Origin of the sequence: Buchnera aphidicola (Aphis glycines), from assembly GCF_001280225.1 — a bacterium.
Lineage (GTDB): Bacteria > Pseudomonadota > Gammaproteobacteria > Enterobacterales > Enterobacteriaceae > Buchnera > Buchnera aphidicola_E.
In genome coordinates, this window is the sequence record NZ_CP009253.1 from 230,687 (window position 1) to 288,357 (window position 57,671).

At 25.9% G+C, this 57,671-nt stretch carries 50 protein-coding genes, 3 tRNA genes, 1 rRNA gene and 2 pseudogenes (1 of these 56 cut by a window edge); 27 read left to right on the forward strand and 29 right to left on the reverse strand.

The window, feature by feature from the left end:
* Window positions 1–45: 45 nt before the first annotated feature.
* The 17 genes and pseudogenes from ftsA to IX46_RS01140 all read right to left on the reverse strand — a co-directional run bounded on the left by ftsA (window position 46) and on the right by IX46_RS01140 (window position 17,981).
* The gene (gene ftsA, locus IX46_RS01070; RefSeq protein ID WP_053940181.1) at window positions 46–1,302 is read right to left on the reverse strand and encodes a cell division protein FtsA; all 1,257 of its coding nucleotides are present in this window, start codon (window positions 1,300–1,302) and stop codon (window positions 46–48) included.
* A gap of 339 nt (window positions 1,303–1,641) precedes the next feature.
* Window positions 1,642–2,574, reverse strand: coding sequence for a D-alanine--D-alanine ligase (locus IX46_RS01075; protein WP_053940182.1), 933 nt, complete (start codon window positions 2,572–2,574; stop codon window positions 1,642–1,644).
* 11 nt (window positions 2,575–2,585) lie between these two features.
* Window positions 2,586–4,019: a UDP-N-acetylmuramate--L-alanine ligase gene (gene murC, locus IX46_RS01080; protein ID WP_053940183.1), complete on the reverse strand. Its 1,434-nt coding sequence runs from the start codon at window positions 4,017–4,019 to the stop codon at window positions 2,586–2,588.
* A gap of 24 nt (window positions 4,020–4,043) precedes the next feature.
* Window positions 4,044–5,105 (reverse strand): undecaprenyldiphospho-muramoylpentapeptide beta-N-acetylglucosaminyltransferase, encoded by a 1,062-nt coding sequence (murG, locus tag IX46_RS01085; RefSeq protein ID WP_053940184.1) that lies wholly within the window; start codon window positions 5,103–5,105, stop codon window positions 4,044–4,046.
* Window positions 5,106–6,248 (reverse strand): annotated as a pseudogene (gene ftsW, locus IX46_RS03180) (cell division protein FtsW); the annotation flags it as partial.
* A 9-nt stretch (window positions 6,249–6,257) separates the two neighbouring features.
* Window positions 6,258–7,574 (reverse strand): UDP-N-acetylmuramoyl-L-alanine--D-glutamate ligase, encoded by a 1,317-nt coding sequence (murD, locus tag IX46_RS03185; RefSeq protein ID WP_053940186.1) that lies wholly within the window; start codon window positions 7,572–7,574, stop codon window positions 6,258–6,260.
* The gene (gene mraY / locus IX46_RS01100; protein ID WP_053940187.1) at window positions 7,564–8,640 is read right to left on the reverse strand and encodes a phospho-N-acetylmuramoyl-pentapeptide-transferase; all 1,077 of its coding nucleotides are present in this window, start codon (window positions 8,638–8,640) and stop codon (window positions 7,564–7,566) included. The genes murD and mraY overlap by 11 nt, the downstream gene beginning before the upstream one ends.
* Entirely contained in the window at window positions 8,624–9,214 is a 591-nt protein-coding gene (locus IX46_RS03205; protein ID WP_428991869.1) for a glutamate ligase domain-containing protein, read from the reverse strand. The genes mraY and IX46_RS03205 overlap by 17 nt, the downstream gene beginning before the upstream one ends.
* Window positions 9,190–10,005: a UDP-N-acetylmuramoyl-tripeptide--D-alanyl-D-alanine ligase gene (locus IX46_RS03210; protein ID WP_238967842.1), complete on the reverse strand. Its 816-nt coding sequence runs from the start codon at window positions 10,003–10,005 to the stop codon at window positions 9,190–9,192. The genes IX46_RS03205 and IX46_RS03210 overlap by 25 nt, the downstream gene beginning before the upstream one ends.
* Before the next feature lies 1 nt (window position 10,006).
* Window positions 10,007–11,209, reverse strand: coding sequence for a UDP-N-acetylmuramoyl-L-alanyl-D-glutamate--2,6-diaminopimelate ligase (locus tag IX46_RS01110; RefSeq protein WP_238967843.1), 1,203 nt, complete (start codon window positions 11,207–11,209; stop codon window positions 10,007–10,009).
* Between the two features lie 59 nt (window positions 11,210–11,268).
* Window positions 11,269–11,493, reverse strand: a complete 225-nt coding sequence (locus tag IX46_RS03215; protein WP_238967844.1) for a Mur ligase domain-containing protein — start codon at window positions 11,491–11,493, stop codon at window positions 11,269–11,271.
* A gap of 23 nt (window positions 11,494–11,516) precedes the next feature.
* The gene (locus IX46_RS01115; protein ID WP_053940188.1) at window positions 11,517–13,226 is read right to left on the reverse strand and encodes a penicillin-binding transpeptidase domain-containing protein; all 1,710 of its coding nucleotides are present in this window, start codon (window positions 13,224–13,226) and stop codon (window positions 11,517–11,519) included.
* 93 nt (window positions 13,227–13,319) lie between these two features.
* The gene (gene ftsL / locus IX46_RS01120) at window positions 13,320–13,568 is read right to left on the reverse strand and encodes a cell division protein FtsL (RefSeq protein WP_053940189.1); all 249 of its coding nucleotides are present in this window, start codon (window positions 13,566–13,568) and stop codon (window positions 13,320–13,322) included.
* Window positions 13,561–14,505 carry a 16S rRNA (cytosine(1402)-N(4))-methyltransferase RsmH gene (gene rsmH, locus IX46_RS01125; protein WP_053940190.1) on the reverse strand — a complete coding sequence of 315 codons (945 nt, stop codon included), beginning with the start codon at window positions 14,503–14,505 and terminating at the stop codon, window positions 13,561–13,563. Before rsmH ends, ftsL begins: the two co-directional genes overlap by 8 nt.
* 106 nt (window positions 14,506–14,611) lie before the next feature.
* Window positions 14,612–15,085 (reverse strand): acetolactate synthase small subunit, encoded by a 474-nt coding sequence (gene ilvN / locus IX46_RS01130; RefSeq protein WP_053940191.1) that lies wholly within the window; start codon window positions 15,083–15,085, stop codon window positions 14,612–14,614.
* A 7-nt stretch (window positions 15,086–15,092) separates the two neighbouring features.
* Window positions 15,093–16,808: an acetolactate synthase 3 large subunit gene (locus IX46_RS01135; RefSeq protein ID WP_053940192.1), complete on the reverse strand. Its 1,716-nt coding sequence runs from the start codon at window positions 16,806–16,808 to the stop codon at window positions 15,093–15,095.
* A 216-nt stretch (window positions 16,809–17,024) separates the two neighbouring features.
* Window positions 17,025–17,981, reverse strand: a complete 957-nt coding sequence (locus tag IX46_RS01140; protein WP_158380491.1) for an FAD:protein FMN transferase — start codon at window positions 17,979–17,981, stop codon at window positions 17,025–17,027.
* 334 nt (window positions 17,982–18,315) lie between these two features.
* Between IX46_RS01140 and degP the strand changes: the two genes are divergently transcribed.
* Window positions 18,316–19,746, forward strand: a complete 1,431-nt coding sequence (gene degP, locus IX46_RS01145) for a serine endoprotease DegP (RefSeq protein ID WP_053940194.1) — start codon at window positions 18,316–18,318, stop codon at window positions 19,744–19,746.
* 47 nt (window positions 19,747–19,793) lie between these two features.
* On the opposite strand, the gene dapD is transcribed toward degP, so the two are convergent.
* Both dapD and map read right to left on the reverse strand, forming a co-directional pair.
* Complete coding sequence (gene dapD, locus IX46_RS01150) at window positions 19,794–20,618, reverse strand: 2,3,4,5-tetrahydropyridine-2,6-dicarboxylate N-succinyltransferase (protein ID WP_053940195.1); 825 nt, start codon at window positions 20,616–20,618, stop codon at window positions 19,794–19,796.
* 66 nt (window positions 20,619–20,684) lie between these two features.
* A complete protein-coding gene (gene map / locus IX46_RS01155; RefSeq protein ID WP_053940196.1) occupies window positions 20,685–21,467 on the reverse strand; it encodes a type I methionyl aminopeptidase in 783 nt (260 codons plus the stop codon).
* A 272-nt stretch (window positions 21,468–21,739) separates the two neighbouring features.
* Between map and rpsB the strand changes: the two genes are divergently transcribed.
* The 9 genes from rpsB (at window position 21,740) to dnaE (ending at window position 33,471) form a co-directional block, all read left to right on the forward strand.
* Window positions 21,740–22,474, forward strand: coding sequence for a 30S ribosomal protein S2 (gene rpsB, locus IX46_RS01160; RefSeq protein WP_053940197.1), 735 nt, complete (start codon window positions 21,740–21,742; stop codon window positions 22,472–22,474).
* Window positions 22,475–22,515: 41 nt separating this feature from the next.
* A complete protein-coding gene (gene tsf / locus IX46_RS01165; protein ID WP_053940198.1) occupies window positions 22,516–23,328 on the forward strand; it encodes a translation elongation factor Ts in 813 nt (270 codons plus the stop codon).
* 68 nt (window positions 23,329–23,396) lie between these two features.
* On the forward strand, window positions 23,397–24,122 hold the full coding sequence (gene pyrH, locus IX46_RS01170; protein ID WP_053940199.1) for a UMP kinase: 726 nt from the start codon (window positions 23,397–23,399) through the stop codon (window positions 24,120–24,122).
* A 105-nt stretch (window positions 24,123–24,227) separates the two neighbouring features.
* Window positions 24,228–24,785 (forward strand): ribosome recycling factor, encoded by a 558-nt coding sequence (frr, locus tag IX46_RS01175; RefSeq protein WP_053940200.1) that lies wholly within the window; start codon window positions 24,228–24,230, stop codon window positions 24,783–24,785.
* A gap of 61 nt (window positions 24,786–24,846) precedes the next feature.
* Window positions 24,847–26,043, forward strand: a complete 1,197-nt coding sequence (ispC, locus tag IX46_RS01180) for a 1-deoxy-D-xylulose-5-phosphate reductoisomerase (RefSeq protein ID WP_053940201.1) — start codon at window positions 24,847–24,849, stop codon at window positions 26,041–26,043.
* A gap of 98 nt (window positions 26,044–26,141) precedes the next feature.
* Entirely contained in the window at window positions 26,142–26,855 is a 714-nt protein-coding gene (gene uppS / locus IX46_RS01185) for a polyprenyl diphosphate synthase (protein WP_053940202.1), read from the forward strand.
* A gap of 118 nt (window positions 26,856–26,973) precedes the next feature.
* On the forward strand, window positions 26,974–29,442 hold the full coding sequence (gene bamA, locus IX46_RS01190; RefSeq protein WP_238967845.1) for an outer membrane protein assembly factor BamA: 2,469 nt from the start codon (window positions 26,974–26,976) through the stop codon (window positions 29,440–29,442).
* Window positions 29,443–29,491: 49 nt separating this feature from the next.
* Complete coding sequence (gene fabZ / locus IX46_RS01195) at window positions 29,492–29,974, forward strand: 3-hydroxyacyl-ACP dehydratase FabZ (protein ID WP_053940204.1); 483 nt, start codon at window positions 29,492–29,494, stop codon at window positions 29,972–29,974.
* 29 nt (window positions 29,975–30,003) lie between these two features.
* Window positions 30,004–33,471, forward strand: coding sequence for a DNA polymerase III subunit alpha (gene dnaE, locus IX46_RS01200; protein WP_053940205.1), 3,468 nt, complete (start codon window positions 30,004–30,006; stop codon window positions 33,469–33,471).
* A gap of 1 nt (window position 33,472) precedes the next feature.
* Here dnaE and IX46_RS01205 read toward each other — a convergent pair whose 3' ends face one another.
* Window positions 33,473–35,182: a proline--tRNA ligase gene (locus tag IX46_RS01205; RefSeq protein ID WP_053940206.1), complete on the reverse strand. Its 1,710-nt coding sequence runs from the start codon at window positions 35,180–35,182 to the stop codon at window positions 33,473–33,475.
* A gap of 226 nt (window positions 35,183–35,408) precedes the next feature.
* On the opposite strand from IX46_RS01205, the gene flhB reads away from it, so the two are divergent.
* Window positions 35,409–36,560, forward strand: coding sequence for a flagellar biosynthesis protein FlhB (flhB, locus tag IX46_RS01210; RefSeq protein ID WP_053940207.1), 1,152 nt, complete (start codon window positions 35,409–35,411; stop codon window positions 36,558–36,560).
* Complete coding sequence (gene flhA / locus IX46_RS01215; protein ID WP_053940208.1) at window positions 36,553–38,646, forward strand: flagellar biosynthesis protein FlhA; 2,094 nt, start codon at window positions 36,553–36,555, stop codon at window positions 38,644–38,646. The genes flhB and flhA overlap by 8 nt, the downstream gene beginning before the upstream one ends.
* Window positions 38,647–38,747: 101 nt before the next feature.
* Here flhA and argS read toward each other — a convergent pair whose 3' ends face one another.
* A complete protein-coding gene (gene argS, locus IX46_RS01220; RefSeq protein ID WP_053940209.1) occupies window positions 38,748–40,490 on the reverse strand; it encodes an arginine--tRNA ligase in 1,743 nt (580 codons plus the stop codon).
* Between the two features lie 416 nt (window positions 40,491–40,906).
* Between argS and IX46_RS01225 the strand changes: the two genes are divergently transcribed.
* From IX46_RS01225 to IX46_RS01235, 3 genes are all read left to right on the forward strand, one after another.
* A 16S ribosomal RNA gene (locus IX46_RS01225) occupies window positions 40,907–42,453 on the forward strand.
* A 57-nt stretch (window positions 42,454–42,510) separates the two neighbouring features.
* Window positions 42,511–42,587 (forward strand) — tRNA-Ile (locus tag IX46_RS01230).
* Window positions 42,588–42,630: 43 nt separating this feature from the next.
* Window positions 42,631–42,703, forward strand: a tRNA-Ala gene (locus tag IX46_RS01235).
* On the opposite strand, the gene gloB is transcribed toward IX46_RS01235, so the two are convergent.
* Together gloB and rnhA are read right to left on the reverse strand one after the other, a co-directional pair.
* The gene (gene gloB / locus IX46_RS01240) at window positions 42,685–43,452 is read right to left on the reverse strand and encodes a hydroxyacylglutathione hydrolase (RefSeq protein ID WP_053940533.1); all 768 of its coding nucleotides are present in this window, start codon (window positions 43,450–43,452) and stop codon (window positions 42,685–42,687) included. The genes IX46_RS01235 and gloB overlap by 19 nt on opposite strands.
* A complete protein-coding gene (gene rnhA / locus IX46_RS01245; RefSeq protein WP_053940210.1) occupies window positions 43,449–43,940 on the reverse strand; it encodes a ribonuclease HI in 492 nt (163 codons plus the stop codon). Before rnhA ends, gloB begins: the two co-directional genes overlap by 4 nt.
* Before the next feature lie 39 nt (window positions 43,941–43,979).
* On the opposite strand from rnhA, the gene dnaQ reads away from it, so the two are divergent.
* From dnaQ to IX46_RS01270, 5 genes are all read left to right on the forward strand, one after another.
* The gene (dnaQ, locus tag IX46_RS01250; RefSeq protein ID WP_053940211.1) at window positions 43,980–44,708 is read left to right on the forward strand and encodes a DNA polymerase III subunit epsilon; all 729 of its coding nucleotides are present in this window, start codon (window positions 43,980–43,982) and stop codon (window positions 44,706–44,708) included.
* A gap of 68 nt (window positions 44,709–44,776) precedes the next feature.
* Window positions 44,777–44,850, forward strand: a tRNA-Asp gene (locus IX46_RS01255).
* A 35-nt stretch (window positions 44,851–44,885) separates the two neighbouring features.
* The gene (lpcA, locus tag IX46_RS01260) at window positions 44,886–45,464 is read left to right on the forward strand and encodes a D-sedoheptulose 7-phosphate isomerase (protein WP_053940212.1); all 579 of its coding nucleotides are present in this window, start codon (window positions 44,886–44,888) and stop codon (window positions 45,462–45,464) included.
* 102 nt (window positions 45,465–45,566) lie between these two features.
* Entirely contained in the window at window positions 45,567–46,055 is a 489-nt protein-coding gene (gene gpt, locus IX46_RS01265) for a xanthine phosphoribosyltransferase (protein WP_053940213.1), read from the forward strand.
* An 86-nt stretch (window positions 46,056–46,141) separates the two neighbouring features.
* The gene (locus tag IX46_RS01270) at window positions 46,142–46,699 is read left to right on the forward strand and encodes a nucleotide exchange factor GrpE (protein WP_053940214.1); all 558 of its coding nucleotides are present in this window, start codon (window positions 46,142–46,144) and stop codon (window positions 46,697–46,699) included.
* A 77-nt stretch (window positions 46,700–46,776) separates the two neighbouring features.
* On the opposite strand, the gene IX46_RS01275 is transcribed toward IX46_RS01270, so the two are convergent.
* Window positions 46,777–47,085, reverse strand: a complete 309-nt coding sequence (locus IX46_RS01275) for an RnfH family protein (RefSeq protein ID WP_053940215.1) — start codon at window positions 47,083–47,085, stop codon at window positions 46,777–46,779.
* Between the two features lie 114 nt (window positions 47,086–47,199).
* Between IX46_RS01275 and smpB the strand changes: the two genes are divergently transcribed.
* Both smpB and tadA read left to right on the forward strand, forming a co-directional pair.
* Window positions 47,200–47,688: an SsrA-binding protein SmpB gene (gene smpB, locus IX46_RS01280; RefSeq protein WP_053940216.1), complete on the forward strand. Its 489-nt coding sequence runs from the start codon at window positions 47,200–47,202 to the stop codon at window positions 47,686–47,688.
* Between the two features lie 9 nt (window positions 47,689–47,697).
* A complete protein-coding gene (tadA, locus tag IX46_RS01285) occupies window positions 47,698–48,153 on the forward strand; it encodes a tRNA adenosine(34) deaminase TadA (protein ID WP_053940217.1) in 456 nt (151 codons plus the stop codon).
* Window positions 48,154–48,162: 9 nt separating this feature from the next.
* Here tadA and acpS read toward each other — a convergent pair whose 3' ends face one another.
* The 5 genes and pseudogenes from acpS to lepA all read right to left on the reverse strand — a co-directional run bounded on the left by acpS (window position 48,163) and on the right by lepA (window position 53,020).
* On the reverse strand, window positions 48,163–48,543 hold the full coding sequence (gene acpS / locus IX46_RS01290) for a holo-ACP synthase (RefSeq protein ID WP_053940218.1): 381 nt from the start codon (window positions 48,541–48,543) through the stop codon (window positions 48,163–48,165).
* A 112-nt stretch (window positions 48,544–48,655) separates the two neighbouring features.
* Entirely contained in the window at window positions 48,656–49,492 is an 837-nt protein-coding gene (gene era, locus IX46_RS01295; protein WP_053940219.1) for a GTPase Era, read from the reverse strand.
* Window positions 49,477–50,157: a ribonuclease III gene (gene rnc / locus IX46_RS01300; protein ID WP_053940220.1), complete on the reverse strand. Its 681-nt coding sequence runs from the start codon at window positions 50,155–50,157 to the stop codon at window positions 49,477–49,479. Before rnc ends, era begins: the two co-directional genes overlap by 16 nt.
* A 122-nt stretch (window positions 50,158–50,279) precedes the next feature.
* Window positions 50,280–51,217, reverse strand: a pseudogene (lepB, locus tag IX46_RS01305) (signal peptidase I).
* 12 nt (window positions 51,218–51,229) lie between these two features.
* The gene (gene lepA / locus IX46_RS01310; protein ID WP_053940221.1) at window positions 51,230–53,020 is read right to left on the reverse strand and encodes a translation elongation factor 4; all 1,791 of its coding nucleotides are present in this window, start codon (window positions 53,018–53,020) and stop codon (window positions 51,230–51,232) included.
* Between the two features lie 245 nt (window positions 53,021–53,265).
* Here lepA and mnmA point away from each other — a divergent pair, with 245 nt between their 5' ends.
* The 5 genes from mnmA to rnb all read left to right on the forward strand — a co-directional run.
* A complete protein-coding gene (gene mnmA / locus IX46_RS01315) occupies window positions 53,266–54,369 on the forward strand; it encodes a tRNA 2-thiouridine(34) synthase MnmA (protein WP_053940222.1) in 1,104 nt (367 codons plus the stop codon).
* A 142-nt stretch (window positions 54,370–54,511) separates the two neighbouring features.
* Window positions 54,512–55,885 (forward strand): adenylosuccinate lyase, encoded by a 1,374-nt coding sequence (purB, locus tag IX46_RS01320; RefSeq protein ID WP_053940223.1) that lies wholly within the window; start codon window positions 54,512–54,514, stop codon window positions 55,883–55,885.
* Between the two features lie 34 nt (window positions 55,886–55,919).
* A complete protein-coding gene (locus tag IX46_RS01325; protein ID WP_053940224.1) occupies window positions 55,920–56,531 on the forward strand; it encodes a transglycosylase SLT domain-containing protein in 612 nt (203 codons plus the stop codon).
* Window positions 56,532–56,620: 89 nt separating this feature from the next.
* Entirely contained in the window at window positions 56,621–57,403 is a 783-nt protein-coding gene (locus tag IX46_RS01330; protein ID WP_053940534.1) for an enoyl-ACP reductase FabI, read from the forward strand.
* 106 nt (window positions 57,404–57,509) lie between these two features.
* A protein-coding gene (gene rnb / locus IX46_RS01335) for an exoribonuclease II (protein ID WP_053940225.1) crosses the window boundary here: on the forward strand, window positions 57,510–57,671 show its 5' end (the start). The gene runs 1,779 nt beyond the window's last position; 162 of the gene's 1,941 nt are visible here — the first part of the coding sequence; the start codon lies at window positions 57,510–57,512; its stop codon lies beyond the right edge, outside the window.

Below are 57,671 nucleotides of genomic sequence, written 5' to 3' on the forward strand. Positions count from 1 at the left end.
TAATTCCATTGTCTATCTTGAATTTTAGAGATGTGTAAAATTGATTTAAAATTCTTTTTTAAACCAATTATTAATGTGCTTAAACCATTTTTCAATAAAAGAACTTTCTTTTTTTATATTTTGAGATTGTAAGTAAAATTCTTTTCCATAGTGTAATAGGCCCACTACTGTTGAATAATGTGGTTTATTTATATTTTCAGTTAACCCTGAAATGTTTGCAGGTTTAGCAATGCGAATTTTGTTTTTAAAAATTTTTTCTGCACATTTGCTGATTAATGAAATAGTTGAAGCGCCTCCCGTCAATACTATACCACTTGATAATTGATTTTTTCTTCCTTCTTTATACAGCTTCTTTTGAACATAAATAATTCTGTTATTAATTAAAGTTAATAGTTCATTATATCTTGATTCAATTACTTCCGATACAGTACCGAATTGTATGTTTTGAAATAAATTTTGATGCTCTTCAGATAATTCAATGTTATTTAATGATTCTATGTTTGTTTTTAATGCGGATTCATAATTAATTTTTATAATTTCTGAATCGGAATAAGAAGTATTGAATGCATATGAAATATCTTTAGTAACAATATTTCCTGCATATGGAATCACTTGGCTATCTTGTATAAATCCATCGATATATGTAGTAAAATCTATTGTTCCTCCTCCTATATCAATCATACATACACCTAATTTACGTTCTTCCTTACTTAATACAGATTTGCTAGATGCTAAGCCTGCAAAAATTACTTGATCAACTTTTATATTGCATGTTTCTACTGCTTTAATAATATTTTTAGCTATGTTTTGATGACATGTAATTAGATGAACTCTTACTTGCATTCTTATTCCTGATAAACCTATTGGATTTTTTATTCCAGATTGTTGGTCAATTGAATATTCTTGCGGAATAACATGTAATATATGATGTTCATTGAGAATTTTAACTGATTTAGCGGTGTGTATTACGTTTTCTATATCTTCTTTGGTAACTTCATCTTCAGAAATAGGGACTATTCCAATTTCATTTTGACAATTAATATATTTACTAGATAAAGATAGATAGACGGAAGTGATATTGCAATTAGCCATAGTTTCAGCTTGGTAAATAGACTTCTGTATACACGAAACAACTGAATCTAAATTATTAATTCTTCCTTGCTCTATTCCTTTTGATTTACATATCCCAATTCCAACTATTTTTATTTTACTATCTATTGAAATTTCGCCTACTAAAGTTACTACTTTAGTAGTTCCTACTTCTAGTCCTACTACCAATTTTTTATTTGTTGATATAATCATTCTTTCTTGGCCTACACTATATTTTTTAAATTATTAATTTTTTATTGTAAATTAGAATTTCTAATATTTTATATTATAGTTATTTGACATCAACAATGTTTTTAAAATTGTTTATTTAGACAGAAATAAGTTTTAAAAATCTAATTTTTTAAAAATTTTTTTATCATATTCATTGTAAAAAAGTAAATTTTTAAATGTATAAATGTCATCGAAACAACATTCTTAATTGATTATACTTTATAAGTAATAAAATATTGATTTAAAAAAATTTTTTATATATATTTTATAATACTGTAATATCTTCAATATATTTGAAAATTATAATATTAATAATTTTTTTTAACTAGTTGAAAAAATAGTTTTCTTTAGAATTTGTAAAACTAGTTCATCAAACGATACACCTATAGCATTTGCAGATATTGGAAGTAAACTACGATTTGTCATTCCAGGAATAGTATTTATCTCTAATAACCAAAATTTGTTCTCATTGTCTAATATTACGTCGATTCTACCATATCCATTACATCCTAATATGTTCCAAGCTTGTTTTGCTATTTTTTTTAATTTTTTTTCTTGGTTTAAATTTAACCCACTTGGACATAAATATTTAGTAGAAGATAGTTCATATTTTGAAGTGTAGTCATAAAAATTATTTTTTGTAAGAATATGAATAGAAGGTAGTATTTTTTCACCAAGAATTGAAACTGTATATTCTTTTCCTTGTATAAATTTTTCTACTAAAATATTATTACTATAATTCAATGCTATTTTAATTGCATTTTTTAATTGATCTTTTAAAGAAACTAATGTAATACCTATACTTGAACCTTGATCATTTGGTTTGACCAAAACTGGATATTCTAATTTGAAAAATTTTTTTATTAAAAAGGTATCTAAATTTTTTAGAATGTCTTTTTTGTGAATATAAACATCTGGCAAGACAGGAAGACCAACAGATTTCCATAATAGTTTAGTTTTTTTCTTATCTAAAGCAATAGAAGATGCCATAATACCACTACCAGTGTAAGGAATATTTAAATATTCTAAAACCCCTTGAATACTACCGTCTTCTCCTCCTTTTCCGTGCAGTGCTATATATGCAATATCGAACTGCTGTTTTTTTAGTTGCATAATAGGAAAATCACGTGTATCAAATGGATATGCATTAATACCAGATCGAATTAAACTCTTTAGAATTGCATATCCTGATGCTATTGATATTTTTCTTTCTGAAGAGTTACCACCTAATAATACTGCTACTTTTTTTTTCATATTATCACTTTTTATTTTTTGATGAAAATTTTATTAGCTACTTTTTCTATATCTCCAGCGCCTTGTATTAAAATAATATCATTTCCGTTTAAATAAGGGGCAATTAAATTTAATATTATTTTATGATTTTTAATTAAAATTACATTCATATTTTTTATTTTTTTTATATCTTTTAAAAGTGTTTTACTATCTGCTCCAGAAATAATATTTTCATTAGCAGAATAAACATCTAACATGAATAATATATCTACTTGTGACAAAACATTAACAAAGTCATCATATAAGTTATATGTTCTTGTATATCGATGAGGTTGAAATATCATTATTAAATTTTTTTTAGGCCAACTAGTTCTTATTGTTTTAATATTTTGAGATATTTCGGTAGGATGATGACCATAGTCGTCTATTAACATAATATTTTTTTTGAAAACGTTACTTTTTTTTATTGATATTTTTCCAAGATATTCAAATCTTCTATAAGTACCTTGAAAATTTTTTAATGATTTCAAAATTTTTTGATCAGATATTTGTTTATATGTTGCAATAGCTATTGCGGCTGTTGCATTTAAAGCGTTATGTTTTCCAGGAATTTTTAAAGTAACTGATAAATTGAATTGTTTTTTCCGAACCAAAGTAAAATATGAAATGAAATTAGTTTGTTTATAGCAAGAAATACAAAATTCAGAATTTTTATTAAATCCATATGTAATTATTTTACATTTTATTTTTGGAATTATTTCTTGTATAGCAGTATTATCTATACATAATATCACAGTACTATCTAATGGAATTGTGCTGATAAACTTTAAAAATGATTTTTTTAACAAATTAAAATCGTTATTGTAATAGTTCATATGTTCAGGTTCGATATTCGTTACAATGATAATTTTGGGGGTTAAATAAAGAAATGAACTATCACTTTCGTCTGCTTCTACGATAAGATAATCGGAATTTCCTAATTTAGAATAAGAATTAATTGACCTAATTAAACCACCATTAATAACAGTAGGGTCTAATTTATTTTCATTAAATATGTCAAAAATCATTGAAGTAGTCGTTGTTTTTCCATGTGTTCCAGAAATAGCTATTCCAAATTTATCCTGCATTAGCATTTTTAGCATTTCTGCTCTTAATAATATGGGAATTTTTTTTTTTTTTGCTTCTATAATTTCTGGATTAGTCAATGGAATTGCACTAGATATGACAATCAAGTCAATATTTTTAATATGTTTTTTAGCATGATGAAAATAAATAATTGCACCTAATTTTTTTAATTTTTCTGTAATTTCGTTTTTTACAAGATCTGAACCGCTAATTTTATATCCTAATTGTAATAAAATCAAAGCGATTCCATTCATTCCAGAACCTCCGATTCCTATGAAATGAATTTTATTAAACTTTTTGTTTTTTAAAAAGTTAGTTTCTTTTATACGTATAATATTCATTTTATATATTTAATTGTTAACAATTTATCTTTGAGAAACATTTTGAATTATTTTAAAAATTTTTTTTGTAGCATTTCTCACTCCGAAAGAAAATGCTTTCTCTGCCATTATAAGTAATTTTTTTCTATTTAAAGAATTTAATATTTGTAATATTACATTTATATTAAGTTCAGATTGATTAATAATTTTTGCAGCACCATTTTTTTCTAAATCTTTTGCATTAAATAGTTGTTGTTGATCTTTGTGCGGATATGGTATCAATACCGATCCAAGTCCAACAGTAGTTATTTCACTGATAGTTAGCGCGCCAGAACGAGATATAATAAGATCAGCCCATTTATATGCTTCAGCTATATTTTCAATAAAAGCGTTAACTATATGTTGATGTGATCTATATTTTTGATATTGTTTTATAGTTTTTTCAAACTCATTTTGACCTGTTTGATGCCAAATAATAACTTTTGATTTTAAAAAAAATGATACTTTGGGTACAATATTGTTAAAAATAGATGCACCTTGACTGCCTCCAACAACTAATATTCGTAGAGGACCAGATCTGTTTTTAAAACGATACATAGGTGGTGGAATTTTTATAATATCTTCACGTATTGGGTTTCCTACTACTTCAGCATTTGGTAAAGATCCTGGAAAAGCTTGCATATTTTTTGTTGATATTTTAGATAATAATCGATTTGTAATACCTGCAATTTTATTTTGTTCATGCAAAATAAAAGGAATATGCGAAGTCCAAGCTGCTAATCCACCAGGACCGGATACATACCCACCCATGCCTAATACAATATTGGGTGAATAATTATTGATAATTTTCTTTATTTTCAAATAAGATTTAAATATGTGCATTGGAGAAGAGATTAAAGTTTTTAAATTAGCATGTCTTAATCCATTTATATGAATAAAATGAATTTTGATGTTATATTTCGGAACAATATCTGCTTCTATTTTATTTTTTGTTCCTATCCATTTTATATGCCATCCGTGTGCAATTAAACATTTTGCTATAGTAATAGCTGGAAATACATGTCCACCACTTCCGCCTGCGATAATTATGATTTTTTTAGAATTCATTCAATCTTCCTTAGGTAACGCTTGATTTTCACTTAATCTTAGTTCAAAATCAATTCTTAATAAAATACAAATAGCAATTAAATTCACAATTAAGCTGGAACCTCCATAGCTGATTAATGGTAAGGTTAGTCCTTTAGTTGGTAATATTCCAGTCACAGCGCCAATGTTAATTAATGTTTGAAAACTAAACCATAACCCAATAGAGCAAGCTAAAAAACCTGAAAAAATTGCTTTTTTCTTTAAAGATTTTTGTCCAATATACAGAGCTCGAAAAGCAATAATAAAAATACCTAATAATATTGAAAAGCAACCTATATAACCCAATTCTTCTCCTATAATAGAAAATATGAAATCACTGTGGGCTTCTGGTAAATAATTTAATTTTTGTATCGAATTTCCTAAACCTTGCCCGAAAAAATGACCCCTTCCTAAAGCGATTAATGATTGTGTTAATTGATATCCATTACCAAAAGGATCCTGCCAAGGATTCCAGAATGATAATATTCTATTAATACGATATGGTTTTGTGAATATTAAAAATATTATTATTACTGCAACTATAAAAATAATTAAAAAAAATTGTTTTATTTTTGCTCCAGAAAGAAATAAAATTGATAAAGTAGTAAGAAATAAAACAACTACAGTTCCTAAGTCAGGTTCTGCTAGTAAAAGAACTGATTGCATAGCAACAATACTCATGGGTTTAAAAAAACCCCAAAAATTTTTGTTGACTTCTTTAATTTTTCTCGAAAGATAATTAGAAATATAAAGAAAAGAAGAAATTTTACATATTTCAGAAGGCTGTATATGCAATATACCTATACTGATCCATCTATATGATCCATGCACTGATTTTCCCAATAATAGTACGAAAATGAGTGATAGAGTTGACAATATTAGTATAAAGTTACTATATTTTCTCCAAAAAACAACAGGTATTCTCAAAACAAAAAAAGATAATAAAAATATTAAAATAAAATAAAATACTTCTCTTTTCGCGAAAAAAAATGGGTCTTGATATAAATTCTGTCCTATCGGTATGGATGTGGATATGACCATTATTAATCCAGTAATACATAAAGATAAAGTGAGCCATACTAGTAATCTATCATATAATACAATGTTTTTTTTTTTATTTTTTTTTTAGAAACATTAATTTATTTCCTTTAATAATTTTATAAAAAGATTACCTCTTTCTTCAAAATTTTTAAATTGATCTTTACTACTACAACCAGGAGATAAAAGTATTACATCATCTTGTTTGGCTTGTTTCGAAATTAAAGTAATGGCATCTTTTAAATTTTTAACATAAATAGATTTTTTTTGACATATTTGAGCTATATTCATACCGTCTTTACCAAAACAATAGATTTTAATTTTTAATTGTTCTAAATAATTTTTTAGAATGTTAAAATCAGCAGATTTTTTATCTCCTCCTAATAGCAACCATATTGTTCCTGGAGTTTTAATGTTTTTTAAAGCTATTTTAGTACTACTAACATTAGTAGATTTTGAATCATTAATCCAAGATATGTTATTATTTTTATGTACTATTTGGAAGCGATGTGGTAAATTTTTAAAAAATTTAAGTACATTTTTAACTATATTCCGAGGAAAATGCATAGCATCTGAAATTGCTAATGCAACTAAAGCGTTTTCATAGTTTTGATATCCATATAGTAAAGTTTGTGATGTATCAATTATTTTTTCTTTTTTATGACATAAAAAATTATTTCCTTTTATATTTTCAATATAATAATTACTATTACTTGTTCCAAATGTAATATACTTTTTTTGTTTGTTTTTAAAGAAACAATTTTTTTCTTTTAAATTTACTAAGCATATTTCTGCATTTTTATAAATAGATAATTTAATTTTTTTATACTGTTTGAATCCTTTTGGATATCTATCTAAATGATCTTCGTTAATATTCAGTACTACAGCTATTTTTGATTTTAAACTAAATATATTTTCAAGTTGAAAACTAGATAACTCTAGTATATATAAGTCAGCTTTTTTTGATAATACATTTAACGCTGGAAGTCCAATATTACCTATTAAATAAACTTTATATCCTGATTTTTTTGCAATTTCTTTCACCATTGTTGCTACAGTACTTTTTCCATTAGTACCAGTAATAGAAATGATTGGAGATTTCACTTCTCTAACAAATAGTTCAATATCACTGATTATTTCAATACCTAGCATACGAGCTTCTGTTAAAATAGGTTTAAACGAAGAAATTCCAGGACTTATGATAATTAAATCTGATTCTAAAATCCATTTTTTTTCTAAACCTCCTAATTTATATTTAATATTTTTAGGAATTTTTTCTAAATACTCAGGTTTTTTAGATTCATCAATTATTTTTGGAATTGCTCCTTTTTTGAGAAAAAAATTAATACAAGATATACCAGTCAATCCTATACCTAAAATTAATATTTTTTTTTCTGAATACTTATATGGCATCATGTATCCTTAAAGATATAATTCCTATTAGTAACAATATGAAAGATACTATCCAAAATCTAATAGTAATCAAATTTTCTGACAATCCTTTTATTTCGTAATGATGATGAAGTGGGGCCATCTTAAACATTCTTTTTTTTTTAAATTTAAAGTAGGCAATTTGTAATATTACAGATATAGTTTCAACAACAAAAATTCCACCCATTATTAACAATAATAATTCTTGATGTAATAATATAGATATGATTCCTAAAGCACCACCTAACGATAAAGATCCAACATCACCCATGAATATTTTAGCAGGATAAGCATTAAACCATAAAAAACCTAATCCAGAACCAACTATGGATGCACATAAAACACTTAATTCATTTGCTTGTTTTAAATGAAAAATATTTATATCATTGCGTAAACAATTTTCAGAACTAAGAAAAGCAATTAAACCTAATCCAGATGAGATAAAAATTACTGGCATTATTGCTAATCCATCTAATCCATCTGTTAAATTCACACTATTACTTGTGCCTACAATAACAAAATAAGATAAAAAGATATAAAAATAATTAATTTTTACTATTATTTTCTTATAAAACGGAATTATTAACTCAAGATCAATTTTATTTGCTTGATTGAGATGCATAATATAAATAATAAATATAGCAATAATAGATAATCCAAAAAATTTATATAATACTTTTAATCCATGTGAGTTGTTAAATTTAATTTTTTTATAATCATCTAAAAATCCAATCACACCATATCCTAAGATAATAAAAATAACATACCAAATATATACATTGTATAAATCACAATAAAGAAGAACAGATAAACATATTGATATAATAATTAATATTCCTCCCATAGTAGGAGTTGTATTTTTCTTTAAATGTCCGATAGGTCCATTAGTTCTTATTATTTGAAAATTTTGTAATTTTTTAAAACAAGATATTATATACGGACCAATAAATAAATTTATAAAAAATGATGTAATCAAACTAAAAATTATTCGGTAAGAAATAAAATTAAATATTTTAAAATTTAAACATTTATTAATTAAAAATATCATTTTTTTTATACTCTTTTATTAAATATTCTACAATTGTTTCCATTTTCATATTGCGTGATCCTTTAATTAGAATTGTAGTGATTTTTTTTCGTGAAATTTTTTCTTTTAATTCTTTCTTTAATAGATGTTTATGTTTTTCTGGAAAATGTTTTCCATTTTTACATATTTTAAAAATTTCACGACTATGCTTTCCAAAACTAAAAATATGATCAATATCTGATAAATTAGCAATATTTCCTATGATTTTATGATATAAAATGCTTTTTTCACCTAATTCAGCCATATCTCCTACAACTAGTATTTTATAACCTGGCATTTTTTCTAAAATTTTAATTGCTACAATCATAGAAGCAACATTCGAGTTGTATGCATCATTAATTAAAGTTTTATTTTCACTCAATTTTATAGATTCTAATCTTCCTGGTATAATCGGAGCTTCTAATAATCCAATTTTAATTTGCTGTAATGGTACATTAACTGAAAATGCAAGAGCGCTAGCAGCTAGAGCATTAGATATATTTTGATATCCTATATATGGTAATGTAATGTTTATTTTACCAGCTGGTGTATGCATGATAAAACATGTTTGATGTGAATAAATCTTAATATTAGTAACAAAAAAATTACTTTCTTTTTTTTTTCGATAGAAAAATAAAATATTTTTCTATTTTTAATTTTTTTTTTCCATTTCGAAAGATGATGGCTGTCTAAATTAATAATTACTATGCTATTATTTTTTAAATAGGAGAATATTTCCGATTTTTCTTTTGATATACCTAGTAATGATTTAAAACCTGCTAAATGCGAATGATAAATATTATTTATTAGTGCTATGTTTGGTTGGGAAATTTTTGAAATGTAACGAATTTCACCAGGATTATTCGTTCCTAATTCAATTAACCCATATTTATCTGTTGCTTTTAATTTTAATAAAGTAATAGGTACTCCTATGTGATTATTTTCATTGTTTGTTGTATATATTATATGATGTGTTTTTTGAAGTATAGAAGCTGCCATTTCTTTTACGGAAGTTTTTCCGCAAGATCCAGTAATAGCTAATATTTTCGGTTGAATTATATTTCGAAGTAAACTAGCAATCTTTCCTAACGCAATAGTAGTATCTTCAACTATAATATAAGAAATAAAAGATATAATTTTTTTAGTAGTAACGATTGCACAACATCCTTTCGCCAAAGCTTCTTCGATAAACATATGTCCATCAAATTTATTACCTTTTAATGCAATAAATAATGTATTTGGTAGTATTTTTTTGCTGTTTATACTGATATGATCTATTGTAATATTTTTTCCATATAGCACACCGTTTGTGATACTAGCAATTTTTTTTAACGACATAGAAATCATGTTATTTTTCCAGTAAATTTAAAATTGTTTCTTGGTCTGAATGGTCAATACGGTGATTACCAATTATTTGATAATTTTCGTGCCCTTTACCAGAAATAAAAATTATATCATTAATATTTGATTGAACAAAAACATAAGAAATCGCTTTTTTTCGATTGGGGATAATTATTATTTTTTCTTTTTTTATACAGCCAGCGATAATTTCGTTAATAATTATGTTTTGATCTTCATTTCTAGGGTTATCATTAGTAATTATTACTTTATCTGCTATTTTTTCTGCAATTTTACCCATTAAAGGTCGTTTTTTTTTATCTCTCTCCCCTCCACATCCGAATATACACCATATTTTCTTCTGAGAATATTGCGATTTAATAGAGCTAAGTGCTTGCTTTAAAGCATCAGGAGTATGAGCATAATCTATAATGCAAATTGGTTTTCTAGAAAAATGAAGTTTTTGCATGCGCCCGTATATTGGTTTAAGTTGAATTGATGTTTTAATTAGATCGGATAATTTATAATTCATTTCTAACATACATGCAAGTGCTAATAATAAATTTTCTATATTAAATTTTCCTATTAAACAAGTAGATATCGTACCCGTTCCCCAGCTAGATTCAAATTGTATATCAGTTTTTCTACTATCAATTTTAATATTAGTTGCATTTATCCATTTTTTAGCATATTTTTTTTGCTTAGAATTTTTAATTGTTACTGCTACTGTATATTTATTAGGAAAGTTTTTTAACCAGTTTTGTGCATATCTATCATTAGCATTTAATATTATTTTTTTTACTTTGTGATCAGTGAAAAGAGACAGTTTAGCTAATGCGTACTTTTTCATATTTCCATGATAATCTAAATGATCTTGTGTTAAATTAGTAAATATTGCAATATGAAACGCAATACTTTTCACGCGGTTCTGCACTAAACCATGCGAAGAAACTTCTATAGTCACTAATTTTACTTGATTTAATACTGAATATAAAAATGATTGTATATCGATAGCCGATGAAGTTGTGTTTTTTGTGGGTTTTAAGAAGTTATGAAAACCGTTTCCAAGAGTGCCCATTGTTGCAGTTTTGTTACCTAGTAATTCATTCCACTGATTGATTAGTTGTGCTACTGTAGTTTTTCCGTTGGTTCCAGTAATTCCAACTACTTTTAATTGACTGCTTGGTTTACAATAAAATCTTTCAGCTAACATTGAAAGATTTTTAGCAAGTTCAAAAAAAGATATGACAGGAATATTGTTAATATAATTTATTATCCCATGTTGTTTTTTTTTTTAGTTTCAGATAATACTGCTGTTATTTTTTTAGAAATTGCATCAGAAATAAAATCATTTCCGTCTTTTTTCTCGCCTTGTACAGCTATAAACATATCTTGAGATGTTAATTTTCTACTATCTAAAACTAAATTTTTAATATTTTTTTTCGGAAGATTTTTAACCCAAGGTGATAAAAAATATTTTAAGTTTTTTTCTTTCATTACATTGTATTTAAATTTATTTTTTATAAGTTATCTGGTGTAATATTCGTTTGTTTTAATACTGATATCATGATATTTTTGAAAATTGGAGCAGCAACTGCATTTCCATAATATTTATTTCCTTTAGGATTATCAATGACAATAATGAGAGCAAATTTCGGATGATTAGTTGGAGCAACACCAGCAGTATAAGCAATATATTTTTTAATATAATATCCATGAATACCAACTTTTTTTGCTGTACCTGTTTTCATAGAAATATGATACTTTTTTATATCTTTTTGATCAATATTTTCATTTGTTTCTATGGTTTTTTCCATCATTTCCAGTACTTCTTTTACATATTTTTCAGGAAAAACTCTTTTTTCATATAATGGATGATTAATCTTAACAATAGATAGTGGTTTATCAATCCCGTAACTTCCTATCGTTGTATATAATTTAGCTAATTGTAGTGGTGTAACCATTAATCCATATCCAAAAGAAAATGTTGCTTTATCTAGATTTGATAAGTTTTTCTTTTTAGGTAAAAATCCTTGGCTTTCTCCAATCAATCCTAAATTAGTTTTCCGACCTAATCCAAATTGTAAATATGCATTAATTAAATTTTGGCTTTTTATAGAAAGTGCAATTTTTGATACACCAACATTACTAGATTTTTGTAATATTCCAGTAATGTCTAATTTTTCATGATATGATACATCTTTAATTTGATGTTTTTGAACAAAAAAAGGTTTAGTGTTAATTACTGAATTGCGTTTAATAACACCTTCTTTTAAGCCTTCCATAATAACTATAGGCTTCACTGTAGAACCTGGTTCAAAAATATCTGCAATCGCTCGATTTCTAAAATTTTTTGACATCGTATATTGTTTTTCATTTGGATTATATGCAGGGCTGGTTGCCATTGATAATATTTCTCCAGTTTCAATCTTAACTAATACAGCAATTCCAAAATCTGCGTTGCTTTTGTTGACACCTTCACATAACTTTTGGTAAGTAATAGTTTGTATTTCTTTATCAATGCTTAATATTAAATTTTTAGAATTAAATTTTTGAATTAAAGGTTCATTTTCAATAACATGACCTTGGTTATCTTTTCTTATTTTTCTTTTTCCTGGTTTGCCTATCAAGTAACTATCAAAACTTTTTTCAACACCTTCTATTCCTTCATCATCTATATTATTAAATCCAATTAGTTGTGCAGCAATTTTCCCAGAAGGATAATAACGTTTTCCTTCTTCTGTTAAATATATACCAGGTAATTTTAGTTCTTTAATATATTCACCAATTTCAGGAGTAATTTGACGTGCTAAATAAATAAATTTTAAATTTTTGTTAAAATTTGCATGAAAAACAATTTTTTTTAATGGAATAGATAGAATATCAGACAATGCTTGCCATCTTATATCATTTTCAATATCTATATCTTGATGAATCATACTAGGGTCTATGAAAACTGCATTTACTGGAACAGTAACAGCTAATGGATAACTAAGTCTATCATTGATAATACCTCTGGTATTTATTACAGGTTGTATTCTCAATGTTCTACGGTCTCCTTCATATGAAAGTTTTTTTGAATTAATCACTTGAATAAACATTGTACGTGATGTTAAGATAATCAAAAATGATAAAACAATGATACATAACGCTATAAAACGCCAATTTATGTAATTTTTTTTTCTTGTTTTTTTTTGCTTAAATAATTTTGTATTTTTTTTAATTTGCATTTTATAATTATTTTTTTTCCAAAATTTTTAAAAAATTTAGTGTATTATATATTTTATTAAAATATTTTTTATTTTAAAATAATTAAATATTTTTTAATTAATTACAGGTATAGATAGAGTATTTTTTTCAATAATTAAATTTCTCCATTCATCATTTTTTTTTTTTCTCTCTATACGTAATTTTTCTTCTTCAGCAATTAACATTCTAGTTTTATAAACTACTATTACAATAGAATTAGCGGATAATATTATTGCAAACAAAAGAATTAAGTGTATTTTCCCATGTAAAAGCAAGTCATTTTTGATAATTATCGGTAAATCGTAATGTTGTTTTTTATTCATATTTTTTTAATTCTGCTGTACGTAATATAGAACTGCGAGATTTAGGATTTTTTTGAATTTCTTCATAAGTTGGTAATATTCTATGTATAATTTTTAATTTACAAATTTTTAGTTTATCTATTTCTTTTTCTGTTATAGGCATACCATATGGAACTGATGCTTTTACGCTATGTTTCACCATGAATTTTTTAATTATTCTATCCTCTAACGAATGAAAACTAATCACTGTAATACGTCCACCTGGTTTTAATATTTTTAACGAATCTTCTAATGCATTACTAATTGCTTTTAACTCTTGATTAATATAAATTCTAATTGCTTGAAAAGTACGTCTGGCTGGATGTTTAAAAGCATTTTTTTTTGGTATTGCTTTGTTGATAATATTTACTAATTCTAAAGTTTCTGTTATTTTTTTTGTTCTATTATAGTCTTTAATTGCATATGCAATTTTTTTCGCAAAGCGTTCTTCTCCAAATTTTTTTAAAACAAAAATAATTTTTTTAGTGCTCGCTTGAACAATCCAATCTGATGCTTTGATTCCACAAGTTTGATTCATTCGCATATCTAGAGGTCCATTTTTTTTAAATGAAAATCCTCTTTTATAATCCTCTATTTGAGATGAAGATATTCCTAAATCAAATAATATTCCATCTACTTTGTTAATAATTTTTTCAGATTTAGCATAATTTAAAATTCTTGAAAAACTATCATGTTTTATATAAAATCGTTTATCTTGAATTTTTCGTCCTATTAATACAGAGTTTACGTCTTGATCAATAGCATATAATTTTCCATTTTTTCCTAGCTTTTTTAAAATTGCTGTAGAATGTCCACCCATTCCAAATGTACTATCAATATAAATGCCGTTTTTTTGTATTTTTAATGAGTCAATTAATTCTTTTTTCATTACAGGAATATGTTTTGTATTTTGATTCATAGTGGAATTTTATAAGATTTAAATGAAATAGAAACATGATCATTGTAAAATATCAATGACCATGTTTGATGAATAATAAAATTTTGATAAATGCGTTCTGTTTCAATTACCCTCGAGAAATACCTACTATTCCCGATCGAGTCATTTCAATAACTTCAGATATATTTCTAATGATTTTAAGAAAAGAATCTAATTTTTTTGTTGTTCCTGAGAGTTGTAGTACATATGTGGTTGACGTCATATCCACAATTTGACCTCTAAAAATCTCAGTAATATGTTTGATATCATTTTTACAATTATTTGTTTGTACTTTTATTAGCATAATTTCACGTTCTATATGAGATGTTTGCTCAATTTTTATAACTCTTAAAACGTCAATTAATTTGTGTAGTTGTTTTTCAATTTGTTCAATAGATTTTTCGTTGCCCATTGTTTGTATAGTCATTTTTGACAAAGAAGAATCTTCTGTCGGAGCTACTGTAACTGTTTCTATATTGTAGCCTCTTTGTGCAAATAAACCTATAACACGCGACAATGCACCTGATTCATTTTCTAAGAGAATAGATAAAATTCTTCGCATATTTTTATTAGAAAACCTCTTTTTTCCTTAACCACATTTCATTCATACCTCCTCCTTGAACTTGCATAGGATAAACGTGTTCAGTAGTGTCTATTTGGATATCTAAAAAAACTAAATTTCCTTCAGATAATTTTTTTAATGCCAATATTAATTGTTTTTCTAAATTTTCTAATTTCTCTATACGTAATCCAATATGCCCATATGATTCCACTAATTTTACAAAATCTGGAAGCGAGTCCATATATGAATGAGAGTGTCTTCCAGAATAGATCATGTCTTGCCACTGTTTCACCATGCCTAAAGCGGAATTATTTAAATTTAATATTAAAATAGACAAATCGTATTGTTTTGCAGTTGATAATTCTTGAATGTTCATTTGAATGCTACCATCACCTGTAACACAAATTACAGTGGCTTTAGGTATCGCTAATTTTACTCCTAAGGCTGCAGGTAATCCAAATCCCATAGTTCCTAACCCGCCGGAATTAATCCAACGTCTAGGTTTGTTAAATCTATAATACAACGCTGTAAACATTTGATGTTGACCAACATCGGAAGTAATAAAACATTTTCCTTTAGTCAGTTTAAAGATAGTTTCAATAACATGTTGAGGTTTTATGTGCGTATGGTTTATGTTGTATTCTAAGCTTTTTGTTTGTTTCCATTCTTCGATAGTATTCCACCATTTTTCCAAAGAGTGAATTTTTTTTTCTTTCTCTAGTAACTTGATTAATTCTTTTAAAACATATTTTGCATCACCTACTATTGGTATATCTGCTAGGACAGTTTTAGAAATAGATGTCGGATCAATGTCAATATGTAAAATAGTAGCATTTGGACAGTATTTTTTTAGGTTGTTTGTTGTTCGATCATCAAATCGTACTCCTATTGCAAAAATAACATCCGAATGATGCATAGCCATATTTGCTTCGTAGGTTCCATGCATACCTAACATAGAAATACTTTGAGGGTGACTACCTGGGAAACCTCCTAATCCCATTAAAGACGTGGTAACAGGACAGTGAGTTTTTTCTGCAAATTGTATCAACTCATTACTACTATTAGAACTAATAACTCCACCACCTGCATAAATCACAGGCTTTTTTGCTTTTAATAGTATGCTTAATGCTTTTTTTATTTGTTTTTGATGGCCCTTAGTAGTTGGTTGATACGACCGTATATACACGTTTTTAGGCCATATAAATTCTGACTTACTTTTGTTTCTTAAAACATCTTTAGGTAAATCAATAACTACCGGACCAGGACGTCCTGTAGATGCTATCCAAAAAGCTTTTTTAAAAATATTAGGTATGTCTTCAGTTTTTTTAACTAAAAAACTATGTTTTACTATCGGTCGAGAAATTCCAATCATATCGCATTCTTGAAATGCATCATATCCAATCAAAGATGATGCTACCTGACCTGAAATAACGACCATTGGAATTGAATCCATATAAGCTGTAGCAATTCCAGTAATCGCATTAGTAGCACCTGGCCCAGAAGTGACCAAAACTACACCTATTTTTCCAGTAGATCTAGCATATCCATCAGCCATATGAGTTGCTGCTTGTTCATGCCTTACTAAGATATGTTCAATTCCACCAATAGTTTTTAGAGCATCATAAATATCTAGTACTGCACCACCAGGATAACCAAATATATGTTGTATTCCCTGATTAATTAATGATCTAATAACCATTTCGGCTCCTGATAATATTTCCATTTTCCCCTCCAGGATGCTATTTTATTAGGGTTATTCCTAGTTTTTATTTGTAATTTATCCTGATAGTTTATCTAGATAAAGTAAGAATAATATAATTTAAAAAAATAATTAATTTTGATTAATATTTTATTATTGCAAATATATTAAATATTATCAATCAATTGAAATCAATTAAAATAATTATATATTTTATTAAAATTATATTTTTTAAGGTACTTATTTTAAAAATAAAAATTTTTTAAATTGAGGCGAAATCCATGTGACAAAAATATCTTTCTTTTTGGTGATTAAACAAACAGCTAAATTTTCAGTGATAGATAATTTTTTAGCCTTTTTAACACCCAATAAGAGCAACCCAGTATCCCAACTATCTGCTTCTAACGCATGAGAAGATATTACACTTACAGATACTAAATTATTTTTTATAGGTATACCACTTTCAGGATCAATAATATGTGAAATGTTTTTTTCATGGATCATATAATAATTGAGATAAGTTCCAGATGTGCTAATAGATTTATTTTTTAGGTAAATAAGTAATTGAATGAGTTGTTTTTTATCAGTAGGTTTTTGAATTGCAATAATTTTTGGCTTTCTTTCGTTATTCATTTCGACTAAAACTGTGCCTCCTATTGAAATTGTATAATTTTTAATTCCTGTTTGTTTCAGAATGCATGATAAATGATCTACAGCAAATCCTTCACCTAGTGTAGAAAGATTTATTTTTATATCTATATTTTTTTTTAAATATGTGCCATGTGAATTATTAACAATTTGCAAATGCTCAATTCCTGAAAGATTTATGTTTTGTTTTATTATCTTCATTGAAGGATAATTATGAGGTTTTTTTTCAGTTCCAAATCCCCATATATTTATTAAATTACCAATAGTTATATCTAGTTTTCCGTCGGTTTTTTGGTGAATATTTAACGCTGTTAAAATAATTTTTAAAAATTTTTTATTAATTTTTAATAATGTATTTGTTTTTAATTGATTAAATTTATAAACTAAAGATTTTTTTTTCCAAGGAGATAGGTCTTGTTCATCTAAATCTAAATTTTTTTGTATTAATTTTTTTAGATTTTTTATGTTTTTTATTTTCATATTGGGAATTTTTACTTGCCAGTAGGTTCCCATTGTTTTTCCTTTTAATTCTATTGTTTTTTTTATCATGTCACTTTTATTTGGATATATTATATAAAAAAACATTAGCAAACATAAAAAAATATTGATCATCTTATTAAACATCATAAATGAAAAACCATTATTTTAAATTTAAAAAATATTTTGTATGAAAATTTTTTATGTATATTTATTTATATTAACTAGTAATAAGTATTTGTAAAATTATAATCTTGAATTATTTTTTGGTATTTTCATTTTCTAAGAGCGATGGAGTTAATCAATCATGAAGTGTATACTGAAATTTAATTTTAATTAAAAATTTTGGGTTTTGCTCGTTTTTTTATCTATTTAAGATTAGACTGTATTTTATGAGAAAGAAATAATGAAAAGAATAAATATAGTATTATATTGGACAGTATTTATTTTCAATCTATTGTTAATCTCAGGAATGTCTTGGGGAAATAAAAATTTTACCTCTAATAATATTTCTTCTACGCCTACTATTCCTAGTTTAGCTCCTATGTTAGAAAAAGTTATGCCTTCAGTAATTAGCATTAATATTGAAGGAAGCACTGTCATTCATAGTGCTCGTTTACCTCACCAATTTCAACCGTTTTTTGATGATAACTCTCCTTTTTGTCAAAAAAATTCACCTTTCCATAATTCTCCTTTTTGTCATTCTAATTCGAATTCCAACAGTACTCACGAAAAATTTCGCGCACTAGGATCAGGTGTTATTATTGACGCTGAGAAAGGATATGCTGTAACTAATAATCACGTTGTAGAAAACGCTAATACAATACAAGCTCAATTAAGTGATGGGCGTCGTTATGAAGCTTATGTCATTGGGAAAGATGCAAGATCTGATATTGCTTTAATACAATTAAAGAATGCGAAAAATTTAAGTGCAATTAAAATTGCCGATTCTGATACCCTTAGAGTCGGTGATTATACTGTAGCTATTGGCAATCCTTATGGCCTTGGTGAGACTGTTACGTCTGGTATTATTTCTGCTTTAGGCAGAAGCGGGTTAAACATTGAGCATTACGAAAATTTTATTCAAACCGATGCAGCTATTAATAGAGGTAATTCAGGTGGAGCTTTGGTTAACTTAAATGGTGAGTTAATAGGAATCAATACTGCAATATTAGCTCCAGATGGAGGTAATATAGGTATTGGTTTTGCAATTCCTGGAAATATGGTTAAAAACCTTACAGCTCAAATGGTTCAATTTGGACAAGTGAGACGCGGTGAGTTAGGTATAATAGGCATGGAATTAACTTCTGATTTGGCAAAAATCATGAAAATTAATACTCATAAAGGTGCTTTTGTTAGTCAAGTACTACCCGATTCTTCTGCATTGCAAGCAGGTATTAAAGCTGGAGATATTATCGTATCTTTAAATAAAAAGTCTATTTCTAGTTTTGCTGCATTGCGCGCTGAAATTGGTTCTTTACCAGTGACTACAAAAATGATGTTAGGAATATTTAGAGATGGTCAAATTAAATATATATTTGTTGAATTAAAACCATCTGTTAAACATAATATGAACTTCGGAGATATTTATTCTGGAATAGAAGGTGCTAACTTATCTAATTATTTAGATAAACAAAGAGGTGTGAAAGTAGAAAACGTTAAAATCAATAGTCCAGCCGCAAAAATTGGTTTTCAGCAAGATGATATTATTATAGAGGTAAATCAAAATTTAATAAATAATTTAGATGACTTAAAACGAGCATTAGATAGTAAATCAAGTGTATTAGTTTTTAGAGTAAAGAGAGGGATTAATAATATTTACTTAGTAAGTGAATAGTATATTATATAATTTCCGCCCGAATTTATAAAACCGGGCGGTTGATCTTACTTTAAATTGCGTAATAGTTGATTAATTTCTACTTTGCTTATTGTTTTATGATCAACTTTTTTTACAATAATCGCTGCGTATAAATTATATTTTTTATTTTTTGATGGTATACTTCCTGAAACTACAACAGAGTTAGCAGGAATTTTTCCGTAAGAGATTTCACCTGTTTCTCTGTTATAAATTTTTGTACTTTTTCCAATAAAAACTCCCATAGATATAACAGCTCCTTGCTCTATAATTACTCCTTCGACAATTTCAGAACGAGCGCCAATAAAACAATTGTCTTCGATAATGGTAGGGTTGTTTTGTAAAGGCTCTAACACTCCTCCGATACCTACTCCACCAGATAAATGTACGTTTTTCCCAATTTGTGCACATGATCCTACGGTTGCCCATGTATCCACCATAGTTCCTTCATCTATATATGCGCCTATGTTAACATATGATGGCATAATTACGCTTCCATGATTGATAAATGCGCCATATCTAACAGTCGCTGGTGGTACTATACGAACTTTTTCTTCTTGAAATTTTTTTTCGGTATATTTTTTGTATTTAAGGGGAATTTTATCAAAATAATTAGTATTTTCAGATAAAAAAACATTATTTTTTGTAAAATATATATATAATAAGATAGCTTTTTTTAACCATTGATGAGTAATCCATTTACTATCTTTTTTTTCTGAAATGCGTATTTTTCCTTTATTCAACAAGTGGATGATATAATGTATTGTTTCATAAGTTTCTGTTGTGATATTTTTACAATTTATTTCATTTTTATATTCGTAAGCATTTTCAATTATTTTTTGAAATTTTTTCATTCTAAATTAACCTAAATTATTATTTTTTATACAATTTATTTTGATACAGAATAAATTTTCATTTTATTAATTTTTTAAACTAGGAAGTATTTTTTCTTTTTTTTGCCATGTTAAGATATCACATCCGTAATTTGTCACTAATATAGTATGTTCATATTGAGCAGATAATGAATGATCTTTTGTTTTAACAGTCCAGCCATCTTTCATACATTTTACTTCTGATTTTCCTGCATTCACCATGGGTTCAATAGTAAAAATCATTCCATTTTTCAGAAGTGTTTTATTGTTATTTTTATAATGCAATATATGAGGCTCTTCATGAAATACAGATCCGATACCGTGCCCACAATATTCTTTTACAACTGAAAAACCATGACTTTCAACATAATTTTCTATTGTTTCTCCAATTTTAAATATTGGTATTCCGGTTTTTATTATATTTAAAGAGGCATAAAGACTTTCTTGTGTCACTTTACATAAATATTTAGATAAAATGCTCGTATTTCCTACAAAAAACATTTTTGAAGTGTCTGCGTAATAATTATTTTTAATAACGGTAATATCAATATTAACTATATCTCCTATTTTTAAAATTTTGTTTTTATTTGGAATACCATGACATACAACGTCATTAACAGAAATACAAACAGATTTTGGAAATCCATGATAACCTAAACATGCTGGAATAGCGTTATTTTTTTTAATAAAACTATGGCAAATATTATTTAATTCTTCTGTACTAATATTGGGTTGTACATATTTCTCAATCATTTCTAATACTTTTGCAGCTAATTTCCCAGATATTCTCATTTTTTCTATTTCTGATTCTTTTTTTACCATGCAATTCATAATGTTTAACCACAACTTATATGTATTAAATTAATTTATTTAAATTATAGTTTATCAAATTTAGTTATAAAATTTTTTTATTTCATTAATTTAACAAAATAAAATACATTTACAATTATTACTGATTTTAAATATTGAAGTATGATATATTTATTTAATTTATTAAATATGTCTAACATGATATAAAAATATTTTTCTTGTTCTGTTTGAAAAGTTATAAAATTATTAATTTTATTAAATATGTATTTTAAAAATTTTTTAAGGGGTTTTTTATGGAAATAGTTTCAATGAAAGATATGTTAAAAGCAGGAGTGCATTTTGGGCATCAAACTCGATATTGGAATCCAAAAATGAAACCATTTATTTTTGGTTCTAAAAATAAAGTACATATCATTAATTTAGAAAAGACTCTTCCAATGTTGAATTTTGCTTTGTTAGAGTTAAAAAAAATATCTTTTAAGAAGGGAAAAATATTATTTGTCGGTACAAAAAGAGCTGCTAGTAAAAAAATTAAAGAAACAGCAATAAATTGCAATCAATTTTATGTTAATCATCGTTGGTTAGGAGGAATGCTGACTAATTGGAAAACAGTGCGTCAATCTATCAAACGTTTAAAAGATTTAGAAATAGAATCTAAAGATGGAACTTTTCTAAAACTTACAAAAAAAGAAGCATTAATACGAACACGGGAATTGTCTAAACTAGAAAATAGTTTAGGTGGAATAAAAAATATGGGCGGTCTTCCAGATTGTTTGTTTGTGATTGATGCTGCTCATGAACATATTGCTATTCAAGAAGCAAATAATTTAGGCATTCCAGTTTTTTCTGTCGTTGATACTAACTCTAATCCTGATGGTGTGGATTATATCATACCTGGAAACGATGATGCTATTAGATCTGTAGCACTATATTTAAAAGCTGTTACGATGACTATTTGCAAAACAGATGCTCATATTTCATTATCGAATGAAATAATAAATGCTTCCAAAGATAATATAAATATTTAATACATATATATTCTATTTTAAAAATTAAAGAGATTACTTTTATGACTGAAATTACTGCTGAGTTAGTTAAAAAGTTAAGATTACGTACAGGTGCGGGTTTTATGGAATGTAAGCGAGCATTAATAGAGGAGAATGGAGATATTGAGTTATCAATTGACAACTTAAGAAAGTCAGGAAAGATGCAAGCTTTAAAAAAGTTAAAAAATATTACAAATCAAGGTTTAATATTATCAAATGTGCACAATAATTTTGGAGTTATGGTTGAGTTAAATTGTCAAACTGATTTTGTAGCTAAAGATCATTTATTTATTTCATTAGGAGATGAAATAATCGCAACAGCATTATCTAAAGGAATAGAAAAAATGGATGATATTAATAATTATTTTGAAGCAAAAATCACTGAACTAATTGTGAAGTTTGGTGAAAATATCAAAATTACTCGATTTATAACGATCAATGGCGAAAATATATATTCTTATGTGCATTCAGGTCGTATTGGTGTTTTGGTAAGTGCAAATAATTTAAATCAAGATATATTGAAAAACATTGCAATGCATATTGCTGCAAGCAAACCTGAATATATTAATCCTAATGAAGTATCAAAATCTCTTTTTGAAAGAGAATATAATATTCAATTACAATTGGTAAAAAATTATAAAAAATCTGCTCATATATCGAAAAAAATAGTAGATGGTCGTATGAATAAATTTGTGAATAGTATATCACTAATTGGTCAAAATTTTATAATAGAACCACATAAAACAGTGGGTCAAGTGCTAAATGAAAACAATGGAAGTATTATATCGTTCATTAGGTTTGAAATTGGAGAAGAAGTTAATAAAAATATTAATTAATAACAATATAATTTTTTCAAATAAAATTTTTTATTTTTGCACATGTAAAATATATTTGGATTACGAAAATGTCTACCAATACAAAATTTATATATCCCCGTATTTTATTAAAAATCAGTGGAGAAGCATTACAAGGAGCGAATAAATTTGGTATTGATATAAATGTTTTAAAAAAAATAGCTAAAGAAATAAAACTAGTACTAAATCTTGGTGTACAAGTGGGTTTGGTTATTGGTAGTGGAAATTTGTTTCGTGGAGCAACTTTATCTAAAATGGGCATCAATAGAATAGCATCTGATCATATTGGTATATTGTCAACAATGATTAATAGTTTAGCAATGCATGATATCATGAATGAATATTCTATTCGTTCTTACGTGTTGTCAGCTATATCGATGAGTGGTATATGCGAAAACTATACTTATCAACGAGCAGTTAAACTTTTATGTAATAATTACGTAGTAATTTTTGCTGCTGGAATAGGTAATCCATTATTTACAACTGATTCTGCCGCATGTTTACGTGGAATTGAAACGCGATCAAACATTATTTTGAAGGGAACGAAAGTTGATGGAGTTTATTCTAAAGATCCAACCAAGTATGATAATGCAATTTTTTATAAAAAATTAACATACAGAGATGTGTTAAGAAAGGAGTTGAAAGTTATGGATTTATGTGCTTTTTCTTTAGCAAGAGATCATAATTTACCAATTCGAGTTTTTAATATTAACAAATCTAACTCTTTATATCGTATTGTCACAGGATGCGACGAGGGGACTATTATTACAACGTAAATATATTAATATTTGTTTAAATTTATTATATATTGTCATTAAATAGATATAAAACATCTTATTAAGAATAGATAAATAATAAAAATATAATTTATAGGTAAAAATGTGATTAACCAGTTATATACCAAAACTAATCAAACAATGGAAGCCTGTATTAACAACTTTCAAATTCAAGTAAATAATATTAGAACTGGAAGAGCTTCACCAGAATTACTGAATAATATATATGTTGAGTATTTTGGTTCTAAAGTTTCACTACGTCAAATATCTAATATAGTTGTAGAAGATTATCATACTCTCAGGATTAATATGTTTGACAATGCTAATACATCTTTAGTTCATAAAGCTATTTTGAGTTCGAATCTTGATTTGAATCCAGTTATACATGGAAAAGATATTATTGTTCCAATACCAGGTTTAACAGAAGAAAGAAGACAAAATCTTATCAAGATTATTAGGGTAAGTGCGGAAAAAAATCGTATTCATATACGAAATATTCGAAGAGATGCTAACGAAAAAATTAAACTGTATTTAAAAAATAAAATTATTGGAGAAGATCAAGAATATGGTGTGCAAAATCAAATCCAAAAAATAACAGATAAGTATATTAAAAAAATTGAAAATATTTTAATTTTAAAAGAAAAAGAACTGATGAAATTTTAATTTAAAAATTAATATTTATATTTTATATTGTAAATACAAATTTTTTATAGTAAAAATTTTTATGAAAAAAATAACAATTTTAGGTTCCACTGGTTCCATAGGAAGAAATACACTAGCTATTGTTAAAAAACATCCTGATCTATTTAAAATAATTGGATTAATTGCAAACAAAAATGTTTCTATAATGTTACAACAATGTGAATGTTTTTCTCCTGATTGGGTCGGGATGAGCGATAAAAAATCTGCAGATATACTTAGAATAACATTAAAAGAGAAAAAGATTAAAACACAAGTTTTATCTGGAAGTAAAGAAATTTGTGCCTTAGCTTCTTTAGAAGAGAATGATTGTATAGTATCTGCTATTGTAGGAATGGCAGGTTTATTGCCAACTTTATCAGCAATATATGCTGGAAAAACAATTTTGTTAGCTAATAAAGAATCACTGATTACTTGTGGTGATATATTTATGCGTGCTTTATCCTCTAATCAGGCTAAAATTATTCCTATTGATAGCGAACATAATGCTATTTTTCAAGTTTTACCTCCACTCTTACAAAATAATTTAGGAAAAGCAAATTTAAAAAAAAATGGAATTAAATCTATTGTGTTAACTGGTTCAGGTGGACCATTGTATCATTTAAAAAAAGAGGATTTACCTTTTGTTACACCAGAACAAACATGCAATCATCCAAATTGGTCTATGGGAGATAAAATCTCAGTAGATTCATCAACTATGATGAATAAAGGATTAGAATATGCTGAAGCAAGGTGGTTGTTCAACGCCTCAGAAAATGAAATTGATATTTTAGTGCATCCGCAATCAGTAATTCATTCTATGGTAGAATACATTGATGGATCAGTTTTAGCCCAACTTTCATTGCCAGATATGAAAGTTGCTATCTCATATGCAATGGCGTTTCCTAAACGTGTTTTATCTGGAGCTGATTTTTTGAATTTAAAAAAATTTAAGTGTTTAAATTTTTTTGAACCAGATTTTATACAATTTCCATGTTTAAAACTAGCGATCGATGCTTTTTCGTCAGGTCAATCAGCTATGACTGTTTTAAATGCTGCAAATGAGATTTCTGTATCTGCTTTTTTAAATTCAAGAATTCGATTTAATAAAATTGCTGAAATTAATAGTGATATTTTAACTTCTTCTTCTTTTCCAAAACCTAAGTCTGTTGAAGAAATTGTAGAAATTGATAAAAAAACAAGAATAAAAACAGAAAAAAAGATATTATCTTCATCATATTAAAATATATAAAATAAATAATGTTTTTGGAATAGAGCATGATTTTTTTTGAAAGAAAAATATATTTAATATCATCTATACACTTATAGAATAAAGTAAAAATGAAAATAAAAGTACCTCGTCATATCGCTATTATTATGGATGGAAATGGAAGATGGGCTCAAAAAAAAGGTAAAACACGAATTTTTGGTCATCAAGCAGGTTTTAAAGCAGTTAAAAAAACAGTTAAATTTGCTCTTCAAAATAAGATAAAAATATTAACGTTATATACCTTTAGTACTGAAAATCAAAAGCGCCCTCAAATTGAAATAATCGCTTTATTAAAACTATTTTTATTTGCATTAAAAAACGAGGTTAAACATTTAAATAAATATAATATTCGTTTAAAAGTGATTGGTGATTTGACGTATTTTCATGAAGAATTAAAATTTTATATTTATAATGCGGAAAAAACAACTTTAAAAAATAATGGGTTGGTTTTAAATATTGCTGCAAATTATGGTGGTAAATGGGATATAGTAGAAGGTGTAAAAAAAATAGTTTCTGATGTGCAAAAAGGGTGCTTATCTATCGAGCAAATTAAAGAAGAAATATTTTCTCAATATTTATCTACGAATCACATATTACCAGTAGATTTAGTAATTAGAACGGGAGGAGAAAAAAGAATTAGTAATTTTTTACTATGGCAAATAGTATATTCTGAATTATATTTTACTGACGTTTTATGGCCTGACTTTAATGCATCTGAATTTAAAAATGCAATCAATTTTTTTAGTACTCGACAACGTCGTTTCGGAGAAGTTGTTAAAAATTAAAAAATTTTTAATATTACGTAAACTTGTACAAGTATTTTTTATAATAATTAATCTTATTAAAATTTTATTTTTTTATTTCTTAATTTCTTTTAGATTATACATTTTAAATATATAAAGTATGAGATCTATTACGGGAACAATTGAAATAATGTTAATTAAAAAATTTTTTATACTTTTTTTAATGTTTTTTAGTATTAATATTTATTCGAAAAATGTATGGATTATAAAAAACATTGAATTTCAAGGTTTAAATCATTGTTCTAAAGAAGAAGTATTAAAAAATATTTTATTTAATGTTGGTAATAAAATATCTAAAAATGATATTAAAAAAACTGTTAAGTCTTTATTTAACACAGGTAAATTTCAAGATATTAAAGTATTTTTTTCAGAAAAATCACTGATTTTTAAAATAATAGAACGACCTTTAATTTATCATATTAACATTACAGGCAATCATCTAATTAAAAGTTCTGTTTTAAATGAATACCTTAATCAATTAGGTATTTCAGTAGGAAAACAATATAATCCGTATTTAAAAAATATTTTTATAAGTAACATAAAAGATTTTTATTTGCGTATGGGTAGATATCAAGTAAAAATTCAATTCTTAACAACTTTTTCTTCAAATAATAGAATTAATTTAAAAATATTGATTGACGAAGGGAATTTGTTTCAAATAAATCACGTTACAGTTATTGGTAATAAAAATGTTTCTCAAGACGAGATCATTTCTTTATTTCGGTTGAAAAATCACCAATCTTGGTGGGATTTTTTAGGAAAGCATGTTTCTTATTATAATCAATTAGAAGAAAATTTAAATAATTTAAATAAATTTTATTTAAACAAAGGATATTATTATTTTCATATAGATAAAAAAATAGTTAATTTTTTAAAACATCAAAATAAAGTGGATATTATTTTGCATATTTCTGAAGGAGAAAGATACACAATTGATCGTGTTTTTATTAATGGCAATGTATTTCAGTATTATGAAGTGATCAAGAATCTTATCACGATTAATAATAATGAACTTTATAATAAAGAAAAAATTGATTTAATTATACAAAAAATTAAATATTTTTTATCTGAGAATGGATATATTAATGCGCAAATTGTAATCAATCCGAAAATAAATTTTCAAAAAAAAACTATAATTTTAAATTTTGATATAGACATAAATCAACGTTATTTTGTCAATAAAATATCTTTTAAAGGAAATGAGTTAACTAAAGATATAGTTTTACGCCGTGAAATTAAACAAATGGAAGGCCAATGGTGTAATCTTAAATTAATTAATTTGGGAAAAACATCATTAGAAAAAATAAAATATCTTCATGATATTAAAATTATAAAAAATTTTGTAAATGATAAAAGCAATGCAATTGATATTACCTATGAAGTAAAAGAACACCCTACGGGTACTATAAATTTTGGAGTAGGTTATGGTAAAGATAGTGGATTAAGTTTCAATGCTTCTCTTGCAAAAGATAATTTATTTGGATATGGAAATTCTTTCAAAACTAGCATTATTAAAAATGATAATCAAAAATACGCGGATTTATTGTTTACATATCCATATTTTTTTAATAATGGTACAAATTTAAACATGAGATTTTTTTATAATGATTTTAAATACCATGTGAGTGATATGTCAGCTCTTATAAAAAAAACAGCTGGATTAGAAAGTGATTTAAGTTTTTTAATAAACGATGTTAACAGATTTAATATAGGTTTTGGATACACTCGAAATAGCTTGATGAACAAAAATAGTGTAATAACTGAAAAAAAAATAACTAATTCAATCAACAAAAAAAAATTTTTTACTCATGCGGAAAAAACTATTGATAATCAATCTTTAAATAATAGCTTAGTCAACGATTTCACTTTAAATTATTCAATTTTGCATGATACTTTAAAGGATTTTTATTTTCCTATTTCTGGTAATCAAACTTATTTAAGTGGAAAAAATACTATTCCTGGTTCTGATAACAATTTTTATAAATTTTTGCTAGATACTCAACAATACATACCGTTAGATCAAAAAAATAAATTTATATTTTTAGCTCATTTTAAAGCTGGTTTTGGAGATAGTTTAAATCAAGAAAAATTACCTTTTTATGAAAATTTTCATTCAAATAATTCAAATAATATTCGTGGTTTTCGCATTAATACTATTGGTCCAAAAAAAAGTTATCCTATTCAAAATTCAAAAGAATGTCTTGGGTATAAAAATAATCATTCTTGCGAGTCTTTAGATTCAATTGGTGGAAATGCTATGGTGATTACTAATTTAGAATTAATTGTACCAATTCCATTTTTTAAAGAAGAAAATACGCATTTTTTTAGATCTTCATTTTTTTTAGATGCTGGTAATATTTGGGATACTAGATCCAACCAAAAAAACGACACTTCTAGTTCAAATTTTATAGGTTTTCCTAATTTAAAAAATATTTATTCTTCAGTTGGATTTGCTGTTCAATGGTTGTCTCCTGTGGGGCCATTAATGTTTTCTTATGCCTATCCTATTCAAAAAAATGAGAATAATCAATTAGAAGCATTTCAATTTAATATTGGAAAAAATTGGTAATATAAATTTAATTTATTAAAATATATACTTAATTTCTAAAATATTTTTTTTGAAATTTTTATTCCAAAAGGTCAGCATTTTGAATGCTAATGTTTTAAATATCAAAAAAATTTTAAAAATTTTACCACATCGTTATCCTTTTTTATTAATTGATAGAATTTTAGATTACAAGACGTTTGATTTTTTGCAAGCATTAAAAAATTGCACTATAAATGAACCTTTTTTTCAGGGACATTTTTTAAAAAAGCCTGTTTTTCCAGCTGTCTTGATTATAGAAGCTATGACTCAAGCAGCGGCTATTTTAATATATAAAAGTACTGGATATTTAAATATTAATAAATTATATTATTTTGTTGGTATTGAGCATGCAAGATTTAAAAAAAATGTTATTCCTGGAGATCAAATTTTTATTGACGTATTTTATCTTGAGAATAAAAAAAACTTAATTAAGTTTAAAGCTATCGCAGTAGTGCAGAATATAAAAATTTGTTATGCTACTATTATTTTTTATAAAAAATCAATTATTAAATAAAATATTTTTATATTAAATTTGGAATATACATGAGCTTACCAAAATTTGTTCATCTTCATGTACATAGTGATTATTCAATGTTCGATGGATTATCTAAGCCAGAAAATTTAGTAAAAAAAGCTGTTTCTTTAGGAATGATGGCTTTAGCCATTACAGATTTTACAAATTTATATGGTGTAATAAAATTTTATAATTCCTCGCATAATTTAGGATTAAAACCTATTATCGGTGCAACAGTAAAATTTATTTCAGAGTTTATAAAAAATGATTTGGTAGAGTTAACTATATTAGCGGCAAATCAAGAAGGTTATAAAAATTTAATTGCCTTAATTTCTCGCGCCTATGAAAAAGGATATGTTAACAACAAATTTGTAACAATAAAAAAAAAATGGCTTTCAGAAAATAATACTGGATTGATATTACTTTCCGGGGGTTGTCAAGGTGAGATTGGAAAAATTTTGTTACGGAACCAATCCTTTTCAATAATTTCTTCTTGTTTAAAATTTTATGAAACATATTTTCCTTCTTCTTATTATTTAGAGTTAGTACGAACGGGTAGACAAGACGAAGAAAAATACTTGCATTTAGCTGTAGATTTATCTTATTCTCAAAGTATTCCAGTAGTCGCAACTAATGATGTTTGTTTTTTGCAAGAATCAGATTTTAAAATTCATAAAATTAGAATTGCAATTCATGAAGGAGAAATCTTAAAAAATTCTAAAATTCAAAATAACTATAGTAAACATCAATTTTTAAAAAGCGAAGAAGAAATGTTTAATCTTTTTTCTGATATTCCTGAGGCGTTGATTAACAGTGTAGAAATCGCAAAACGCTGTAATGTTTTTATATCTTCTGGGAAGTATTTCTTGCCGCAGTTTATAACAACACGAAAAAGTATTACAGATGATCTAACTATCAAGGCTGAAAAAGGATTAAAACAACGCTTAAAAATATGTTTTGATAATGTTAAAATAGATAAGCAGGTTTACTTAAAATATAAAAGTCGTTTAAATATGGAATTAAAGATAATAAATAAAATGGGTTTTTCTGGTTATTTTTTGATTGTAATGGAATTTATACAATGGGCAAAAAAAAATAATATTCCAGTCGGTCCTGGACGAGGTTCAGGTGCAGGTTCATTAGTTGCATATGCGTTAAATATCACAGAAATAGATCCTTTATCATTTAATTTATTATTTGAACGATTTTTGAATCCAGAACGTATTTCTTTACCCGATTTTGACATTGATTTTTGTATGGAAAAAAGAGATCAAGTAATCGAACATGTTTCGAATGTATACGGTAGGAATGCAGTGGCTCAAATTATTACTTTTGGAACCATGACTGCAAAAGCTGTAATTAGAGATGTGGGAAGAGTTTTAGGTTATCCTTATGGATTTATTAATAATTTATCTAAATTAGTACCTTTAGATCCAGGAATCACACTTGATGAAGCTTTTTCTAAAAACTCAGAGCTGCATAATCTTTATAAAAATGATGAAGATATAAAAAAATTAGTTGATATTTCTAAAAAATTAGAAGGAGTCAATAGAAATGTTGGTAAACATGCAGGCGGCGTTGTTATTGCTCCCACGAAAATCACTGATTTTTGTCCGTTATATTATGATGAAAATGGAAAAAATCCTATCACTCAATTTGATAAAGATGATATTGAATACGTTGGTTTATTAAAGTTTGATTTTCTTGGTTTACGTACATTGACAACAATCAGTTGTACAGTAAATATGATTAATTCAAAGTTGTTTCAAGACAAAAAAGAAATTGATATTCAATCAATTCCTTTAAATGATAAAAAGTGCTTTGATTTATTAAAAGAATGTAAAACTACAGCTATTTTTCAGTTAGAATCTTATGGGATGAAAGATTTAATTAAAAGATTACAACCAGATTGTTTTGAAGATATTATTGCACTTTTAGCGCTTTTTAGACCTGGACCATTACAATCAGGGATGGTAGATAATTTCATAAATCGAAAACATGGACATGAAAGAATTGCATATCCTGATGATAAATGGCAACATATACTTTTACAGCCAGTGTTAAAATCAACGTATGGAATTATTTTATATCAAGAGCAAGTTATGCAAATTGCTCAAATTTTAGCAGGTTTTACTTTAGCGAAAGCTGATATTTTAAGGCGAGCTATGAGTAAAAAAAACCCGAAAGATATGGCTAAACAAAGAAAATTTTTTTTAGAAGGATCTCAAAAAAATGGAATTAATATAAATTTAGCAATAAAGATTTTTGATTTATTAGAAAAATTTTCAGGATATGGATTTAATAAATCACATTCTGTAGCTTATGCTTTAATTTCTTACCAAACAATGTGGTTAAAAGCATATTATCCTTCAGAATTTATAGCTTCTACTATGAATTCTGATATAGATAATATAGAAAAAATTATAATTTTAGTGCATGAAGCATATAATATGCAATTAAAAATTATCCCGCCTAATATTAATCTAAGTAAATATGAATTTTATGTGGATAATTTTAATAATATAGTTTATGGACTTGGAGCTATAAAAGGAATAGGTGAAAATTCAATTAAAAATATTGTTAAAGAAAGAGAAAAAAATGGCTGTTTTCGTGATCTATTTGATTTATGTAAACGTTCCGATCCTAATAAAATCAATCGTAGGATATTAGAAAAGTTAATTATGTCAGGTAGTTTAGATTCTATTAATAAGAATAGAAATTATTTACTTCATTTGATAGACGATGCTATTAAAATTGCTAAAGAACATATAAGAATAAAAAATAATCGACAAGCTAGTCTTTTTGGTGGATTTGAAAATCAATTAAATATAATAAAAAAATATAATTCATCTCAATTATCATATTCCAAACAAGATCAATTAAACAATGAATATGCAGTTTTAGGTTTTTATTTGACATCTCATCCTATCGATCAGTATAAAGTAGAATTAAAACATTATATACATGATTTGAAAAAATCAATGTTACAATTTACTGATAAGAATCAGATATTTTTCGGGGTTGTGATTTCGATTAAAATAAAAATGACGAAAAATAAAAATCAAATAATTATAGTAGTATTAGATAATTATACAAGTCGCTTAGAAATTATAATTTTTAAGAAAGTATTTGATTCATTTAAAAATTTAATTAAATTAAATGAAATTTTAATCATTAGAGGAGCAATAAATCCAACTAAAAATTTTAGAATAATAGCATATAACGTTATGAATTTAACATTATTGCGAGAGAAATATATTAGAAAATTAATTATTATTTTTTCTGAAAAAAAAGATAAATGTTTCTTGGAAAAATTATATCAATTATTAAAAAAACAAGATAAAGGTAATGTTTTTGTTGATTTATTTTTTCAAAAACAAAAGTATTCTTTAAGTTTAATAAAAAAAATAAATTTTAATATTAAGGTTAGTAATGAATTTTTACACGAGCTCAAATTTTTAGTTGGATCGAATAATATAAAATTAAAATTTTATTAAATTATTTTAATTGATTTTTTAAAAAAGAAATAATATCTTTTATATGAATAAGAATATTTTTTTTGTTTTTTCTTGATCGATATTCAACTTTTTCTTTTTCTATATAACGTTTGCTAATAATAATTTGGTGAGGAATGCCAATTAAATCTATTTCGTTGAACATAATACCTGGTCTTTTGTTTCGGTCATCTAAAATTACATCTATTTTTTCATTTTTAATTTTTTTATATAATTCCTCTGAATTTTTTTTTGTTTCTTTGCAATTATTTATATTAATAGGTAAAATAGCTACTTCGAAAGGAGATATACAACTTGGCCAAATGATACCGTCATTATCATAATTTTGCTCGATTATAGATGCTATAATTCGTGTTATTCCAATCCCATAACATCCCATATATAAATTTTTTTGCTTTCCAAATTTATCTTTGACTAATGTATTCATTTTTTTAGAATATTCTTTTTCTAATTGAAATATATGTCCAATTTCAATACTTTTTTTAATTTCTAAGGATTTCAATCCATCTGGCCCTAAATCATTTTTAGTGATTGTCCTAATATCAACAATAGTTGGAATTGGCATATCTATTTTCCAGTTTACGTTAATAAAAAATTTTTCATTAATGTTGGCTCCAATAGTAAAATTTTTCATATAATATACTGAAACATCAGCAAAAATTGGAACATTTAAGTTTAAAGGTCCTAAAAATTTTTTTTTCACACCTATTAATTCTATAATCTCTTTTTCGTTGATAAATTGTAATGGTTTTGAGAAAATGTTAATTTTTTCTACTTTAAATAAATTTATTTCATGTTCTGATCGTATTAATAAAGCTGCAAATGAAAACTGATTATTTTCGTTTGTTCTAATTAAAATAGTTTTGATTAAATTTTTAATGGGAAATTCTATCTCATGAATATCTTTAATAGATTTTATACTTTTATTTGTATCATGAATATTGTCATAATTTTTTTCAAAAAAATTAATAGATTCTATTGATTTAGCTGTATTGATATTAGACGAATATGATGTATTTTGAGAAAATACTATCTCGTCTTCTCCGTTATCAGATAAAGCTTGAAATTCATGAGAAATTTTACCGCCCATCGATCCAGAATCAGCATTAACTACCCGAAATTTAAGTTGCATTTGATTAAATATATTAATATAACTTGTATAAAAGTTATCATAAGTTTTTTTTAAGCATGCTTTACTCATATGAAACGAGTAAGCATCTTTCATAATAAATTCACGAGCTCGAACAATTCCAAATCGTGGACGTATTTCGTCTCTGAATTTAGTTTGAATTTGATATACAATTAATGGTAGTTCTTGGTATGAACGTATTTCATTGCCAATTAAATACGTTACAACTTCTTCATTAGTTGGGCCTAATATAAATTCCTGATTGCGTCGATCAAAAAATTGTAATAATTCTTTTCCATATGTATTCAAACGATTGCTTTGTTCCCAGAGTTTTTTAGGCTGTATAATAGGCATAATAATTTCTAAAGCGTTTATTTTTCTCATTTCACAAGCAATAATTTTATTAATTTTTTTTAATACTTTTAAACCTGTAGGAAGCCAAATATATAACCCTGAAGATAATTTTCTTATCATTCCACTTCGTAGCATAAGTTGGTGACTGATTATTTTTGTATTGTTAGGAGTTTCTTTTAAAGTTAGTAGTAAATATTGACTTGCTCGCATATATTAAGGTCTCAATAAAAAGTTATTTAAAAATTAAAATATTTATTTTGATTATCAATATCAATTCTATTATATAATAAAATATTTTAAAAATATTTTTTATACTTGTAATTTTTAAGCCAAATTAGATTTTATTGTAAAACTATTGTATTGATTACTTATTATTTTTTTTGTTCTATTAATTCCTTATCAAACAAAACAATTATAATGGTTAAAAATATTTAAAATGAATCATGATATGCATGAAGAAAAAACTGAAAAACCAACTGAACATCATATTAAAAAATCTCGAAAAAAAGGCAAAACAAGATATTCTCGTGAATTAAACTCTTTATTAATTTTAACGATTGGATTATTAAATTTATGGTTTTGTAGAAATTCAATTATACTGGAATTTAAAAGAATTTTATCTAACAGTCTTGATTTTAATAAAAATATCATTCTAGATAAACAAAACATTTTATTAAATGTTTTTATTGCTTTAAAAAAAATTTTTATTATTTTTAGCCCATTTTTAGGGTCTTTATTTTTTGTGATGGTAATACCTGCTATTTTTTTTAGTGGTATTCAATTAAATATAAAATCGTTAAAATTTAATTTAGAAAAATTTAATTTAATAAAAGGATTAAAAAGAATTTTTTCTTTAAAAATATTCTTGGAATGTTTTAAAAATATATTAAAGTTAATTTTTATTGGAAGCGTAGTGTTTTGGTATTTATGGTTGCATTTTTCTGAAATATTATTTTTTGATATTAAAGATATTGTTTCTGTTTTTTCTTTTGGATTTGATACTATTATGCGTTGTTGTATTTTAACAATATTAGGATTAATTCCAATTGTTGTTTTTGATGTGTTTTGGAATCAATTTCAACACTATAAAAAATTAAGAATGACTCGTCAACAAATCAAAGATGAATTTAAAGAGCAAGAAGGTCATCCGCATTTAAAAGTCAGAATTCGTCGTCAAATGAAAGAAAATTTTCGTAGAAGAATGATTTTAAACGTTCCAAAGTCTGATGTTGTTATCACTAATCCTATACAATATTCTGTAGCACTCAGATATGATGAAGAAAAAATGAATGCGCCTAAAGTAATAGCAAAAGGTTTAGGTGATGTAGCTATTCAAATACAAAAAACTGCAAATCAATATAACATCCCTATAATCTCTGCCCCTGCGTTAGCTCGTTCATTATATCGTTATGCAGAAATCGGACAATATATTCCCGGCCCTCTTTATAAAGCTGTGGCTGAAGTTTTAGCGTGGGTTTGGAAAGTCAAAAAATGGAAAAAAGAAGGTGGTGTTTTTCCACAAAAACCAAAAAATATATTTGTCCCATCTGAATTAAACTTTACAGGAGAAAGCGAAACTAATGATTAATTTTTCTTCTATTTTTCGCATTATAAAAAATTTTAAAAATACTCAATGGAAAGTATTAGCAGGACCAATACTCATATTAATTATTTTATCAATGATGGTGTTACCACTCGCACCTTTCATTTTGGATATTTTTTTTACATTTAACATTGCTTTATCAATCATTATTCTACTTGTTTCTATGTTTACTAGGAAAACTTTAGATTTTGCTGCTTTTCCAACTATTTTACTATTTTCAACCTTATTAAGGTTAGCGTTAAATGTTGCGTCTACGCGTGTGATTTTCTTAAATGGACATACAGGAACTGATTCAGCAGGAAGAGTAATTGAATCATTTGGACATTTTTTAGTGGGCGGAAACTTTGCTATTGGTATAGTGGTATTTATTATTTTAGTGATTATTAATTTTATGGTGATTACTAAAGGAGCAGGTAGGATAGCAGAGGTGGGAGCAAGGTTTATATTAGATGCTATGCCTGGAAAACAAATGGCAATTGATGCAGATTTAAATGCAAGTTTAATTGGCGAAGCAGAAGCTAAAAAACGTCGATTACAAATTACACAAGAAGCTGATTTTTATGGATCTATGGATGGAGCAAGTAAATTTGTACGAGGAGATGCTATTGCTGGTATTTTGATTATGTTTCTTAACATATTTGGAGGATTAATTATCGGTGTATTTCAACATAATATGTTACTAACAAAAGCTGCTGAGGTTTATACCTTGCTAACTATAGGAGATGGTTTAGTTGCTCAAATACCTGCATTAGTCATTTCTACAGCCGCTGGTGTAATTGTTACAAGAGTTAGTACTAATCAAAATGTTGGCGAGCAAATGATTAGCCAATTATTTTGTAATTCTCAGGTCATTTTATTAAGTGCTATTGTTTTAGGTATACTTGGTTTAGTTCCTGGAATGCCAAATATAGTATTTCTTATATTTACAATTTTATTGCTTTTTCTTGCTTGGCAATTAAATCGGAAAAAACATATTTTTAATAATGATGTTTTGTCAGATTCTACAAATCAAAATAAACCTATTTTAAATTCAACTGTCGAAGCTTCTTGGAATGATGTTGAATTAGAGGATCCTATAAGGATAGAAATAGGATTAAATTTAGTCCCTATGTTAGATGTTAAAAAAAGTGGTGATTTATTAGAAAAAATTCGAATTGTTCGAAAAAAAATTGCAAAAGAAATTGGATTTCTTCCTCCTTTAGTTCATATTAAAAACAATATGAATTTAACTAAAAATTCATACCGTATTTTTATTAAAGGTATAGAAATAGGAAATGGAGAATGTTTATACGGCAAATTGATGGCCATTTCTACGGGCCAAGAAATAGAATCACTACCGTTTAAAGCAGTGAACGAACCTGCTTTTGGTTTATCTGGTTATTGGATTGATACATCATTTAAAATGGAAGCAGAAAAGAAAGGATATTCTGTAGTTGATTCGAGCTCTATTATTGCAACACATTTAAATTTTCTCATTTCTCAGAATATTAATGAATTGTTTGGTCGTTACGAAACTCAGCAGTTATTGAATCGTGTAAATTCAGAAATACCTAAATTGACTGAAGATTTAATACCTAATGTAATTGATCTTACAACTTTGCATAAAATTTTAAAAAATTTAATTTTAGAAAAAGTTCCAATAAAAGATATGCGAACTATTTTAGAAACATTATCAGAACATGCTATTAATCAAAAAGATGCGAATGAATTAACTAGTATTATTCGTATATCTTTAAGTAAAATTATAATTCAAAAGTTATTTTATAAAAAAAATACCATTGAAGTGATGGTTTTAGAATCTAATTTAGAGAAATTATTAATGGATAGTGTAAAAGGAGAAAAAATTAATATAGAGCCAGGTTTATCTGAGATACTTTTATCTAAAACAAAAAAAGCAATTGAACAACAAAAATCAATCAAAGCTCCTGTTGTTTTATTAGTACCTCATATTTTACGATTATTTTTATCTAGATTTTTACGTATTCATTTTTCAGAATTAACTGTTTTATCGGAGTTAGAAATAACCTCAATAAATAATATAAAAGTTACTAATATAATTGGAAGTACATAATATTTTTTTTAAAATACAGATTGGTGTGGTTTTAAGTGGTACGTTTTATTAGTGCTACATTATTGCCTCACCTTACTGGTGTTATCAAAAGAAAATGTATTTTACATTTTTTTTAATGTTTTTATTCCTAAAATATTCAGTCCTTTTTTTAATGTTTTTGCTGTTAAAAAAGATAATTTTAATCTGCTTTTTCGTGTTTTAATTTTTTTAGAAAATAAAATTGAGCAATTTTCATAAAAGTTAGAAAAATATGTTGCTAATTCATACAGATAATTGCACATTATATGTGGTATTCCTTTTGCTTCTATAATCAAGATAATTTCTTCAAATTCTAATATTTTAGTTGCTAATTGAATTTCACTGTTTTTAACTAGACTAATTTTTTCTGATATTTTATGTATTGGTATAGTAGATTTCTTTAAAATCGATATAATTCTTGTATAAGCGTACTGTATATAAGGTGATGTATTTCCCTCAAAAGTTAACATTGTATCCCAGTCAAATATATAGTTAGTATTTCTATTTTTAGATAAATCCGAATATTTTACTGCGCTTATTCCTATCACTTTAGCTAATTTGATTAGTTTTTTTTTAGGTAAATTAGGATTTTTTTGATAAATTAAATCTTTAGCTCTATTTATCGCTTCGTCAAGTAATGCAGTAAGTTTGATAGTATTGCCATCACGTGTTTTAAAAGGACGTTTGTTTTTTGACAACATCATTCCGAATGTATGATGTTCTAACAATAAATTTTGAGGTATATAATGGGCTTTTCTAGCAATAGTCCATATTTGTAGTAAATGTTGGTGTTGACGAGAGTCTGTATAATATATTATACGATTAGCGTGTAACGTTTCATATCGATATTTTAAACAAGCAATATCTGTAGTAGAATATAAAAAAGCTTTATCTTTCTTTTGAACAACCACTCCCATGGGTTCTCCTAGTTTATTTTTGAACTCATTTAAGAAAATTATAATAGCTTTGTTTTTTTCTGTAGCTATTTTTTTTTCTTTAAGATCTTTTATAATATCTGGAAGCATTTTATTATATAAACTTTCCCCCATAGTATGTTCTTTTTTTAATGTAACATTAAGTTGCTCGTATATTTGATAATTATACTTCATTGTTATTGTAATTAGCTTTTTCCACATAGAATAACAGTGTTGATCTCCATTTTGCAGTTTTACTACATATTTTTTTGACTCTTTTTCAAAATTTTTATCTACATCACATTTTTTTTTTGATTTACAATAAAAACGTTCAATCTCTCTTAGGGAAATAAGATTATTTTGTAGTTTTTTTTCTAATTTTTTGTATTTTAAATATGCTATTAACATTCCAAATTGTGTACCCCAATCTCCAATATGGTTAGCTCTAATTACATTATGCCCTAAAAATTCTAAAGTTCTTACAGTAACATCTCCTATAATGGTAGACCTTAAATGTCCTATGTGCATTTCTTTAGCGATGTTTGGAGAAGAATAATCTACTACTATGGTTTTTTTAGAATCAACACGTTTGATACCTAAACGAGATGAAACAAATAATTCTTCTAATTTCTCTGATAAAAAATTTTCATTAATAAAAATATTTATAAATCCTGGATAAGAAAATATCATTTTTTTATATATATTTTTTTTTTGAATAAAAAAAAGTATTTTTTCATATAAAATATATGGTTCGATATCATTTGAATGAGCTATTTTCATTAAGTTATCAACTTGGTAATTTCCGAACTCTGTTTTTTTTTTAGAAATAATTAATGGTTTATAATAATTTTTGAGACCAATTTTAATTAAAGCTTGTTCAATATCTTTTTTTATTGTATATTTTATATTCATTTGAAACCTTTATTTATTTAAAATTAATAATAATTTAAACAAATTTTATTAATTTAATACAAAATTATTTTAATTATTAAATTATTAATAACACTAATGAATTTAGTTTTTTGATAATAATTACATTATAATGAATTTTTTTAATAACAATATTAATTTTTAGATAAAAATTTGTTTTTTGAAATATATATTAAATTTTAAACAATTTTATATTTTTGAAAAAAATTAAAATTATAATTAATTTCATTAAAAGGTTGACAAGATCTAAAAAAAAATGTACTCTCTTATTTAAATCTTTAAAAGTAAAATCGCTCTTTAAAAAAATATTAGATAATCTGTGTGGGCACAAAAAATTAAGTACAAATAAAATTTTTTTAGTTTAAAATCTCTTAAATTTATTTAAGAGATAGATTTAAAAATTGAAGAGTTTGATCATGGCTCAGATTGAACGCTGGCGGCAAGCCTAACACATGCAAGTCGAGCGGCAGCGAAAGAAAGCTTGCTTTCTTGTCGGCGAGCGGCAAACGGGTGAGTAATATCTGGGAATCTACCCAAAAGAGGGGGATAACTACTAGAAATGGTAGCTAATACCGCATAAAGTTGAGAAACCAAAGTGGGGGACCTTATAGGCCTCATGCTTTTGGATGAGCCCAGAAGAGATTAGCTTGTTGGTAAGGTAAAAGCTTACCAAGGCAACGATCTCTAGCTGGTCTGAGAGGATAACCAGCCACACTGGAACTGAGACACGGTCCAGACTCCTACGGGAGGCAGCAGTGGGGAATATTGCACAATGGGCGAAAGCCTGATGCAGCTATGCCGCGTGTATGAAGAAGGCCTTAGGGTTGTAAAGTACTTTCATCGGGGAGGAAAAAAACAAAACTAATAATTTTATTTCTTGACGTTACCCGAAAAAGAAGCACCGGCTAACTCCGTGCCAGCAGCCGCGGTAATACGGAGGGTGCTAGCGTTAATCAGAATTACTGGGCGTAAAGAGCACGTAGGTGGTTTTTTAAGTCAGATGTGAAATCCCTGGGCTTAACCTAGGAACTGCATTTGAAACTGAAATACTAGAGTATCGTAGAGGGAGGTAGAATTCTAGGTGTAGCGGTGAAATGCGTAGATATCTGGAGGAATACCTGTGGCGAAAGCGGCCTCCTAAACGAATACTGACACTGAGGTGCGAAAGCGTGGGGAGCAAACAGGATTAGATACCCTGGTAGTCCATGCCGTAAACGATGTCGACTTGGAGGTTGTTTCCAAGAGAAGTGACTTCCGAAGCTAACGCATTAAGTCGACCGCCTGGGGAGTACGGCCGCAAGGCTAAAACTCAAATGAATTGACGGGGGCCCGCACAAGCGGTGGAGCATGTGGTTTAATTCGATGCAACGCGAAAAACCTTACCTGGTCTTGACATCCATAGAATTTCTTAGAAATAAGAAAGTGCCTTCGGGAACTATGAGACAGGTGCTGCATGGCTGTCGTCAGCTCGTGTTGTGAAATGTTGGGTTAAGTCCCGCAACGAGCGCAACCCTTATCCCCTGTTGCCATCGGTTCGGCCGGGAACTCAGAGGAGACTGCCGGTTATAAACCGGAGGAAGGTGGGGACGACGTCAAGTCATCATGGCCCTTACGACCAGGGCTACACACGTGCTACAATGGTTTATACAAAGAGAAGCGAATCTGCAAAGACAAGCAAACCTCATAAAGTAAATCGTAGTCCGGACTGGAGTCTGCAACTCGACTCCACGAAGTCGGAATCGCTAGTAATCGTGGATCAGAATGCCACGGTGAATACGTTCCCGGGCCTTGTACACACCGCCCGTCACACCATGGGAGTGGGTTGCAAAAGAAGCAGATATCCTAACCCTTTACTGGGAAGGCGTCTACCACTTTGTGATTCATGACTGGGGTGAAGTCGTAACAAGGTAACCGTAGGGGAACCTGCGGTTGGATCACCTCCTTAAAAAAATATACTTTTTTTCAGTGCCCACACAAATTATCTAATAAAAATTTCCTATAAAGGCTTGTAGCTCAGATGGTAAGAGCGCACCCCTGATAAGGGTGAGGTCGGTGGTTCAACTCCACTCAGGCCTACCATAAAAAAGCTACATATAGACACCATATAAAAAAATTGTAATATGGGGCTATAGCTCAGCTGGGAGAGCGCCTGCCTTGCACGCAGGAGGTCAGCGGTTCAATCCCGCTTAGCTCCAAAAATATCTTTAATTTTCCTTAAATAACAAAATATTTCAAAAGAATCTTTACTTTTTTTAAAACCCATCGACTTTTTTAAAAAAAATTCATCTGTCCTTAAAAATATATTGATTTTTTTTTCATGATTAAGAAAAAATGGAAAAATGTTTTTTTTTAAAAATATTTTTTTTTGAATTTTTTTATAATAACATTTAATATTTTTATCTTGAGGTAAAAAATGCATAGAAAAAATTAAATTAGATACAGTATATTCATGGGCGCAGCATAAAACAGTATTATTCGGAAATAATTTAATGGATTGAATAGAATTGTACATTTTGATATAATTATTTTTAAAAACTTTACCACAACCGGCTGAGAACAGAGTATCTCCACAAAATAAGTATGGTTTTAAATAGTATGAAATGTGACCTAATGTGTGACCTGGAGTAGAAATAATATCAATATCATATTCTAATAAGTTTATTTTATCTCCCCCTTTAATAATTTCATTAACATGAAAGTTTTTTGTTTCTTCAGGACCAAAAACAATGATTTTAGGATATTTTTTTAAAATATTTTCTACTCCATTTGTATGATCTACATGATTATGAGTGAGTAAAATAGCTTTAGGATTCCATTTTTTTTGAATAATTTCTTTAATTACAATCTTTGATTCGCCTGGATCAATAATAATACAAGAATTATTTTTGTCATATAAAATCCAAATATAATTATTTTTTAACGCCATTATATTTGTTAAAATCATAATTTTTCCTTTGATTTTTTATAAAAAACTATTTCATAAAATTTATCTTGAATAAATGGATTTTGTGCGGATTGACGTGCAATTTTGTCACATAGTTCATTTTCTGTATGGCCATTATGCGCTTTTATCCAAAACCATGTAATACAATGTTTTTTTAGTAAACCATTAATACGCATCCATAAATCTATATTTTTTATCAATTTTTTATTATTTCTCTCCCATTTTTGTTGTTTCCATTTTTGAATCCATTTAGTTATTCCATATTGGACGTATCGACTATCTGTAAAAATTTCGACTATACAAGATTGCTTTAACAATTCTAATCCTGATATTACACCCATAAGCTCCATTCTGTTATTAGTAGTTAAAAAAAATCCTGAAGTTAGCATTTTTTCTATTTTTTTATAACGCAACATAGTTGCGTACCCACCTGAACCTGGATTTCCTAAGCAAGAACCGTCTGTAAATATTTTTACTAATTTTAACATTATATTAAGTATTCCACAAAAAGATTAATTAAATTACACATGAAAAATAATGAAAAAAAAAGAATAATTGTACTAGATACTGAAACTACTGGTATAAATAATTTTGGAAAATCTTGTATTAATCATAGAATCATTGAAATTGGAGCTATTGAAATTATTAATCGTCATTTTACAGGTAACAATTTTCATGTCTATATTCAACCTAATAGACCAATTGATCCAGAAGCTATAAAAATTCATGGTATTACTAATAATTTTTTATTAGACAAACCATTATTTAAACACATAGCTCAAAAATTCTTTAAATATATTCAAAATACACAATTAGTAATTCATAATGCGTCTTTTGATGTAGGATTTATCAATCAAGAATTTTCCCTATTAAAAAACAAAACAATAGATATATCAAATTTTTGTTCTATTATAGACACTTTAAAAATTGCAAGAAAATTATTTCCTGGAAAAAAAAATACATTAGATGCACTTTGTAATCGATACAAAATAAAAAATTCTCATAGAGTTTTACATGGAGCTCTTTTAGATTCTTTTTTATTAGGAAAATTATATCTTTTAATGACTAGTGGTCAAGAATCTATGTCGTTTTGTAATAATATTGAACATGGAAATAATTATACATCTTTCAGTAAATGGATAAAAAATAAAAAAAAATCTTTGAAAATATTGAAAGCAAATGTAGAAGAATTAACACTTCATGAAAAATATATAAATCATATAAAAGATATAAAAAAAAATAATTTTACAAATTAAATATTGATAACTATAAAAAGATCATTGACTGATTTTTTTAAAATATGTACAATAATACAATCATACAAGGTGCGGTAGTTCAGCTGGTTAGAATACTGGCCTGTCACGCCGGGGGTCACGGGTTCGAGTCCCGTCCGCACCGAAAAAATTTTTATATTTTTAATATAAGCAAAAATAATGTATAAAAAAATTATTTGTTCTGAATTAAATGCTTCATTAGATGTATTAAAAAATTTTTTAGAAGATCAAAATCAAATAAAAAATATTGAAAAATCTTCAATTTTAATTGCAGAAGCATTTAAAAACAAAAAAAAAGTAATTTCTTGTGGTAATGGAGGATCTCATTGCGACTCTGTTCATTTTGCGGAAGAACTTACAGGACTATACAGAGAAAAAAGATCAGGATATCCAGCTATTTCAATTTCTGATACAGGTCATATTTCCGCAATAGGAAATGATTTTGGATATGATTATATTTTTTCACGTTATATAGAAAGTGTAGGAAATTCAAGCGATATATTACTAGCTATTTCTACATCAGGTAATTCTAATAACATCATTAATGCAATAAAAGCAGCACGTAAAAAAAAAATGAAAGTAATTTCTCTGACAGGAAATAACGGAGGAAAAATAAAAAAATTATCAGATATAGAAATTTGCGTACCATATTATGGTTATTCAGATCGAATACAAGAAATGCATATTAAAATTATTCATATATTAATACTAATTATTGAAAAAGAAATGACAAAATAAACCATGAACAAATAATTTTATTTCAATAGTTTAAAATCCTAAATAACTACACATTATTTCCACTTTTCTGATAAATACTATTTTATAGTTTTGGAATTTTTTATGAGTGAGAAATATATTGTCACTTGGGATATGCTTCAGATTTATACTAGAAAATTAGCTAGTCGATTAATTAAAATAAATTCATGGAATAGAATTATTGCCGTTAGTAGAGGTGGTTTAGTTCCTGCTTCTTTATTAGCAAGAGAATTAAGTATTCGATATGTTGATACGATATGTATTGCAAGTTATAACAACAATTGTTTACAAGAAAATAGAAAAATTATAAAAACAACAAAAATTAGTAATGAAAAAATTAGTGGAAAGCAAGTTATTGTAGTAGATGATCTTGTGGATACGGGTGGAACTGCTCATATTATTCGAAAATTTTATCCAAAAGCATATTTTGTAACTATCTTTGCTAAGCCTATGGGTAAATTTTTAGTAGATAATTATATCATAGATGTTGATCAAAACATATGGATTGAACAACCTTGGGATATGTCAATATCTTATATTCCTCCTCTTATTAAAAAAAATAAAATATTTTAAATTTATTGTTTGTATAGAATCAATATTAAATTTTATAAAGATAAGTATTCAGTATATTTCTACGAATATATGAAAGGGATCTGTTCATGATAAATGAAGAAAAAATAAACAATCAAATAACAAGTAATATCAACGAACAAGAGAATATACATATAAGTAATGAAGATAATTTAATTAACACTTTGAAAAATGAATTAACAACATCTGAAGAAAAAATAAAAGAAATCATTTCGACACAGAATAAAGAAATTTTTAAAATAAAAAATCGATTAATGAGTGAGATTGAAAGATGTCAAAAATTTTCTTTAGAAAATTTAATTGTTGAGTTTCTTTCGATTGTAGATAATATTGAACGTGCTTCTAGTTTAATACAAAAAGAAAAAGAAATTACATATATGGAAATTTTAAAAGATATTGAAAATATTCTGTGTTTGATAAAAAATGTTTTTATTCAATTTCAAGTATCTAAAATACACGATATCAAAGTGACATTTGATCCTAATATTCACCAAGCTATATCTGTACAATATGATAACAAAACTGAGTCTAATAAAGTACTCAAAGTTATGCAATCTGGCTATATTATGCATAATATTCGTTTATTACGTCCAGCTATGGTTGTGGTATCAACAAATAAAAAGTAATAATTATTTAAGAAATAATGGAATTGAAATATTGTTTTTAAGTTATATTAATATTAAAAATTAATTTTTTATTCAATTTATTTAATTTTTTTTAGTTTTAAATGTTCTTTATAACGTAGTGTTTGTTTTCTTCTTCTTTCTTTAGGATCTATTATTAAATTTCTATAAATTTCAATTCGGTCTCCATTGTTTATTTTTTTATTTAAATGAACTAATTTATTATAAATACCCACATTATTTTTATAAAATTGTAAACCTGGGAATACACTAAGTATATTTGAAGCAAATATAGCATCTTTTACAGTTGAATTAGATATTATATAAACTTTTTCAATATATTGTATTTCTGATAATGCATAAATAATTGTTACTTGAATCATATTCATAAAAATTTTAATTTTTTTTATTATTTATAAAAATTTAGTAACATAATTTTTTTAAAAAATCAATCTATATTACTTCAAAACATTCAAATTAATTCTTTTGGATTATATCCAATTATGTTAAACAAAAAAAAATATAATTTAAAATCACTAATTTTTTGTATAAATAAAAAAGCCTATCATAAATACTTTATAGAGAAAGTTTTTCAATCAGGTTTAGTTTTAAAAGGATGGGAAATTAAATCTATTAGATCAGGTAAAATAAACATTTCTGAAAGTTATATTAATAATTTTTTACATGAAATGTATTTATGTAATTCTGTTATTCAACCTTTAACAACAGCTTCAAATCATTTTTTTTTCGATCCTACAAGGAAAAGAAAATTGCTTTTACATAAAAATGAAATCAGTTATTTATCGATAAAAACAAATGAAATAGGCTATACTTTAATTCCACTTTCTTTATTTTGGAAAAAATCTTGGTGTAAATTAAATTTTGGATTAGCTAAAGGCAAAAATAAAATAGATAAAAGAGAAGAGGAAAAGAAAAACTCATGGAAAAAAGATAAATTAAGAATACTTAAAAAAACTAAAAATATATGTTAAAAAATTTTTATGAAATCTAAAACAGATGAATATTGGATGAAAATTGCTTTAAAATACGCATGCTATGCTGAAAAGCAAGGAGAAATACCTATAGGTGCAATATTAGTTTCTAAAGAAAAAATTATTGGACAAGGGTGGAATAGATCAATTATTCAAAGCGATCCTACTGCTCATGCTGAAATTATAGCTTTACGTCAAGCTGGAAAAATAATAAAAAATTATAGATTAAAAAATACTACATTATATGTTACATTACAACCATGTATCATGTGCTTCGGAGCTATTATACACAGTCGTATTGAAAGATTAGTGTTCGGAGCGAGTTATAAAAAAGATAAACAATGTCCTTTTAAAGATGTTTTTTTAGAATTACAAAAAAAATATAAATTAAAAGTAGAAAAAAATATTATGGAATTGCAATGTACTCAAATTTTAATTAATTTTTTTAAGAAAAAAAGAAAATAATTTATTTAATTAACTTTCTAAAATCACTATAGCATATGCATATGATTTTTGATCGGTTATACTAATATGCGCAAATTTACATCTTTTTTCTTTGAATATTTTCAGAGCATTACCTAAAAAACAAAAATTTGGTTTGCCTAGAGAGTCGTGATATATTTCTATTTGATGAAAATTTATTCCATTATTTATGCCTGTTCCTAATGCTTTAACAGCAGCTTCTTTAGCTGCAAATTTTTTCGCAATAAAATTAATTTTATTTAAAGATATTATATATTTTTCCCATTCTTTTTCGGATAATATTTTTTGGGCTAATTTATTTCCAAATTGAAAAAAAATTTTTCTAATACGATCGATTTCTATAATATCAGTTCCTATACCTATAATAGACATTTATTTAATTCCTTCTGATTTAATAATGAAAATATGATTTTGTTTTTAAAATTAGTTAAAATATTTTAAGTATTTTAACTAATTTTAAAAAATAAAGATATTTTTAGTATTTTTAATTTTTAATTTTTTCTTTCGCCCATATACGTAAATATACTTTTTTATTGCTTTCTTTTTCCAGATAATATCTAGACAATATACTAATTTTTTTAATCATTTCTCCTTGAGTTCCAATAACAATTTTTTTTTGTCTTTTATTCTCCACATAAATAATTGCATTAATATGCATTTGTTTAATATTATATTTAACTGATTCGATGCTTACTTTTACTATTGACGGTAATTCATCTCTTAAAAAAAGTATTAATTGTTTTCGAATAATTTCAGATATAGAAAACTCAAAAGAATTGATAGTAATACAATTTTTAGGAAAAATATGTTTATTTTTTGGTAAATATTGTTTTACAATTTTTTCTAATTCAATAATGTTTTGTTTTTCTTTTACCGAAATTGGAACAATTTCTGTTGAATTAGTTTTTTTTGAAAGCATATCAATATAAGATAAAATATTATTTTTATTTAATAATTGATCTATTTTATTAATTGCATATATTATTGGGATATTTATTCGTTTTATCTTGTTATAAATAATTTCATCTTCCTTTTTCCATATATTTCGATCTATTATAAATATAATTAAATTTGTATTTTTTATTATTTTTAAATTTTTTATATTGTGAAAATATACTCCGGGTGTATCTATATAAATAGATTGATAATTTTCGCTGTTCTTAATGCCAATAATGTTGCTTTGTGTTGTATTTTTTTTCTTTGATGTAATAGAAATATATTTTCCAACTATTTCATTAATTAAGGTAGATTTTCCAACATTCGGTCTTCCGACGATAGTTATATACCCACAGTACTCTATTTTTTTCACTCGACACCTAATTGAATTAATGCTTTTTTAGCAGCATCTTGTTCAGCTTTTCTTCTGCTCGTTCCTTTTCCAATAAACAATTTTGAATTAATACTAATTTCACAATGAATAGTAAATAGTTGATTATGAGCTTCGCCGCATATCTTTACTATAAAATATGTAGGTAATGATAAATGCTTAGATTGCAAATATTCTTGAAGTCTTGTTTTTGGGTCTTTTTGCGTATCTCCAGGACTAATTCTTTCTAAACGTTTTTCATACCATTTAAGTATTAATTCTTCTACTGTTTTAATATTACTATCTAAATAAATACTTCCAATTAAAGCTTCTACAGTATTAGCTAAAATAGATTCACGTCGAAAACCCCCGCTTTTTAACTCACCCTGACCTAATTTCAGGTATTCTCCTAAATCAAATTCATATGCTATTTCTGCTAAAGTATTTCCACGTACTAAAGTTGCCCTCATACGACTCATATCTCCTTCATCAATCGATGGAAAGTGTTGATATAAAGCATTAGCAATTACAAAACTTAATATAGAATCTCCTAGAAATTCAAGTCTTTCATTATGATTGCTGCTTGCACTGCGGTGTGTAAGTGCTTGTCTTAATAATTCTTTTTGATTAAAAGTATATCCTAATACTTCCTGTATTTTATTTGTTACGATATGGTTCATGTTATACCAATTTCAATAATGGTTTAATTGATTTGTATATATAACAGGAAAAATAGTAAAATTTGATAGAACTAAGAAAAAATATTTTAAATTTTATTTAATCAATGTTGTATAATTCAATTTTAAGATATCTTATTTCCAATTCTATTAATACGTATACCTGTCGGCCATTCATTTTCTTTTTTTTCAAAACTCATCCATATTCTTGAAGCTTTTCCTAAAATGTTTTCTTCTGGGACAAAACCCCAATAACGACTATCTAAACTGTTATCACGATTATCTCCCATTACAAAATATTTGTTTTGTGGTATTATCCAAGTAAATCTTTTAGTATTATTTTGCTGATAATAATTATTTTTTTGATTATTAAACTCATCTAATATTAATATATTATGTTTAAAATTATTAATATTTTCTTCTATACTTTTAAAGTAAACAGAATTATATGTTTGTTCTTTTGTTAGATGATTGTCTTGAAATAGATATATTTTTTGAGTAAATTCAGTTACATGTTTTTTTGAGTAATTAATAGGTAACATATTCTTGCAATTATGTGTATTTAAGTAATTAACACAAATTTTAATTTTTTTGTTGTATATATTATATTCAATTTTATCTCCTGGAAGTCCTATTATACGTTTAATATAATTTGATTGATATTCTATAGGATGTTTAAAAACTATAATATCTCCACGTTTAGGAGATTTATAAGGTATTAAGGTTTTATTTGTAATAGGGTTTTTAATACCATATGCAAATTTTTCTACTAAAATAAAATCTCCTACTAAAAGTGTTGGCATCATTGAACTTGAAGGAATGTGAAATGGTTCATATATAAAAGAACGTATTACAAAAACAATAAAAAACATTGGAAATAACGATGATATAAATTGAAAAATATTTTTTTGATTTTTAAAAAATGTTTTTTTATTTAAAAAAATTATATTTCTTTTTTTTTATTAACAAAATAATTAATAATTAATTCTATTTTAATAAAAAACCAAAAAAAACCAGTAAATAATATACTAAATATTAGAAATAAAGTTAATATATTAGGCATTTTTTTTTCCTTTTAATTATTAATATTTAAAATAGTAAGAAAAACTGTTTTTGGCATGTTAACATTACCTATCTTTTTCATTCTTTTTTTTCCATCTTTTTGTTTTTTTAATAATTTTTTTTTCCTACTAATATCTCCGCCATAACATTTAGCTAATACGTTTTTTCTTAATTGTTTAATTGTAGCTCTAGCAATAATTGTATTATTTATAATGGCTTGAATACTAACATCAAATTGATGTCTCGGTACTAGCGTTTTCATTCTTTCAACTATTTCTCGAGCTCGATATTGCGCGTTTTTATAATATGCAAGAGTAGTTAATGCGTCAACGCGTTTTGAATTTATTAATATATCTATTCGAACTATCTTAACTGGTTGAAAATGCTTAAAATCGTATTCTAAAGAAGCATATCCACTGGAAATAGATTTTAATTCGTCAAAAAAGTTTAAAACAACTTCGTTCATAGGTATATAATATTTTAGAGATACTTGACTTTTATAATAAATTAAATCAATTTGAACACCTCTTTTTTTAATGCATAATTTCATTACTGAACCAAGAAATTTAGCAGGTAACAAAATATTACACTCTGCAACTGGTTCTTTAATTTCTTTAATTGTATTTATAGCAGGAAAATTTGAAGGGCTATCTAAAAAAATTTTTTTTCCATTTATTAATTCTATTTGATAAATCACATTAGGTGCAGTTGAAATTAAATCAAGTGAATATTCTCGTTCTAATCGTGCCTGCACAATTTCCATATGTAATAAACCTAAAAAACCACATCTAAATCCAAATCCGAGAGCATTTGAGTTTTCCGGTTCATAAAATAAAGAAGAATCATTTAAACTAAGTTTTGCTAATGCATCTCTAAATATTTCGTATTGATCTGATCTCACAGGGAATAAACCTGCATAAATTTGTGGTTTGATTTTTTTAAATCCATCTAACATTTTTTTTGCTGGATTATGATAGTGGGTGAAAGTATCTCCAACAGGAGCTGCAGAAACATTTTTGATACCACATATAATCCATCCTACTTCACCACATTTTAATTTTTTTTTATTCACTTTTTTAGGTGTAAAAATACCTACTTGTTCTACTACATAACTTTTTCCAGTACTCATTACTTGTATCTTGTCTTTTATAGATATAGATCCATTTTTAATTCTTATCAAAGAGACGATACCTAAATAATTATCAAACCAGGAGTCAATTATAATAGCTTGTAATGGTTTTTTTTTATCTCCATTAGGGCATGGAATTTGACTGATAATTTGTTCAATAAGTTGAGGAATACCTTCTCCAGTTTTAGCAGAACATTTAACAGCATTAAGCGCAGAGATTCCAATAATATCTTCAATATCTTTTATAACTCGATCTATATTTGAGCTTGGTAAATCAATTTTATTTAAAACCGGTAATATTGATAAGTTCATGTCTAAAGCAGTATAACAATTCGCTAATGTTTGAGCTTCTATACCTTGAGTTGTATCAATAACTAATAATGCACCTTCACAAGCTGATAATGATCGAGAAACTTCATAAGAAAAATTTACATGACCAGGAGTATCAATAAAATTTAACTGGAAAAGACTTCCTTTCGAATCTGTATAATCAATCATAACACTTTGTGCTTTAATAGTAATTCCTCTTTCTTTTTCTAAATCCATAGAATCTAAAACTTGATTAGACATTTCTCTTTCAGACAATCCACCGCAAGCTTGAATTAAACGATCTGATAAAGTTGATTTTCCATGGTCAATATGAGCAATAATAGAAAAGTTTCTTATATTTTTCATTTCTGATTTAACTTGTGTTTAAAATAAATTCAAGATGTTTAAAATTTATTTTATATGAATATTTTTTAAAAGTATAAATATTTAATATATTTCTTATTTTTATTTTAATATAATATGTGCTAGTTATTATTTGTGATGTTAATGACACCGTATTGCGTAGTATTTAAAAAATTATACACTAGTTATATTTATACTTTAAAATTATTAAACATTATGTTTTTAATACAAAATAAGATGTTATTGTTATGATAAATCGAAAAAAAAAAGTTATAATTGCTATGTCCGGAGGTGTAGATTCATCAGTTTCTGCATGGATTTTAAAAAATAAGGCTTATTTAGTAGAAGGCTTATTTATGAAAAATTGGGAAGAAGAAGATACAAACGATTATTGTCATGCAGAAAAAGATTTATGTGACACTGAGAGTGTGTGTAAAAAATTAAATATTTATCTTCATAAAATAAATTTTTCTCAAGAATATTGGGATCAAGTATTTACACAATTTTTATATCAATACAAAGAAGGGAAAACACCTAATCCTGATATCTTATGTAATAAAGAAATTAAATTTAAATTATTTTTTGATTATTCTATTAATCAGCTTAAAGCAGATTATATTGCGACTGGTCATTATGCACGTATTTTAAGAAAAAATGGAATTAATTATTTGTTAAAAGGAATAGACAATAATAAAGATCAAAGTTATTTTTTATATACTTTAAATACAAAGCAATTAGAAAAAATTTTATTTCCTGTTGGTTTATTTAAAAAAAGTCAAATTAGAATTATCGCAAAAAAAATAGGTTTAAAGGTCGCAGAAAAAAAAGATTCTACAGGGATTTGTTTTATAGGGCCCAAAAGTATAAACATTTTTCTTTCTAAATATCTGAAAGAAAAAAAAGGTAATATAATTACAATTGATGGAGAAATTGTTGGAAAACATAATGGTTTATTTTATTATACCTTAGGACAACGTAAAGGTTTAAGAATCGGAGGAATGAAAAACAAACATAATATGCCATGGTATGTAGTGGATAAGAATATACGAACAAATTCGTTAATTGTAGCACAAGGAATAAATAACATCTATTTAATGTCAATAGGCTTGATAGCTGAACAAGTTAATTGGATTAACAATATTCAATTTAAGCTTCCTTTATCATGTAAAATTAAAACAAGATATCGTCAAAATGACGTCGCTTGTCAAATAAAATATATAGATGATTCTTGTACTAAAGTTTTGTTTGATTTTCCTGTTTTCGCAGTCACTCCAGGACAATCAGTAGTTTTTTATTTATCTGATATTTGTATTGGTGGAGGAGTGATTAAATCTAAATTACCTTTAATTTAATGTATAATATTTGAAACATTTATATTTATTATATGAATATTTTAATATAATATCATCTAATAATACAGTTTTGCCTAAAAAATTATTAAATTTTAACTTGTATAATTTTTATTAAAATACTCATAGAAAAATAAGAAAAAATATGAATTTAACTTTATTAACAGCTATTTCTCCTATCGATGGTCGGTATTTTAAGTCAACTCAATCATTACGATATATATTTAGTGAGTTTAGTTTTTTCAAATATCGTCTTAAAGTAGAAATTTTATGGTTTAAAAAAATATTAAAAATGTATAAAATTATAAAAATTCAAAAAATTGAAAAAACAGATGTTTTATTTATTGATAATATTTTAAAAAATTTTACTATAAAAGACGCAATGTATATTAAAAGTATAGAAAAAAAAACTAATCACGACGTTAAAGCATTAGAATATTTTTTAAAATATAAATTTTCTACATCAAAAAAATTATCATCAATGTCAGAATTTATACATTTCGGATGTACTTCAGAAGATATAAATAATATAGCTTATGCTTTAATGATAAAAGATTCTCTTAACCGAGTTATTGTTCCGTTTTGGTCTGAAATAATTGGTGTTTTGAAGAAGTATTCTATTGAGTATAAAAATAGTTCAATGTTATCTATGACTCATGGTCAGCCTGCAACTCCTTCTACTATGGGAAAAGAATTTTTAAATTTTTATTATCGTATGAAACGTCAATTTTTTAAATTAAAAAAAATAAAAATATTAGCAAAATTTAATGGAACCACTGGAAACTATAATGCATATGTCGCAGCATATCCGAAAATTAATTGGCATATAATTAGTGAGGAATTTATAAAATCGTTGAATTTGGTTTCCAACCCATGTACAACACAAATTGAACCACATGATTATATTGCGGAAATATTTGGATGTATTTCGCTTTTTAATAATATATTAATTGATTTTAATCGCGATATTTGGGGTTATATATCAATGAACTATTTTACGCAAATATCGATAGATCAGGAAGTAGGTTCATCTGTTATGCCACATAAAATAAATCCTATTGATTTTGAAAATTCTGAAGGTAATTTAGGATTATCAAATGCTTTAATGAATCATATGATCAATAAGTTACCTATTTCCAGATGGCAACGTGATTTAAGTGATTCTACAGTTTTAAGAAATATAGGAGTGGCATTATCTTACTCAGTTATTGCATATCATTCTATTTTATGCGGTATAAAAAAATTAAAAATTAATAATATTCAACTTTTAAAAAATTTAAACGATAATTGGTCAGTTTTATCTGAAGCAATTCAAACTGTAATGAGAAAATATAACATTAAAGATTCTTATGAACAATTAAAAAAATTAACGCGAGGGAAAAAAATTAGTCAAATTGATATATACAATTTTATTTCTAATTTAAATATTCCCGAGATAGAAAAAAAACGTTTAAAAAATATAACTCCAGCTAATTATATTGGATTATCTGTTCAGATTATAGAAAAAGAAACTAAATAAATATATTGTACAAGTGTATTTTTAAGGAATTTCTATGGTGTTAAAATTTTTTATTTTTTCTATTTTTTTTATATTAGGCTGTAATACATCTGAAAATGTAAAAAAACATTTTTCTTTAAATAAGAAACAAATTGAAAAAACAATTGATCGTTGGAATATTATTATTAAACATGCATCAATTCAATATAATGTTGATGAAAAATTAATCAAATCTATTATATATGTAGAGTCTGCTGGCAATACTTTTGCTAGAAGTAGTTCTAATGCTATTGGGTTAATGCAAATAAAACCATCTGCTGCAGGTTTAGATATATATCGGTTAATTGGTAAAAAAGGTGAACCTTCCATTCAAGAATTATATAACCCTCAAATTAATATAAATATTGGAGCTTCATATATTCATTTGTTACAAAAAAGAAATTTATTTGGCATTAAAAATAAGGAAATAATGAGATATGCCACTATTGTTTCTTATGTGAATGGAGCAAGTGCATTATTAAAAATATTTGCTAAAAATCAAGATACAGCCATAAAAATTATAAACAGTATCACTGTAAAAAAATTTTTTCAATATGTAAACAAACATCCTGCTAAGCAAGCATCACATTATTTAGAAAAAGTAATAAAAATTTATAAATTAATTTAGATATTGTTTGTTTTTTATATATCAGTAGAAATTCAATGTTATCTACTATAAAATATTTTATATATAAAAATTTATTATTTGGATGTTTTATGGGGTTTTTAAAAGGTAAAAAAATTTTAGTAACCGGTATATATAACGAAAGATCAATCGCTTTAAGTATAGCTAAAGCTTTGTATAAACAAAAAGCAGAATTAAGTTTAGTATGTCAAAACAAAAAAATCATTAATAAAATTAAAAATTTAATTCAATCCATGAATATAAGTTCTATATTTTCTTGCGATGTTTCTGATGATGAAAATATCAAAGAACTATTTTTTAATCTAAAAAAAATATGGAATAAGTTTGATGGATTCATTCACGCTATTGCTTATTGTCCTAAAGAAAACATGCATAAAGATTTTGTTGAAAATAGTACTCAAGAATCTTTTAATTTGACTCATCAAATTAGTTCATACAGCTTTTTAAGTATGGCAAGAGAATCAAAACATATGTTAAACAAATCTTCTTCATTAATTACATTATCTTATTTAGGATCGCAAAGAGTTCTATCTCATTATGGCATGATGGGGCTTGCAAAATCTTCTTTAGAATCTAATATTCGATATATAGCGCATTCATTAGGAAAAAAAAACATTAGAGTCAATGGTATTTCATGCGGGCCTATTAAAACCATATCTTCTTATCAAATTAAAAATTTTTGTAAAATACAAAAATATCATAGATCAATTTCATTAATTAAAAATTATATTACTGGTCATCAAATAGGTAACGTTGCTGCTTTTTTATGTTCCAATTTATCTACTGGAATCACTGGTTCAATCATTTATGTCGATAATGGATTTAATATAAATATACCTAATGGAATAATTTAAAATTAAAAATTTTAAATAAAATTTATCTATGATAATTTATAAATAAGTTATATATTAAAATTTCTTAAATAATAAAATTATTTTTAAATAGTTAGGTCTTATAATTATGTTCCAAAACAATCCATTACTTAAACAACTAAAAGAAAATTTAAATAAAACAACACCACGGGTTGAAGGAATAGTAAAAAATACTGAAAGAGGATTTGGTTTTTTAGAGATCGATTCGCAAAATAGTTATTTTATCCCACCTAAAAATATGAAAAAAGTT

What these genes read in the sequence shown, in the direction of transcription:
- acpS (WP_053940218.1), bottom strand. Translation starts at nt 48,543, where the DNA reads ATGTCTATTATAGGTATAGGAACTGATATTATAGAAATCGATCGTATT.
- IX46_RS01135 (WP_053940192.1), bottom strand. Translation starts at nt 16,808, where the DNA reads ATGGAAATATTATCAGGAGCCGAAATGGTTATTAGATCATTAATTAAT.
- lpcA (WP_053940212.1), top strand. Translation starts at nt 44,886, where the DNA reads ATGTATAAAAAAATTATTTGTTCTGAATTAAATGCTTCATTAGATGTA.
- IX46_RS01330 (WP_053940534.1), top strand. Translation starts at nt 56,621, where the DNA reads ATGGGGTTTTTAAAAGGTAAAAAAATTTTAGTAACCGGTATATATAAC.
- ftsA (WP_053940181.1), bottom strand. Translation starts at nt 1,302, where the DNA reads ATGATTATATCAACAAATAAAAAATTGGTAGTAGGACTAGAAGTAGGA.
- tsf (WP_053940198.1), top strand. Translation starts at nt 22,516, where the DNA reads ATGACTGAAATTACTGCTGAGTTAGTTAAAAAGTTAAGATTACGTACA.
- argS (WP_053940209.1), bottom strand. Translation starts at nt 40,490, where the DNA reads ATGAATATAAAATATACAATAAAAAAAGATATTGAACAAGCTTTAATT.
- tadA (WP_053940217.1), top strand. Translation starts at nt 47,698, where the DNA reads ATGAAATCTAAAACAGATGAATATTGGATGAAAATTGCTTTAAAATAC.
- IX46_RS01115 (WP_053940188.1), bottom strand. Translation starts at nt 13,226, where the DNA reads ATGCAAATTAAAAAAAATACAAAATTATTTAAGCAAAAAAAAACAAGA.
- IX46_RS01325 (WP_053940224.1), top strand. Translation starts at nt 55,920, where the DNA reads ATGGTGTTAAAATTTTTTATTTTTTCTATTTTTTTTATATTAGGCTGT.
- IX46_RS01275 (WP_053940215.1), bottom strand. Translation starts at nt 47,085, where the DNA reads ATGAATATGATTCAAGTAACAATTATTTATGCATTATCAGAAATACAA.
- IX46_RS01205 (WP_053940206.1), bottom strand. Translation starts at nt 35,182, where the DNA reads ATGCGAGCAAGTCAATATTTACTACTAACTTTAAAAGAAACTCCTAAC.
- dnaQ (WP_053940211.1), top strand. Translation starts at nt 43,980, where the DNA reads ATGAAAAATAATGAAAAAAAAAGAATAATTGTACTAGATACTGAAACT.
- IX46_RS01110 (WP_238967843.1), bottom strand. Translation starts at nt 11,209, where the DNA reads ATGTTAGCTGAAAGATTTTATTGTAAACCAAGCAGTCAATTAAAAGTA.
- dapD (WP_053940195.1), bottom strand. Translation starts at nt 20,618, where the DNA reads ATGAAAAAATTTCAAAAAATAATTGAAAATGCTTACGAATATAAAAAT.
- rsmH (WP_053940190.1), bottom strand. Translation starts at nt 14,505, where the DNA reads ATGAATCAAAATACAAAACATATTCCTGTAATGAAAAAAGAATTAATT.
- mraY (WP_053940187.1), bottom strand. Translation starts at nt 8,640, where the DNA reads ATGATATTTTTAATTAATAAATGTTTAAATTTTAAAATATTTAATTTT.
- IX46_RS01140 (WP_158380491.1), bottom strand. Translation starts at nt 17,981, where the DNA reads ATGATAAAAAAAACAATAGAATTAAAAGGAAAAACAATGGGAACCTAC.
- rnc (WP_053940220.1), bottom strand. Translation starts at nt 50,157, where the DNA reads ATGAACCATATCGTAACAAATAAAATACAGGAAGTATTAGGATATACT.
- dnaE (WP_053940205.1), top strand. Translation starts at nt 30,004, where the DNA reads ATGAGCTTACCAAAATTTGTTCATCTTCATGTACATAGTGATTATTCA.
- rnhA (WP_053940210.1), bottom strand. Translation starts at nt 43,940, where the DNA reads ATGTTAAAATTAGTAAAAATATTTACAGACGGTTCTTGCTTAGGAAAT.
- flhB (WP_053940207.1), top strand. Translation starts at nt 35,409, where the DNA reads ATGAATCATGATATGCATGAAGAAAAAACTGAAAAACCAACTGAACAT.
- uppS (WP_053940202.1), top strand. Translation starts at nt 26,142, where the DNA reads ATGAAAATAAAAGTACCTCGTCATATCGCTATTATTATGGATGGAAAT.
- gloB (WP_053940533.1), bottom strand. Translation starts at nt 43,452, where the DNA reads ATGATTTTAACAAATATAATGGCGTTAAAAAATAATTATATTTGGATT.
- murD (WP_053940186.1), bottom strand. Translation starts at nt 7,574, where the DNA reads ATGCCATATAAGTATTCAGAAAAAAAAATATTAATTTTAGGTATAGGA.
- lepA (WP_053940221.1), bottom strand. Translation starts at nt 53,020, where the DNA reads ATGAAAAATATAAGAAACTTTTCTATTATTGCTCATATTGACCATGGA.
- bamA (WP_238967845.1), top strand. Translation starts at nt 26,974, where the DNA reads ATGAGATCTATTACGGGAACAATTGAAATAATGTTAATTAAAAAATTT.
- IX46_RS01270 (WP_053940214.1), top strand. Translation starts at nt 46,142, where the DNA reads ATGATAAATGAAGAAAAAATAAACAATCAAATAACAAGTAATATCAAC.
- rpsB (WP_053940197.1), top strand. Translation starts at nt 21,740, where the DNA reads ATGGAAATAGTTTCAATGAAAGATATGTTAAAAGCAGGAGTGCATTTT.
- map (WP_053940196.1), bottom strand. Translation starts at nt 21,467, where the DNA reads ATGAATTGCATGGTAAAAAAAGAATCAGAAATAGAAAAAATGAGAATA.
- mnmA (WP_053940222.1), top strand. Translation starts at nt 53,266, where the DNA reads ATGATAAATCGAAAAAAAAAAGTTATAATTGCTATGTCCGGAGGTGTA.
- IX46_RS03210 (WP_238967842.1), bottom strand. Translation starts at nt 10,005, where the DNA reads ATGATTTCTATGTCGTTAAAAAAAATTGCTAGTATCACAAACGGTGTG.
- murC (WP_053940183.1), bottom strand. Translation starts at nt 4,019, where the DNA reads ATGAATATTATACGTATAAAAGAAACTAACTTTTTAAAAAACAAAAAG.
- IX46_RS01075 (WP_053940182.1), bottom strand. Translation starts at nt 2,574, where the DNA reads ATGAAAAAAAAAGTAGCAGTATTATTAGGTGGTAACTCTTCAGAAAGA.
- ispC (WP_053940201.1), top strand. Translation starts at nt 24,847, where the DNA reads ATGAAAAAAATAACAATTTTAGGTTCCACTGGTTCCATAGGAAGAAAT.
- pyrH (WP_053940199.1), top strand. Translation starts at nt 23,397, where the DNA reads ATGTCTACCAATACAAAATTTATATATCCCCGTATTTTATTAAAAATC.
- IX46_RS03215 (WP_238967844.1), bottom strand. Translation starts at nt 11,493, where the DNA reads ATGAAAGAAAAAAACTTAAAATATTTTTTATCACCTTGGGTTAAAAAT.
- ilvN (WP_053940191.1), bottom strand. Translation starts at nt 15,085, where the DNA reads ATGCGAAGAATTTTATCTATTCTCTTAGAAAATGAATCAGGTGCATTG.
- smpB (WP_053940216.1), top strand. Translation starts at nt 47,200, where the DNA reads ATGTTAAACAAAAAAAAATATAATTTAAAATCACTAATTTTTTGTATA.
- ftsL (WP_053940189.1), bottom strand. Translation starts at nt 13,568, where the DNA reads ATGAATAAAAAACAACATTACGATTTACCGATAATTATCAAAAATGAC.
- degP (WP_053940194.1), top strand. Translation starts at nt 18,316, where the DNA reads ATGAAAAGAATAAATATAGTATTATATTGGACAGTATTTATTTTCAAT.
- IX46_RS03205 (WP_428991869.1), bottom strand. Translation starts at nt 9,214, where the DNA reads ATGCATACACCAGCTGGTAAAATAAACATTACATTACCATATATAGGA.
- gpt (WP_053940213.1), top strand. Translation starts at nt 45,567, where the DNA reads ATGAGTGAGAAATATATTGTCACTTGGGATATGCTTCAGATTTATACT.
- purB (WP_053940223.1), top strand. Translation starts at nt 54,512, where the DNA reads ATGAATTTAACTTTATTAACAGCTATTTCTCCTATCGATGGTCGGTAT.
- murG (WP_053940184.1), bottom strand. Translation starts at nt 5,105, where the DNA reads ATGAATTCTAAAAAAATCATAATTATCGCAGGCGGAAGTGGTGGACAT.
- flhA (WP_053940208.1), top strand. Translation starts at nt 36,553, where the DNA reads ATGATTAATTTTTCTTCTATTTTTCGCATTATAAAAAATTTTAAAAAT.